The 47,051-nt window shown below is 68.5% G+C and carries 50 protein-coding genes; 22 read left to right on the top strand and 28 right to left on the bottom strand.

Going from position 1 to position 47,051, the window contains the following annotated elements:
• Nucleotides 1-364, bottom strand: a 364-nt coding sequence (locus AAC997_RS10800) for a hypothetical protein (RefSeq protein ID WP_340645702.1), incomplete at its 3' end; no start/stop codon positions are given.
• A 150-nt stretch (nucleotides 365-514) separates the two neighbouring features.
• On the opposite strand from AAC997_RS10800, the gene AAC997_RS10795 reads away from it, so the two are divergent.
• Nucleotides 515-2,902 carry a DNA translocase FtsK 4TM domain-containing protein gene (locus AAC997_RS10795; RefSeq protein ID WP_340645701.1) on the top strand — a complete coding sequence of 796 codons (2,388 nt, stop codon included), beginning with the start codon at nucleotides 515-517 and terminating at the stop codon, nucleotides 2,900-2,902.
• Between the two features lie 48 nt (nucleotides 2,903-2,950).
• On the opposite strand, the gene dnaQ is transcribed toward AAC997_RS10795, so the two are convergent.
• Genes dnaQ through AAC997_RS10770 form a run of 5 tightly spaced genes read right to left on the bottom strand, consistent with a single transcriptional unit; the run spans nucleotide 2,951 to nucleotide 6,617 of the window.
• Nucleotides 2,951-3,658 (bottom strand): DNA polymerase III subunit epsilon, encoded by a 708-nt coding sequence (gene dnaQ, locus AAC997_RS10790; RefSeq protein WP_340645700.1) that lies wholly within the window; start codon nucleotides 3,656-3,658, stop codon nucleotides 2,951-2,953.
• Nucleotides 3,659-3,699: 41 nt separating this feature from the next.
• Nucleotides 3,700-4,323 (bottom strand): dephospho-CoA kinase, encoded by a 624-nt coding sequence (gene coaE / locus AAC997_RS10785; protein WP_340645699.1) that lies wholly within the window; start codon nucleotides 4,321-4,323, stop codon nucleotides 3,700-3,702.
• Nucleotides 4,324-4,327: 4 nt separating this feature from the next.
• Complete coding sequence (gene aroE, locus AAC997_RS10780; protein WP_340645698.1) at nucleotides 4,328-5,179, bottom strand: shikimate dehydrogenase; 852 nt, start codon at nucleotides 5,177-5,179, stop codon at nucleotides 4,328-4,330.
• Nucleotides 5,176-5,772: a Maf family protein gene (locus AAC997_RS10775; protein ID WP_340645697.1), complete on the bottom strand. Its 597-nt coding sequence runs from the start codon at nucleotides 5,770-5,772 to the stop codon at nucleotides 5,176-5,178. The genes aroE and AAC997_RS10775 overlap by 4 nt, the downstream gene beginning before the upstream one ends.
• Nucleotides 5,769-6,617 (bottom strand): pyruvate, water dikinase regulatory protein, encoded by an 849-nt coding sequence (locus AAC997_RS10770; RefSeq protein WP_340645696.1) that lies wholly within the window; start codon nucleotides 6,615-6,617, stop codon nucleotides 5,769-5,771. The genes AAC997_RS10775 and AAC997_RS10770 overlap by 4 nt, the downstream gene beginning before the upstream one ends.
• A 517-nt stretch (nucleotides 6,618-7,134) precedes the next feature.
• Between AAC997_RS10770 and hemE the strand changes: the two genes are divergently transcribed.
• The 6 genes from hemE (at nucleotide 7,135) to AAC997_RS10740 (ending at nucleotide 12,360) form a co-directional block, all read left to right on the top strand.
• Nucleotides 7,135-8,166: a uroporphyrinogen decarboxylase gene (hemE, locus tag AAC997_RS10765; protein WP_340645695.1), complete on the top strand. Its 1,032-nt coding sequence runs from the start codon at nucleotides 7,135-7,137 to the stop codon at nucleotides 8,164-8,166.
• A complete protein-coding gene (gene hemH, locus AAC997_RS10760) occupies nucleotides 8,163-9,191 on the top strand; it encodes a ferrochelatase (RefSeq protein ID WP_340645694.1) in 1,029 nt (342 codons plus the stop codon). Before hemE ends, hemH begins: the two co-directional genes overlap by 4 nt.
• A 2-nt stretch (nucleotides 9,192-9,193) precedes the next feature.
• The gene (locus tag AAC997_RS10755; protein WP_340645693.1) at nucleotides 9,194-9,646 is read left to right on the top strand and encodes a CopD family protein; all 453 of its coding nucleotides are present in this window, start codon (nucleotides 9,194-9,196) and stop codon (nucleotides 9,644-9,646) included.
• 6 nt (nucleotides 9,647-9,652) lie between these two features.
• Nucleotides 9,653-9,883 carry a hypothetical protein gene (locus tag AAC997_RS10750; protein WP_340645692.1) on the top strand — a complete coding sequence of 77 codons (231 nt, stop codon included), beginning with the start codon at nucleotides 9,653-9,655 and terminating at the stop codon, nucleotides 9,881-9,883.
• Nucleotides 9,884-10,188: 305 nt separating this feature from the next.
• The gene (gene rho / locus AAC997_RS10745; protein WP_340645706.1) at nucleotides 10,189-11,538 is read left to right on the top strand and encodes a transcription termination factor Rho; all 1,350 of its coding nucleotides are present in this window, start codon (nucleotides 10,189-10,191) and stop codon (nucleotides 11,536-11,538) included.
• 36 nt (nucleotides 11,539-11,574) lie between these two features.
• The gene (locus AAC997_RS10740) at nucleotides 11,575-12,360 is read left to right on the top strand and encodes a methyltransferase domain-containing protein (protein ID WP_340645691.1); all 786 of its coding nucleotides are present in this window, start codon (nucleotides 11,575-11,577) and stop codon (nucleotides 12,358-12,360) included.
• 154 nt (nucleotides 12,361-12,514) lie between these two features.
• Here the strand turns inward: AAC997_RS10740 and AAC997_RS10735 are convergent, their stop codons facing one another.
• Nucleotides 12,515-13,486, bottom strand: a complete 972-nt coding sequence (locus tag AAC997_RS10735) for a quinone oxidoreductase (RefSeq protein WP_340645690.1) — start codon at nucleotides 13,484-13,486, stop codon at nucleotides 12,515-12,517.
• An 11-nt stretch (nucleotides 13,487-13,497) separates the two neighbouring features.
• Nucleotides 13,498-14,196 carry a dienelactone hydrolase family protein gene (locus tag AAC997_RS10730; protein WP_340645689.1) on the bottom strand — a complete coding sequence of 233 codons (699 nt, stop codon included), beginning with the start codon at nucleotides 14,194-14,196 and terminating at the stop codon, nucleotides 13,498-13,500.
• A 90-nt stretch (nucleotides 14,197-14,286) separates the two neighbouring features.
• On the opposite strand from AAC997_RS10730, the gene AAC997_RS10725 reads away from it, so the two are divergent.
• From AAC997_RS10725 to AAC997_RS10700, 6 genes are all read left to right on the top strand, one after another.
• Complete coding sequence (locus AAC997_RS10725; protein ID WP_340645688.1) at nucleotides 14,287-14,541, top strand: DUF6489 family protein; 255 nt, start codon at nucleotides 14,287-14,289, stop codon at nucleotides 14,539-14,541.
• Nucleotides 14,538-15,872: a tRNA uridine-5-carboxymethylaminomethyl(34) synthesis GTPase MnmE gene (gene mnmE, locus AAC997_RS10720; RefSeq protein ID WP_340645687.1), complete on the top strand. Its 1,335-nt coding sequence runs from the start codon at nucleotides 14,538-14,540 to the stop codon at nucleotides 15,870-15,872. Before AAC997_RS10725 ends, mnmE begins: the two co-directional genes overlap by 4 nt.
• Before the next feature lie 260 nt (nucleotides 15,873-16,132).
• Nucleotides 16,133-17,983 (top strand): tRNA uridine-5-carboxymethylaminomethyl(34) synthesis enzyme MnmG, encoded by a 1,851-nt coding sequence (gene mnmG, locus AAC997_RS10715; protein ID WP_340645686.1) that lies wholly within the window; start codon nucleotides 16,133-16,135, stop codon nucleotides 17,981-17,983.
• Between the two features lie 62 nt (nucleotides 17,984-18,045).
• The gene (rsmG, locus tag AAC997_RS10710) at nucleotides 18,046-18,639 is read left to right on the top strand and encodes a 16S rRNA (guanine(527)-N(7))-methyltransferase RsmG (RefSeq protein WP_340645705.1); all 594 of its coding nucleotides are present in this window, start codon (nucleotides 18,046-18,048) and stop codon (nucleotides 18,637-18,639) included.
• A complete protein-coding gene (locus AAC997_RS10705; RefSeq protein ID WP_340645685.1) occupies nucleotides 18,629-19,447 on the top strand; it encodes an AAA family ATPase in 819 nt (272 codons plus the stop codon). Before rsmG ends, AAC997_RS10705 begins: the two co-directional genes overlap by 11 nt.
• A gap of 7 nt (nucleotides 19,448-19,454) precedes the next feature.
• Nucleotides 19,455-20,327: a ParB/RepB/Spo0J family partition protein gene (locus AAC997_RS10700; RefSeq protein ID WP_340645684.1), complete on the top strand. Its 873-nt coding sequence runs from the start codon at nucleotides 19,455-19,457 to the stop codon at nucleotides 20,325-20,327.
• Nucleotides 20,328-20,464: 137 nt separating this feature from the next.
• Here AAC997_RS10700 and AAC997_RS10695 read toward each other — a convergent pair whose 3' ends face one another.
• The 5 genes from AAC997_RS10695 to AAC997_RS10675 all read right to left on the bottom strand — a co-directional run bounded on the left by AAC997_RS10695 (nucleotide 20,465) and on the right by AAC997_RS10675 (nucleotide 26,276).
• Nucleotides 20,465-21,505: an alpha/beta hydrolase gene (locus AAC997_RS10695; RefSeq protein ID WP_340645683.1), complete on the bottom strand. Its 1,041-nt coding sequence runs from the start codon at nucleotides 21,503-21,505 to the stop codon at nucleotides 20,465-20,467.
• On the bottom strand, nucleotides 21,505-22,557 hold the full coding sequence (gene holA, locus AAC997_RS10690; RefSeq protein ID WP_340645682.1) for a DNA polymerase III subunit delta: 1,053 nt from the start codon (nucleotides 22,555-22,557) through the stop codon (nucleotides 21,505-21,507). Before holA ends, AAC997_RS10695 begins: the two co-directional genes overlap by 1 nt.
• Nucleotides 22,558-22,567: 10 nt before the next feature.
• Nucleotides 22,568-23,062, bottom strand: coding sequence for an LPS assembly lipoprotein LptE (gene lptE / locus AAC997_RS10685; protein WP_340645681.1), 495 nt, complete (start codon nucleotides 23,060-23,062; stop codon nucleotides 22,568-22,570).
• A 5-nt stretch (nucleotides 23,063-23,067) separates the two neighbouring features.
• Nucleotides 23,068-25,653, bottom strand: a complete 2,586-nt coding sequence (gene leuS / locus AAC997_RS10680) for a leucine--tRNA ligase (RefSeq protein WP_340645680.1) — start codon at nucleotides 25,651-25,653, stop codon at nucleotides 23,068-23,070.
• A 119-nt stretch (nucleotides 25,654-25,772) separates the two neighbouring features.
• Nucleotides 25,773-26,276: a DUF3576 domain-containing protein gene (locus AAC997_RS10675; protein ID WP_340645679.1), complete on the bottom strand. Its 504-nt coding sequence runs from the start codon at nucleotides 26,274-26,276 to the stop codon at nucleotides 25,773-25,775.
• A gap of 274 nt (nucleotides 26,277-26,550) precedes the next feature.
• On the opposite strand from AAC997_RS10675, the gene AAC997_RS10670 reads away from it, so the two are divergent.
• Nucleotides 26,551-26,916, top strand: a complete 366-nt coding sequence (locus tag AAC997_RS10670) for an NtrZ family periplasmic regulatory protein (protein ID WP_340645678.1) — start codon at nucleotides 26,551-26,553, stop codon at nucleotides 26,914-26,916.
• A 52-nt stretch (nucleotides 26,917-26,968) separates the two neighbouring features.
• Here AAC997_RS10670 and AAC997_RS10665 read toward each other — a convergent pair whose 3' ends face one another.
• Complete coding sequence (locus AAC997_RS10665; RefSeq protein WP_340645677.1) at nucleotides 26,969-27,445, bottom strand: thiamine phosphate synthase; 477 nt, start codon at nucleotides 27,443-27,445, stop codon at nucleotides 26,969-26,971.
• A 121-nt stretch (nucleotides 27,446-27,566) separates the two neighbouring features.
• On the opposite strand from AAC997_RS10665, the gene AAC997_RS10660 reads away from it, so the two are divergent.
• The gene (locus AAC997_RS10660) at nucleotides 27,567-28,232 is read left to right on the top strand and encodes a YggS family pyridoxal phosphate-dependent enzyme (RefSeq protein WP_340645676.1); all 666 of its coding nucleotides are present in this window, start codon (nucleotides 27,567-27,569) and stop codon (nucleotides 28,230-28,232) included.
• Here AAC997_RS10660 and AAC997_RS10655 read toward each other — a convergent pair.
• Complete coding sequence (locus tag AAC997_RS10655; RefSeq protein WP_340645675.1) at nucleotides 28,206-28,817, bottom strand: L,D-transpeptidase family protein; 612 nt, start codon at nucleotides 28,815-28,817, stop codon at nucleotides 28,206-28,208. The genes AAC997_RS10660 and AAC997_RS10655 overlap by 27 nt on opposite strands.
• A gap of 56 nt (nucleotides 28,818-28,873) precedes the next feature.
• Between AAC997_RS10655 and AAC997_RS10650 the strand changes: the two genes are divergently transcribed.
• Nucleotides 28,874-29,560, top strand: a complete 687-nt coding sequence (locus AAC997_RS10650) for a response regulator transcription factor (protein ID WP_340645704.1) — start codon at nucleotides 28,874-28,876, stop codon at nucleotides 29,558-29,560.
• A gap of 25 nt (nucleotides 29,561-29,585) precedes the next feature.
• Here AAC997_RS10650 and xth read toward each other — a convergent pair whose 3' ends face one another.
• The 3 genes from xth to AAC997_RS10635 all read right to left on the bottom strand — a co-directional run bounded on the left by xth (nucleotide 29,586) and on the right by AAC997_RS10635 (nucleotide 33,462).
• Nucleotides 29,586-30,392: an exodeoxyribonuclease III gene (xth, locus tag AAC997_RS10645; RefSeq protein WP_340645674.1), complete on the bottom strand. Its 807-nt coding sequence runs from the start codon at nucleotides 30,390-30,392 to the stop codon at nucleotides 29,586-29,588.
• A 213-nt stretch (nucleotides 30,393-30,605) separates the two neighbouring features.
• Nucleotides 30,606-31,250, bottom strand: coding sequence for an outer-membrane lipoprotein carrier protein LolA (locus AAC997_RS10640; protein ID WP_340645673.1), 645 nt, complete (start codon nucleotides 31,248-31,250; stop codon nucleotides 30,606-30,608).
• A 94-nt stretch (nucleotides 31,251-31,344) separates the two neighbouring features.
• Nucleotides 31,345-33,462 (bottom strand): ATP-binding protein, encoded by a 2,118-nt coding sequence (locus AAC997_RS10635; protein ID WP_340645672.1) that lies wholly within the window; start codon nucleotides 33,460-33,462, stop codon nucleotides 31,345-31,347.
• Nucleotides 33,463-33,591: 129 nt separating this feature from the next.
• Between AAC997_RS10635 and lpxA the strand changes: the two genes are divergently transcribed.
• Nucleotides 33,592-34,383 carry an acyl-ACP--UDP-N-acetylglucosamine O-acyltransferase gene (gene lpxA, locus AAC997_RS10630; RefSeq protein ID WP_340645671.1) on the top strand — a complete coding sequence of 264 codons (792 nt, stop codon included), beginning with the start codon at nucleotides 33,592-33,594 and terminating at the stop codon, nucleotides 34,381-34,383.
• Here lpxA and fabV read toward each other — a convergent pair.
• Nucleotides 34,380-35,558: an enoyl-ACP reductase FabV gene (gene fabV, locus AAC997_RS10625; protein ID WP_340645670.1), complete on the bottom strand. Its 1,179-nt coding sequence runs from the start codon at nucleotides 35,556-35,558 to the stop codon at nucleotides 34,380-34,382. The two genes, lpxA and fabV, sit on opposite strands and share 4 nt — an antisense overlap.
• A 134-nt stretch (nucleotides 35,559-35,692) precedes the next feature.
• On the bottom strand, nucleotides 35,693-36,190 hold the full coding sequence (gene secB, locus AAC997_RS10620) for a protein-export chaperone SecB (RefSeq protein ID WP_340645669.1): 498 nt from the start codon (nucleotides 36,188-36,190) through the stop codon (nucleotides 35,693-35,695).
• Nucleotides 36,191-36,356: 166 nt separating this feature from the next.
• Between secB and timA the strand changes: the two genes are divergently transcribed.
• Genes timA through AAC997_RS10605 form a run of 3 tightly spaced genes read left to right on the top strand, consistent with a single transcriptional unit; the run spans nucleotide 36,357 to nucleotide 38,670 of the window.
• Nucleotides 36,357-36,977 (top strand): TIM44-related membrane protein TimA, encoded by a 621-nt coding sequence (timA, locus tag AAC997_RS10615; protein ID WP_340645703.1) that lies wholly within the window; start codon nucleotides 36,357-36,359, stop codon nucleotides 36,975-36,977.
• A gap of 47 nt (nucleotides 36,978-37,024) precedes the next feature.
• On the top strand, nucleotides 37,025-38,146 hold the full coding sequence (locus tag AAC997_RS10610; RefSeq protein ID WP_340645668.1) for an MltA domain-containing protein: 1,122 nt from the start codon (nucleotides 37,025-37,027) through the stop codon (nucleotides 38,144-38,146).
• Nucleotides 38,143-38,670, top strand: a complete 528-nt coding sequence (locus AAC997_RS10605; RefSeq protein WP_340645667.1) for a Smr/MutS family protein — start codon at nucleotides 38,143-38,145, stop codon at nucleotides 38,668-38,670. Before AAC997_RS10610 ends, AAC997_RS10605 begins: the two co-directional genes overlap by 4 nt.
• Here AAC997_RS10605 and AAC997_RS10600 read toward each other — a convergent pair.
• The 3 genes from AAC997_RS10600 to AAC997_RS10590 all read right to left on the bottom strand — a co-directional run bounded on the left by AAC997_RS10600 (nucleotide 38,667) and on the right by AAC997_RS10590 (nucleotide 42,430).
• Nucleotides 38,667-39,935, bottom strand: a complete 1,269-nt coding sequence (locus AAC997_RS10600) for a cation:dicarboxylase symporter family transporter (RefSeq protein ID WP_340645666.1) — start codon at nucleotides 39,933-39,935, stop codon at nucleotides 38,667-38,669. The two genes, AAC997_RS10605 and AAC997_RS10600, sit on opposite strands and share 4 nt — an antisense overlap.
• A 66-nt stretch (nucleotides 39,936-40,001) precedes the next feature.
• Nucleotides 40,002-41,918, bottom strand: coding sequence for a pyrroloquinoline quinone-dependent dehydrogenase (locus AAC997_RS10595; protein WP_340645665.1), 1,917 nt, complete (start codon nucleotides 41,916-41,918; stop codon nucleotides 40,002-40,004).
• A gap of 98 nt (nucleotides 41,919-42,016) precedes the next feature.
• Nucleotides 42,017-42,430: a hypothetical protein gene (locus AAC997_RS10590; protein WP_340645664.1), complete on the bottom strand. Its 414-nt coding sequence runs from the start codon at nucleotides 42,428-42,430 to the stop codon at nucleotides 42,017-42,019.
• 115 nt (nucleotides 42,431-42,545) lie between these two features.
• Between AAC997_RS10590 and AAC997_RS10585 the strand changes: the two genes are divergently transcribed.
• Nucleotides 42,546-42,854, top strand: a complete 309-nt coding sequence (locus tag AAC997_RS10585) for a polyhydroxyalkanoic acid system family protein (protein ID WP_340645663.1) — start codon at nucleotides 42,546-42,548, stop codon at nucleotides 42,852-42,854.
• A gap of 22 nt (nucleotides 42,855-42,876) precedes the next feature.
• Here the strand turns inward: AAC997_RS10585 and AAC997_RS10580 are convergent, their stop codons facing one another.
• Nucleotides 42,877-43,803 carry a CPBP family intramembrane glutamic endopeptidase gene (locus AAC997_RS10580; RefSeq protein ID WP_340645662.1) on the bottom strand — a complete coding sequence of 309 codons (927 nt, stop codon included), beginning with the start codon at nucleotides 43,801-43,803 and terminating at the stop codon, nucleotides 42,877-42,879.
• Between the two features lie 47 nt (nucleotides 43,804-43,850).
• Between AAC997_RS10580 and AAC997_RS10575 the strand changes: the two genes are divergently transcribed.
• Nucleotides 43,851-44,480 carry a hypothetical protein gene (locus AAC997_RS10575; protein ID WP_340645661.1) on the top strand — a complete coding sequence of 210 codons (630 nt, stop codon included), beginning with the start codon at nucleotides 43,851-43,853 and terminating at the stop codon, nucleotides 44,478-44,480.
• 31 nt (nucleotides 44,481-44,511) lie between these two features.
• Here the strand turns inward: AAC997_RS10575 and AAC997_RS10570 are convergent, their stop codons facing one another.
• Genes AAC997_RS10570 through hisH form a run of 4 tightly spaced genes read right to left on the bottom strand, consistent with a single transcriptional unit; the run spans nucleotide 44,512 to nucleotide 46,992 of the window.
• The gene (locus AAC997_RS10570; protein WP_340645660.1) at nucleotides 44,512-44,847 is read right to left on the bottom strand and encodes a phosphoribosyl-ATP diphosphatase; all 336 of its coding nucleotides are present in this window, start codon (nucleotides 44,845-44,847) and stop codon (nucleotides 44,512-44,514) included.
• Nucleotides 44,844-45,641, bottom strand: coding sequence for an imidazole glycerol phosphate synthase subunit HisF (gene hisF / locus AAC997_RS10565; RefSeq protein WP_340645659.1), 798 nt, complete (start codon nucleotides 45,639-45,641; stop codon nucleotides 44,844-44,846). The genes AAC997_RS10570 and hisF overlap by 4 nt, the downstream gene beginning before the upstream one ends.
• Entirely contained in the window at nucleotides 45,641-46,363 is a 723-nt protein-coding gene (hisA, locus tag AAC997_RS10560) for a 1-(5-phosphoribosyl)-5-[(5-phosphoribosylamino)methylideneamino]imidazole-4-carboxamide isomerase (protein ID WP_340645658.1), read from the bottom strand. Before hisA ends, hisF begins: the two co-directional genes overlap by 1 nt.
• Entirely contained in the window at nucleotides 46,360-46,992 is a 633-nt protein-coding gene (gene hisH, locus AAC997_RS10555; protein ID WP_340645657.1) for an imidazole glycerol phosphate synthase subunit HisH, read from the bottom strand. The genes hisA and hisH overlap by 4 nt, the downstream gene beginning before the upstream one ends.
• Nucleotides 46,993-47,051 lie beyond the last annotated feature (59 nt).

The following is a 47,051-nucleotide window of genomic DNA, read 5'->3' as shown; positions in this document are numbered from 1 at the left end:
ATCGTGTCGCCCGCCCAGCCGCCGCGGTGGGCGGCGGGGTGGCGGGCGACACGCTGGCGACGGTGGCGGGCGGGACCTGATCGGCGGCGAGATCGAGGGGATCGGCCTGCGGCTTCTTCGCCTCCGGCTTTTTCTCGTCCTCGACCTTCTCCACCACAGGCGGCGGGGCGGCGAGGGCTTCGTCGCCCAGCGGCTTGGCGTCGGTGGCCTGGAGCTGGATGCCGGACGCCGCGCCTGCGGGCCCCTCGCCCGGCAGCCGCGCCTTTTCCGGCGCGCCGCGCACGCCCAGGACAAAGCCGCCCACGGCGCACAGGCCGATGATCACGGCCACAACTCTCAAGACGCTGCGCGGCATGCTCCACATGACGCAAAGTCCTAATGCGGATCGTTGGAAAGTGGAATTGCGATTGCTGGGAAGTCGTCCACAGAAAGCGCGATCGGTCGCAGCCGGGGTAAACGCCTCTTAACCACCTGACGCCCATAGACTGAGACTTCCAGAATGGGAGCGTGGTGTATGGCGCGGGTGGCGCGAAAGACGGGTTTGGAGCTGGGGCTGCATATTGCGGGCCTCGCCTGGACTCATCCGACCACCGCGCGGCTTCGAGGCGGCGTGATCGCGGCGTCCGGCGCGGCCTTCGCCGTGGCCCTGGCCACCTACAACGCCGCCGACCCCAGCCTCAACGCCGCCTCCCCCTTCGCGGCCGCCAACGCCCTGGGCGGCCCCGGCGCCACCGCCGCCGACATCGGCATCCAGTCCCTGGGCCTGGCCGCGGGCGTCGCGGCCCTGCTGATGGTGCTGTTTGGCCTCTATCGCGCGGTTTCCGCGCGCCCTGACGAGACTCGGAGCCAGGTCCGCCTGCGCGCCGCCATCGGAACCCTCGGTCTGCTGGCCCTGGCCGGCCTGCTGGCCGCCCCGCCCGCGCCGGCCGCCTGGCCGCTGGCCAAGGGCCTGGGCGGCTTCTGGGGTGACGGCCTGCTGCACGGCGTCGCCGGGGTCCTGACCTTCGCCCGCCTGCCTGCCGCGACCCTGATCGCCGCCCTGTTACTGGCCGCCGCCGCCTTTGCCGGTCTGGGCTACGCGATCGGCCTGCGCCGCCTGGACATGAGCTCCACCGCCACCTGGCTGGCCGCCGCCCTGCAACCCAAGGCGCAGCCGCAACCCAAGCCCGTCCGGCCCTCTGTCGCCCGCCGCGCCAGCGCCAAGGCCACGCCAGAGGAGCGCATCCCGGCGTCATCCCTGCCCGGCGCCCCCAAGGTCGCGCCCCTGCCCGAGCCGGCGCCGGAACCCGCCGCCGCGCCCGAACCCTTCGCCGCCCCGGTGGCGGTGAAGATTCCCAAGGCCGCGCCCAAGGAATCCGGCCGCGAAGTGCGTGAGGCCCAGGGCGCCTTCGACTTCGTCAAGACCGGCGGTTTCGCCCTGCCCGAGCTGGCCATGCTGGCCAAGCCCAAGCCCCGCGCCAGCCAGTTCGACGAGGGCGCCCTGCGCCAGAACGCCCAGCTGCTGGAAAGCGTGCTGGCCGAGTTCGGGGTCAAGGGCGCCATCGACCAGATCCGTCCCGGCCCCGTGGTCACCCTCTATGAACTGGTCCCCGCCGCCGGGGTGAAGTCAGCCCGTGTCGTGGCCCTGTCGGACGACATCGCGCGCTCCATGTCGGTGGCCGCCTGCCGCGTCAGCGTGGTGCCCGGCCGCAACGCCATCGGCATTGAGCTGCCCAATGCGCGGCGCGAGACCGTCTATCTGCGCGACCTGCTGGGCAGCAGCGAATATGAGAAGACCGGCGCCGCCCTGCCCATGGCGCTGGGCGAGACCATCGGGGGCGAGCCCTATATCGCCGACCTGTCGAAGATGCCCCACCTGCTGATCGCCGGGACCACCGGCTCGGGCAAGTCGGTGGGGGTCAACGCCATGATCCTGTCGATCCTCTACCGCCTGCCCCCCGAGCAGTGCCGGTTCATCATGATTGACCCGAAGATGCTGGAGCTCAGCGTCTATGACGGCATCCCGCACCTGCTGGCGCCCGTCGTCACCGATCCCAAGAAGGCCATCGTCGCGCTGAAGTGGACCGTGCGCGAGATGGAGGACCGCTATCGGCGGATGTCGAAGATCGGGGTGCGCAACGTCGCCTCCTACAACGACCGCGCCCGCGAGGCCGCCGCCAAGGGCGAGCATTTTGAACGCACGGTTCAGACCGGCTTCGATGACGCCGGCCGGCCGATCTACGAGAGCGAGAAGATCAATCCCGAGGCCATGCCCTATCTGGTGGTGATCATCGACGAGGTGGCCGACCTGATGATGGTGGCCGGCAAGGACGTCGAGGGCGCGGTCCAGCGCCTGGCCCAGATGGCGCGGGCCGCCGGCATCCACCTGGTGATGGCCACCCAACGCCCGTCGGTGGACGTCATCACCGGCACCATCAAGGCCAACTTCCCGACCCGGATCAGCTTCCAGGTCACCTCCAAGATCGACAGCCGCACCATCCTGGGCGAGCAGGGCGCCGAGCAGCTGCTGGGCCAGGGCGACATGCTCTATATGGCCGGCGGCGGTCGCATCACCCGCCTGCACGGACCCTTCGTCTCCGACGGAGAGGTCGAGGCCGTGGCCAAGTTCCTGCGCGAGCAGGGCCAGCCGCAATATCTGGAGGAGGTCACCGCCGGCGGCGATGACGAGGACGGCGCTGGCGACGGCGGCGGCGACGAGGGCGGTTCCGGCGATGATCTCTATGACCGCGCCGTGGCCGTGGTCACCCGCGACAAGAAGGCCTCGACCTCCTACGTCCAGCGCCGCCTGCAGATCGGCTACAACCGCGCCGCCTCGCTGATCGAGCGGATGGAGAACGAGGGCGTCGTCAGTCCCGCCAACCACGCCGGCAAGCGCGAAATCCTGGTCGGCCCGCCGCCCTAAGCCGTTTTCGGATTGTGGCCGGGGCCCAAGCCTCGGTGAGCGGCCCGTCTAAAGTCCGAACCGCACCCACAGTTCGTCATTCTTCAGCACATCGCGGATGAACGCCGCGTGGATTTCGCGTTCGGCGTCGGTGGAGCGGGTCGCCAGCGGCCTGGGCCGGGCGCCATAGGTCGAGGGGTTGGCCACCGCGTAGGCGGCGGTGTCCATGGCCTGGGTCATCAGCTCCAGGCTCCGCTCGCGGCCTCCCTTGAGCTCCAGATAGACCGCGGCCAGCAGCCGGGCGTCGATGAGCGCGCCGTGCTTTTCCCGTTCCGATAGCGAGATCTTGAAGCGCTTGCACAGCGCGTCCAGCGAGTTGGCCATGCCAGGGAATCGCTTGCGGGCCAGGGCCAGGGTGTCGATCCAGCGCGGCTCCTCGACGATCTGCAGGCCGCAGACCCCCAGCTCGTGATTGATGAAGGCGCGGTCGAAGGTGGCGTTGTGGGCGATCAGCGGCGCGTCGCCGACGAAGTCCAAAAAGGCCTGACCCACCTCCGGATGGGCGAACTTGGGCTTGCCGCGCAGGAAGGCGCTCGACAGGCCGTGCACCCGCTCGGCGTCCGGCGGCATGTCGCGTTCCGGGTCGATATAGACGTGGAAATGCCGGCCCGTGGGCAGGAAGTCGTCGATCTCCAGGCAGGCGATTTCCACCAGCCGGTGGCCGAGGTGCGGCTCGAAGCCGGTCGTCTCGGTGTCCATGACGATTTCGCGGGCCATGGCCCTAGATGACCCGGTTCGAAGGCCGATTCAACCGCGCCTCAGGTCGCAGGGGCGGCTTTCTGGGGACGACGCTCCGGGTCCCGAAGGGTGGCGATGATCTCGTGGACCTGGGCGCGGGCATGATCCAGGCCATGGCCGGTCTCGACGACGAAATGGGCCCGCTTGCGCTTTTCGCTGTCGTGCAGCTGGCGCTTCAGGATGTCGTCGAGGCGCTCGGCGGTCCAGCCGGGGCGGGCCAGGACCCGCTGGCGCTGCTGGTCTTCCGGGGCCGAGGCCACCACCACGGCGTCCATATTGGCGTGCCCCCCGGTCTCGAACAGCAGCGGGATATCCATCACCACCATGTCGGCGTTGGCGGCCTGGGCGCGGGCGAAGAAGGCCGTGCGGTCGGCGCCCATCAGCGGGTGGACCACCGCGTTCAGCCTGGCCATCGCCGCATCGTCTCCCAGCACCCTCTGGCGCAGGGCCTCGCGGTCGACGGCGCCGTCGCGGATCACCCCCGGAAAGGCCGCCTCCAGGGGTTCGACGGCGGCGCCGCCTTTCAGATAGAGCTCGGCCACCACGGCGTCGGCGTCATAGACCGGGACACCCGCCTCGCGGAACATGCTCGCGGTGGTGGATTTCCCCATTCCAATGGAGCCGGTCAGGCCGATCATCAGCATTGTTTCAGAGTCCCAGGGCTTGTTTGGCGAGGCTTCGGACGTCGACGCCTGCAGGGGGCGTCTGACCGTAGAAGGCTTCGAAGGACGGGATCGCCTGGCCGATCAGCATGGCCAGGCCATCGACGGTCGGGCGGCCGAGCCCGCGGGCCTCGGCCAGGAACGGCGTGATCAGCGGCTTGTACACCATGTCCATCACCACCGCCGTCGCTGGTGTGGCCGAGATCGGCACGTCGAGACCGGCCGAGCCGGAGAGACCGGCCGAGGTGGCGTTGATCAGGGCGCCCACGCCCTCGAAGACCTTATCGGCCTGCGCCAGGCCATGGGCGGTGACGCCCGGGCCCAGGTCGGCGGCGAGCTCCTGCCCCCTGGCGACCGTGCGGTTGAGGATGCGGATATCCGTGGCCCCCGCGCTGAGAAAGGCGGCCGCCGCGCCCCGGGCCGCGCCGCCGGCCCCCAGGATCGCCACGGGCGCGGCGGCAGGCTCGAAGCCCGGCGCCTGTTCGGCGAAGGCCGCCAGCAGCCCCAGCCCGTCGGTGTTGTCGGCCAGGATCGCGCCGTCCGCCTGGAAGACCAGGACATTGGCCGCCTGGGCCAGGCGCGCCCGCTCGGTGACCGTGTCGGCCAGGGCCAGGGCCTGGGTCTTGAAGGGCACGGTGACGTTCAGTCCCGCCACCGAGCCGCCCCGCAACCCGCCGACGAAGGCGGCGAAGGCCTCGGGGGTCACGGCGAAGGGGACGTAGACCCCGTCGAGTCCCGCCGCCGCCAGCCAGGCGTTGTGCAGGATGGGGCTCATGGAGTGGGCGATGGGCTGGCCCACCACGCCGGCCACCTTGGTGGCGCCGGTGATCCTGGTCATGCCGCCAGCGCCCCATGTTTGCGCAGCAGGTCCAGCAGGCCCAGCAGGGGCAGGCCGAGGATGGCGAAATAGTCGCCCTCGATCCTGAAGAACAGTTGCGCGCCGGGGCCCTCCAGCCGGTAGCAGCCCACCGAGCCCAGGGCGTCGGCCCCTTCGGCGGCCAGATAGTCCTCAAGGAAGGCGTCGGAAAAGTCGCGCATGGTGAGCGTGCAGGTGGCCACCTCTCGCCAGATCGGCTGGCCGTCCCTGGCGACGACCACGGCCGAGTGCAGTTTGTGCGGCTTGCCCCGCAACAGTTTCAGCCGGTCGCGCGCCGCCTCCACCGTCTCGGCCTTGTCGTAGAGCCCGCCCTCGAACTCCAGGGTCTGGTCGGCGCCGATCACGAAGCCCGGCCGGCCGCGCGAGATCTTCACCGCCTTCAGCTCGGCCAGCGCGTCAGCCACATCGCGAGGGGTGCCGCCCTGGCCGAGCAGGGCGGTCTTCACCGCATCCTCGTCGACGCCGGAGACGTGGATTTCGAAGGGCACGCCGGCCCCCGTCAGCACCGCGGTGCGCGCCGCGCTCTTCGACGCCAGGATGATGGGGGCGCTCATCCCAGCACCTCGATCTGGCCGTGGCCGCCGTTCAGCAGGTTCAGCACGGCCGCCGCCGTCTCCTCGACGCTGCGGCGGGTGACGTCGATCACCGGCCATTCCATCCGCTCATAGAGCCGGCGCGCCGCCACCGTCTCCTCGCGGACCGCCTCGATGTCGATATAGGTGCTATCGCGGTCTTCCTTCAGGCTCAGCAGCCGGTTGCGGCGGATCTGGATCAACCGGTCCGGCGAGATGGTCAGGCCCACGATCAGGGCGTTCTTCAGGGTCAGCAGCTTCTCGGTGGGCGCGCGGCCCGGCACCAGCGGCACGTTGGCGGCCCGCACCCCACGGTGGGCCAGATAGATGCAGGTGGGCGTCTTGGAGGTCCGCGAGACCCCCACCAGCACCACGTCGGCCTGGTCCAGGTCCTGGCCGCCCTGGCCGTCGTCGTGGCCGATGGCGTAGTTCAGGGCGTCCATGCGGTTGAAATAGTCGTTGTCCAGGGCGTGCTGCACGCCGACCCGCCGGGTCAGGGCCGCCCCCAGATAACGCGAAAGCGCCGAGACCAGCGGGTCCAGAGCCGGGATACAGGCCATGTCCAGCTTGCGGCAGCCTTCCTCCAGCGCCGCCCGCAGCTCATCATCGACGATGGTGTGGATCACCACGCCGGGCGCGGCTTCGATATCGGTGAGCGCCCGCTCCAACTGCCGTGGCGAACGGACCAGGGCGTAGATGTGCTCGATGGGCAGGACGTTCTCGAACCGGGCGCAGACCGCGCGCGCCATGGCGTTCAGGGTCTCGCCCGTGGAGTCGGAGACCAGGTGCACATGGAAGTAGGTGGCGTAGCGCGAGGCTGGGGTCATTGGGTCTCGAAACGCAGGCTGCGTCGAAATATCTGGGGACAGAGGAGTCGATACCTTCTTAGCGAAGCTGCGCGCGCTTGGGGATAGCCGCGGCCAATTCGCGCGTCGATCGCGAGCCGTGCGGATAACGGGCGCCGATCGGCGAGTTTGAGTCCGGGCCGCCCGCAGACTGTCCCTGCGGCGGGGTTTGTCCAACCCCATTCCGGGGTCTGGCCCGGACGACTCCTGTTCATTCACGGCGAGCGGGGCCGTGAGGTTAATGAATCGTTAAGGCCGATCAGCACGTTAAGACTTCATTAACACAATCCACAGCCGGCCTGCCCGGCTCGGGATGAAGCCGGCGTCACCTGGGGAAAGGCGGTCGAGAAGGGGGTGCGACACCGGGCTTTGTCCCCGGCTTGCCCAGGCCCTACCGCTACCTCTTCATCCAAGATTCTATTTCTAAGAAAGGTAGAAGGCAGACCAGGAAGAACAGGCGGGCTTGAGGTCGGGGCGCCAAACCGGTTTAACGCCCTCCATGTCAGACAGTTCGCAACCCCGCCTGCTCCGGGCGCTCGCCGGAGAAACCCTGGACCGCCCCCCGGTCTGGTTCATGCGTCAGGCGGGTCGCTCCCTGCCGGAGTACCGGGAGCTGCGGACCCGGGCCAAGGACTTCATCGCCTTCTGCCACAATCCGGAAATGGCGGCTGAAGCCACGATGCAGCCGATGCGTCGCTTCCCCCTGGACGCCGCCATCGTCTTCGCCGACATCCTGCTGATCCCCCAGGCGCTCGGCCAGGAGGTCTGGTTCGAGACCGGTGAAGGTCCCCGGCTGGGCGCCCTGCCCGACATCGAGGCCATGGCCGACCAGATCGAGGCCTCCACCGGCCGGCTCTCGGCCATCGGCGAGACGCTCGCCCGCGTGCGCGCCGAGTTGGAGCCGGACCGCGCCCTGATCGGCTTCGCCGGCGCCCCCTGGACCGTAGCCACCTATATGATCGAGGGCCGCGGCTCCGACCGCTCCGGCGCCCGGACCTATGCCTACCAGCACCCCGAAAAGCTGGATCGGCTGCTGGAGGTTCTGGTGGACGCCACCGCCCGCTACCTGGTGATGCAGGCCAAGTCCGGCGCCCAGGTGCTGAAGCTGTTCGAAAGCTGGGCCGAGGGCCTGGCCGAGGACGTCTTCGAGCGGATCGTCATCAAGCCGCACACCGCCATCATCGAGAAGGTCCGCGCCGCCGGGGTCGACGTCCCCTTCATCGGCTTCCCGCGCAGCGCCGGCGCCCTGGTGGAAAACTACGCCGCCCGGGTGCCGGTCAATGCGGTCGCCCTCGACACCCAGGCCAGCGCCGTCCTTGGCCAGAAGATCCAGGCCGGCGGCAAGACCATCCAGGGCGCGCTCGACAACCTGCTGCTGCGGGCCGGCGGCCCGGCCCTGGACGCCCGGGTCGACGCCCTGATCGAGCAGTGGAACGCCGGCCCCTATATCTTCAATCTCGGCCACGGGGTCCTGCCCGACACCCCGATCGAACACATCGAGCGCACCATCCGGCGGGTGACCGGCAAGTGAGCCGTGTCGCGGTCGTCCTCTTCAACCTGGGCGGTCCGGACGGGCCGCAGGCCGTGCGGCCGTTCCTCTACAACCTGTTCAAGGACCCGGCGATCATCAGCGTCCCGGCGATCCTGCGCTATCCGATCGCCGCCCTGATCTCCTCGCGCCGCGAGACCTCCGCCCAGGCCAACTACAACATCATGGGCGGCGCCTCGCCCCTGCTGCCGGAGACGGTGAAGCAGGCCGCCGCCCTGGAAACGGCCCTGACGGCGCCCGGCGTCACGGCAAAGTGCTTCATCGCCATGCGCTACTGGAAGCCTTTCGCCGACCAGACCGCGAAGGAGGTTGCGGAGTTCGCGCCGGACGAGATCGTCCTGCTGCCGCTCTATCCGCAGTTCTCCACCACCACGACCGCCTCGTCCCTTCAGGACTGGGCCAAGCAGTACAAGGGCCCCGGCCGGACTCGAACTGTCTGCTGCTATCCCACGGCCCAGGGCCTGATCGCGGCCCACGCCGACACGATCCGCGCCACCTGGGAAAAGGCCGGCAAGCCGGCCAATGTCCGGCTGCTGTTCTCCGCCCACGGCCTGCCGGAAAAGGTGATCAAGGGCGGTGACCCCTACCAGGCCCAGGTCGAGGCCACGGCGGCCGCCGTCGCCGCCCTGTTGCCCGAACTTCCCGACTGGCGCGTCTGCTACCAGAGCCGGGTCGGCCCGATGAAATGGATCGGGCCCTCGACCGTGGAAGAGATCCACGTCGCGGGCGAACAGGGGGTCGGTCTGCTGCTGTCACCCATCGCCTTCGTCTCCGAGCACATCGAGACCCTGGTGGAGCTGGACCACGAATATGCCGAGCTGGCTGAGCACCAAGGGGTCGCCCCATATCTGCGGGCCCCGGCGCTCGGGGTCGAACAGGCCTTCATCAAGGCGCTCGCCCAGACCGTCGACCACGCCCTGGCCCGGGACGGCGGCGCCGCGCCGGAGGGGGCATGGCTTTGCCCGGCCGCCTATGGCAAATGCGGCCGATCCAGAACGGGAGCTTAGGCGTGGACTATAATCTGCTGCGCGGCCTGCACATCATCGCGGTGATCGCCTGGATGGCCGGGATCATGTACCTGCCCCGGCTGTTCGCCTACCACGCCGACGCCGAGCCCGGCGGGGTGATGGACCAGACCTTCCAGACCATGGAGCTGAAGCTCTACCGGATCATCATGGGTCCGGCGATGGTGGCGGCCTGGGTGTTCGGCCTGGCCCTGATCTATGTGAACGCCACGGTGATCCGCGGCGGATGGGAGTATCTCCAACAGCCGTGGATGATCACCAAGCTGGCGGGGATCGTGTTCCTGACCGGTTGGCACCACTTCCTGGGGGCGGCCCGCAAGAAATTCGCGGCGGGGACCAATACCCGCCCCGCCCGTTTCTGGAAGATGACCAACGAACTGCCCTTCATCGCGGCGGTCATCATGGTCATCGCGGTGACGACCGAGTTCGGGAGTTAGCGGTAGATGCCGCCCGCCATTGTCCTGCTGATCATGGCAGGGATTTTGGCGGCATATGTCGCCTTTTGCGTCTTCACCGGAGAGATGGGGTACAGGGCTACGGCCTGGAACCGAAGTCCTGGAAGGCTCAGCAGGCGCGAGGAGCCCGTCACATTCTGGCTGGTGATGGGCATCTACGGCCTCATAGTGGTGGGGTTCGTCGTCGCCGCGATCTACGTCGGCCTCGTCAGACCTTAGAGGGCTAGTGTGGCCCCATCGCTTGACCCGAACCGCGCGATGTGGTTCCGCTGACCCCACATGGCGTCGCGCAACGCGAAGTCATGCCCCGCCCTACCTCCGGCGACGCGCGCTCCCCAATTTCAAGCTGCTGCGTCCCGGCCCCTGAACACCCCGGCGAGTCTCAAGGCCCGCCCTAGACGTTTCAAGTTTGCTCCACGCCCAAGGACCCTCTGTGTCCGGGGGCGCTGAGCCGTATCAAGGCGATACCCATGTCCGAAGACAACACCACCGTCGACACCGAAGACGCCGCCCTCGACCAGGCGATGGACGCCCAGGTCGAAGCCCCGCAGGACGCCGGCGACGACGACGACGACAACGAACTCTCCGCGGCCATCGCCGCGCTCGGCATCACCCGGATGTCCCTCCAGGAGTTGAAGGACAAGTCGCCGGTCGACCTGCTGGCCTTCGCCGAGAAGCTGGAGATCGAGAACGCCAACTCCATGCGCAAGCAGGACATGATGTTCGCGATCCTCAAGACCCTGGCCGAGGAAGGCATCGAGATCTCCGGCTCCGGCACCCTGGAGGTGGTCTCCGACGGCTTCGGCTTCCTGCGCAGCCCCGAGGCCAACTACCTGCCCGGCCCCGACGACATCTATGTCAGCCCCTCGCAGATTCGGAAGTTCGGCCTGCGCACCGGCGACACCGTCGACGGCGCCATCCGCGCCCCCCGCGAGGGCGAGCGCTACTTCGCCCTGATCAAGGTGGATCTCACCAATTTCGAGAACCCCGAGAACGTCCGCCACAAGGTGCTGTTCGACAACCTGACCCCGCTCTATCCCGACGAGCGGTTGAAGATGGAAATCGAAGACCCGACCCTGAAGGACCGTTCGGGCCGGCTGATCGACATTGTCGCCCCGCTCGGCAAGGGCCAGCGCTGCCTGATCGTCGCCCCGCCGCGCGTGGGTAAGACGGTCATGCTGCAGAACATCGCCAAGTCCATCGCCGTCAATCACCCCGAGTGCTACCTGATCGTGCTGCTGATCGACGAGCGGCCCGAAGAAGTCACCGACATGCAGCGCACCGTGGTGGGCGAGGTGATCAGTTCCACCTTCGACGAACCCGCCACCCGCCACGTCCAGGTCGCCGAGATGGTGATCGAGAAGGCCAAGCGCCTGGTGGAGCACAAGCGCGACGTCATCATCCTGCTGGACTCGGTCACCCGCCTCGGCCGCGCCTACAACACCGTGGTCCCGTCCTCGGGCAAGGTGCTGACCGGTGGTGTTGACGCCAACGCCCTGCAGCGCCCCAAGCGCTTCTTCGGCGCGGCGCGGAACATCGAGGAAGGCGGCTCGCTGACCATCATCTCCACGGCCCTGATCGATACCGGCAGCCGGATGGACGAAGTCATCTTCGAAGAGTTCAAGGGCACCGGTAACTCGGAAATCATCCTGGACCGCAAGGTCGCCGACAAGCGCATCTTCCCGGCCATCGACGTGCTGAAGTCCGGCACCCGCAAGGAAGAGCTGATCACCCCGAAGGACCAGCTGCAGAAGACCTATGTCCTGCGCCGCATCCTCAACCCCATGGGGGCCCAGGACGCCATCGAGTTCCTGTTGGACAAGCTGCGTCAGAACAAGAACAACGACGAATTCTTCCAGTCGATGAACACCTAACCCGCCGTCCAACGGCGAAGCGAGGGAGCGGGGGCGATGAGCGAGAGCTACATCATCTCCGGTGGGGTGGCCGGGGCCGCGAGGCTCTCGGTGCTCTCCGAGGCCATGGCCGAGGCGACCGGCGGCCTGCTCGACAGGGTGGGCATTGCGCCGGACGCCCGTATCCTCGATGTGGGGTGCGGCGGGGGCGATGTGACCCGCGAGCTGGCGAACCGCACTTCGGGCCCGGTGGTCGGGCTCGACCTCGATGAGATCAAGATTTCTATGGCGTCACAGGACGCCCCGGCCAACGCCGCGTTCCACGTGGGCGGCTATGAGCGCGCCGAGGCGCTCGGCCCCTTTGACGTCATCTATGCCCGTTTCCTGCTGTCCCACCTGACCGACCCGGCCGACGCCGTGGCGGTGTTCCAACGCGCCCTGGTCCCCGACGGCCTGCTGGTGGTGGAGGACGTGGAATTCTCCGCGCACCTCTGCGAGCCCTCGCGGCTGAGCTTCCGTCACTTCGTGCAGTGGTATGTGGCGTCGGCCCACAGACGCGGCGCGGACGCGGAGATCGGCCCCAAGCTGCCGGGCATACTCGGTAGAGCCGGGTTTATCGGCATCGAGGCGCGCGTCGTGCAGCCGGCGGGCCTGACCGGCCCGGCCAAGGCCATGGCCGCCCTCACCCTGGCAGGAATCGCCGAAGCCGTTGAATCCATGGGTGTTTCACGTGAAACCCTGATCGACGACATCTCCGATCTGGTCAAGGCTCGTGATGATCCGACGGTGTTCATGAGCCTGCCTCGGGTCACCCAGGCCTGGGGCTGGAAGCGGGAGACCTAAATCCTCCCCCCGGCCGAAGGCCGATGTGGGGGTGGTGGCGTAGCCACGAGACGGAGGAGGATCGACGTCGTCGACCTCTTCGACCCCAGACAAGAGTCAAAGTCCCCTCAGTCAGCTTGGCTGACTGCGCCCCCAGAGGGGGAGCATCCGCATCTTACGGGATCAGCAAACTCGCCCCGACCGTGTCGCGGGCCTCCATCGCCTCGTGGGCCTTGCGGGCCTCGGCCAGGGGGAAGGTCTGACCGATGTCGATCTTCACCTTGCCGGACTTGATCACCGCAAACAGGGCTGCCGCCGAAGCGTCCAGCTCGGCGGTGGTGAGCAGGTAGTCCCCCATGGTCGGTCGGGTGAGGAACACCGACCCCGCCATCATCAGCCGCGCGGGCGCGAGGGGCGGCGGTGGGCCCGAAGCATTGCCGAAGCTGACGAACAGGCCGCGCTTGGCCAGGCTCCCCAGCGTGCCCTCGAACGTGGCGGCGCCTACGGAGTCATAGGCCACCGGCACGCCCTTGCCGCCGGTGATCTTTCGCACCTCGGCGACGACGTCGGCGTCGCGGTAGAGGATGACGTGGTCGGCGCCGAGCGCCCGGGCGCGGTCGGCCTTATCCGGTGAGCCGGCGGTGGCGATGACGATGGCGCCCAGGGCCTTGCCCCACTGCACCAGGATCGACCCCACCCCACCCGCGGCGGCGTGGACCAGGATGTGGTCGCCGGCCTTCACCTCGTAACAACGGCGCAGCAGGAACTCCGCGGTCATCCCCTTCAGCATCGCGCCCGCCGCCACGCTCGCATCGATCCCCGGCGGCGGTTTCACGGCGCGCTCGGCGTTGACCGCGTGCAGTTCGGCATAGGCGCCGATGGGACCAGAGGCATAGGCGGCCAGGTCGCCCACGGAAAAGCGGGTCACCCCCTCCCCCACCGCCTCGACAGTCCCGGCGCCCTCCATGCCCAGGCCGGACGGCAGCTTCAGGGGATAGAGGCCCGAGCGGTGATAGGTGTCGATGAAGTTCAGACCGATGGCCTGGTTGCGGACCAGGATCTGACCGGGCTTGGCCTCCGGCGCCGGAATATCGACAAGCTTGAGGACCTCGGGACCGCCGGTGGCGTCGATCTGGATAGCGCGCATGAGACGGGCTCCTAGGCGAGATGCTGTTGGAAGAAGGCCAGGCTGCGGCCGTTGGCGGCCTTTGCGGCGGCCTCGTCATAGTGCTCGCCGCCGTGGCGGGCGAAGGCGTGGTCGCAGCCGGGATAGGTGTAGGTGGTGACCTGGGCGTGGTTCTTCAGGGCCTGGAGAATGATGGCCTGGGCCTCCTTGGGGACGAACTGGTCCTCTTCGGCGATGTGCAGCAGCAGCGGCCGTTCCAGCTTCTCGGCCTCCCCCAGCCGGTTCTCGATGCCGACACCGTAGTAGCCGACGCTGGCGTTGGCGTCTGTGCGGGTGGCGGTGAGGAAGGCCAGCATGCCTCCCAGGCAGTAGCCGACCGCGCCCACCTTGCCCGAACAGCCGGCATCGGCGCGAACGTGATCGATCACGGCTGCGATATCCTTCACGCCCAGGTCGGGATCGAAGGCGTTGAACAGCTCAAAGGCCTTCTTCCACTCGGCCTCGGACTTGTCGGTGATGTCGATCCCCGGCTCGATCCGCCAGAACAGGTCGGGGCAGATGGCCAGGTAGCCCTGGTCCGCCAGGCCGTCGGCGATCTCGCGCATGACGCCGTTGACCCCGAAGATCTCCTGGATGACCACCACGGCCGGGGCCTTCGCCTTGGAGGGACGGGCCACATAGGCGGTGAAGTCGCCGTCCTCGGTCGTGAGAGTGATGGTTTCGCCGGCCATGCGGGAGCTCCGTTTGTCTTGCTATGCGTTGGCTACTAGCGCGCAGTGGCCACGACCGGTCATAACTATTGCTTGAGGAAGGGCTCCGCCATGAAGATGACCATTGAGATCGACTGCACCCCCGTCGAAGCCCGCAGCTTCATGGGCCTGCCCGACGTCACCGCCTTGAACGACAAGCTGGTGGAGGAGATGCAGAAGCGCATGGAAACCAACATCAACATGCTCTCCCCCGACGAGCTGATGAAGAACTGGACCGCCTTCGGGGTCGGCGCCCAGGAACAGTTCCGCAAACTGATGTCCACGGCGGTGGATATGGGCATGGGCGGCGCAAACCGCCCGAAATGACCGATACGATCTATGCCGCCGCCACCGCCGCCGGTCGCGCGGCCGTGGCGGTCGTCCGTGTGTCCGGACCCTGCGCGCGCGCGGCTGTCGCCACCGTGGCCGGAAAGGTCCCGCGCCCACGCATGGCGGCCCTGCGCACCCTGAGGTCAGACAAGGGGCCCATCGATCAGGCCCTGGTGCTCTGGTTCCCCGGCCCGGCCAGCTATACTGGCGAGGACAGCGCCGAGTTTCACGTGCACGGCGGCCCTGCGGTGGTCTCCTCGCTGCTGGATTTGCTCGCCGCCCAGGACCTGCGGCTGGCCGAGCCGGGAGAGTTCACCCGCCGCGCCTTCGAGAACGGCAAGCTGGACCTGGCCCAGGCCGAGGGGGTCGCCGACCTGATCGAGGCCGAGACAGAGGCGCAGGCGCGTCAGGCCTTGGCCCAGGTCGAAGGCGCGCTGGGCCGCGCCCACCAGCGCTGGCGCTCGGACCTGATCGAGGCCCTGGCCAATTTCGAGGCCGCCGTCGACTTTCCCGACGAGGAGGTCCCCGCGCAGGTGGCCGACCGCGCCCGGCCCTATCTGGAGCGGCTGATCGGCGAGCTGCACCTGGCCCGGGCCGATGTGGACCGCGGCGAAAGGGTGCGGGAGGGGTTCCGTATCGCCCTGGTGGGCGCGCCCAATGCCGGCAAGTCCACCCTGCTCAACGCCTTGGCTGGTCGAGAGGCCGCCATCGTCACCGCCACCCCCGGAACCACCCGCGACGTGATCGAGGTTCCGATGCGGCTGGCTGGCTACAAGGTGCTGCTGGCCGACACCGCCGGCCTGCGCGACACCCATGACGAGATCGAGGCTGAAGGCGTCCGCCGGGCCCGGGCCTGGGCCGCAGGCGCGGACCTTAGGATCTGGGTCGTGGACGGGTCGTCCTCGGCCATCGACCCGCCCCCGGAGGAACTCACCGCCGGGGACTTCTGTGTGATCAATAAGTCGGACCTCAATCCCGGCGACGACACTGGCCGCGCCCTGGTGGAGGCGCGCGCCCTCGAGCTTGAGATGCACCGGGTCAGCGCCCGTGAAGCTGCCCACGTGGGGGTGATCCTGGCCGCCCTGACCGATCAGGTGGTCCAGCGCCTCGGCGGCGCCGAACCCCCCACCGCCACGCGCCTGCGTCACAAAGACTTGCTCGCCGAGGCGCTTTCCCGTCTGGAGCACGCCCTGGCCGTGGACGGCTCCCCAGAGCTGGCCGCCGAAGACGTCCGCTTGGCGGGCCGCGCCCTGGACCGCATCACCGGCCGAATCCACCCGGACGATGTCCTGGACCGGGTCTTCGCCAGCTTCTGCATTGGAAAATAAGGCGTTTCACGTGAAACACGCGCTCTAAACCCTCTCCCACCTGTGGGAGAAGGTAGGGTGAGGGCTCTTTTCTGGCGCCCGGAAACGCTCCACCTCAGCCTTACGCAACCTGCTGCGCACCCCTCACCTGCCCTCACCCCCTGAACAGGGAGAGGAGGATTCAGTCCACGCCCTCGCGGGTAAGACTCTTTCACGTGAAACGCCCCCCGCCTTCCGCTATAGGAAGCCCCCGCCCATATGGGCTGGATGCGGAGCTTGGCGTGACCTCCTGGGACGTGATCATCATCGGCGGCGGCCATGCGGGCTGTGAAGCCGCGGCGGCCTCGGCGCGTTTCGGCGCCAAGACCCTGCTACTGACCCACAAGCTCGAGACCATCGGCGAAATGTCCTGCAATCCGGCCATCGGCGGCCTGGGCAAGGGCCACCTGGTGCGCGAGATCGACGCCCTGGACGGGGTCATGGGCCGCTTGGCCGACTTGGCCGGCATCCAGTTCCGGCTGCTGAACCGCTCCAAGGGCGCCGCCGTGCGCGGACCCCGCGCCCAGATCGACCGCCGCCTCTATCGCGAGGCCATGCAGGCCGAATTGGCTGCCACGCCGAACCTCACCATCAAGGCCGAAGCCGTCGAGGACCTCCTCGTGGTCAATGGCCAAGTCACCGGCGTTGTCGGCGCAAGCGGTGAAATCTATCCCGCCGGACGCGTGGTCCTCACCACGGGCACCTTCCTGAAGGGCGTGATCCACCAGGGCGACCAGCGCATCCCCGCAGGCCGCGTCGGAGAGGCGCCGGCCATCGGGCTTTCCGACCGGCTCTATGCCCTGGGCCTCGACATGGGCCGCCTCAAGACCGGCACCCCGGCGCGGCTGGTGGCCTCCACCATCGCCTGGGAAAAGCTGGAGATGCAGGCGGCGGACGACGTCCCCTCCCCGTTCTCTTTCCTGACCGACAGGATCACCACGCCGCAGATCGCCTGCGGGATCACCTATACCAACGCCCAGACCCACCAGATCATCGCCGAACGGCTGACCGAGTCGGCGGTCTATGGCGGCCGGATCAATGGTCGGGGCCCGCGTTACTGCCCCTCCATCGAGGACAAGGTGGTCCGCTTCGCCGACAAGACCGCCCACCAGATCTTCCTGGAGCCCGAGGGCCTGGACGACGACACCGTCTATCCCAACGGCATCTCCACCTCGGTGTCGCCGGAGACCCAGGACCTGTTCCTGCGCACCATCGTCGGCCTGGAGAACGTCCAGGTCCGCCGCCACGGCTATGCGATCGAGTACGACTATGTCGATCCGCGCGAGCTGTCGGCGACCCTGGAGGTCAAGCGCCTGCCGGGTCTCTACCTGGCCGGCCAGATCAACGGCACGACGGGTTACGAGGAGGCCGCGGCCCAAGGCCTGGTGGCCGGGCTGAACGCCGCCCGGGCTGCTTCCGGCGCCGAGGCCGCCATCTTCGGCCGCGACGAGGCCTATATCGGGGTGATGATCGACGACCTGGTCACCCGGGGCGTCACCGAGCCCTACCGGATGTTCACCAGCCGGGCCGAGTTCCGCCTCACCCTGCGCTCCGACAACGCCGACCAGCGGCTGACCGCCAAGGGTATGGCCTTGGGCTGCGTCGGTGTTTCACGTGAAACCGCCTTCAATTCAAAGGCCCTGGCGCTGGCCGCCGCCCGCAGCCGCGCCGCCGAGCTGACCCTGACCCCTGACAAGGCCGCCAAGGCCGGCCTGCCGGTGAAGGCCGACGGCCAGCGCCGCGACCTCACCCAGCTCCTGGCCTATCCCACCATCTCCTTCGACGACCTGACGATCATCTGGCCCGAGATCGCCGCCTGGGACCCCCAGGTGCGCGAACAGGTGGAGATCGATGCGGCCTATTCCGGCTATCTCGACCGCCAGGAGGCCGATGTCGCCGCCTTCCGTCGCGATGAGAACCTGCGGCTGCCCTCCGAACTGGACTATTCTGCGGTCGGCGGTCTCTCCAACGAGGTTCGCGACAAGCTGACCGCTATCCGGCCCCTGACGCTTGGCCAGGCCGCGCGGATCGAGGGGGTGACCCCCGGCGCGCTCACCGCCTTGCTGGCCCATGTCCGCCGGCGGGCCGCCTGATGTCCGACACCCTTCCGACCGAGGTCGTGCCGATCGAGGTGGAGACCGCCGCTGATTTCGCCATGGCCACCGGCGCCGACGAAAGCGTCATCGCTGACCTGCAGCAATACCGGTCATACCTGGGGGACTGGAACCAGAAGATGAACCTGGTGGGCCCCTCCACGATGGACATTTTCTGGTCGCGGCACGCCTGGGATTCAGCCCAGATCCTGCCCCTGGAGCCGGACGCCCTGACCTGGGCCGACCTTGGCGCCGGCGCAGGTTTGCCCGGTATCGTGCTTGCGATCCTTCAGAAAAACCGCCCCGGCTTCCACATGCATCTCGTGGAAAGTATGGCCAAGCGCTGCCGCTTCCTGACTGAGGTGGTTAACGGCCTGGGGCTTCCGGCGACGATTCACAATTCACGTGCGGAGGACTTGTCCCTGACTGTGGATATCGTCACCGCGCGGGCTTGCGCGCCGATGACCCGGTTGCTTGGGTATGCTCAGCCCTACCTGAAGCGCGGCGCGACCGCCCTGTTCCTCAAGGGACAGGATGTGGCGGTCGAGATGGAAGAGGCGACGAAGTCTTGGAGTTTTGAGGCGGACATCCTGCCCAGCTTCAGTGATGCGCGCGGGCGCATCGTACGCGTAAGGAAGTTGGGCCGTGGCCGCTGATCAGAAACCGCATCGGGCGCTCCGCGTCCTGGTGGTCGCCAACCAGAAGGGCGGCGTGGGCAAGACCACGACGGCCATCAACCTGGGCACCGCCCTGGCCGCCGTCGGCGAGCGCGTGCTGCTGATCGACTCCGATCCGCAGGGCAACGCGTCGACCGGTCTCGGCATCCCCCATTCCAAGCGCAAGGTCACCCTCTATGACGTGCTGATGGGCGACGCCCCCATCACCGACGCCATTGTGCCCACCGCTCTGCCGGGCCTGGACATCGTCCCGGCCCACGCCGATCTCTCGGGTGTAGAGCTGGAGCTGGGCCAGCAGGCCCGCCGGTCCTTCAAGCTGCGCGACGCCATCGACCCGATCCGGCAGTCGGGCGCTTACACCTACGTGCTGATCGACTGCCCGCCGTCCCTCAACCTGCTGACCGTCAACGCCATGGCGGCCTCGGACGCGGTGCTGGTGCCTCTGCAGTGCGAGTTCTTCGCCCTGGAAGGCCTCAGCCAGCTGATGCGCACCGTCGAGCTGGTGCGGGGGAGCCTGAACCCGAATCTGGAGATCCAGGGGGTGGTGCTGACCATGTATGACCGGCGCAACAGCCTGTCGGAACAGGTGGCCAAGGACGTCCGGGCCCACTTCGGCGGCACAGTCTACGCCACGGTGATCCCCCGAAACGTCCGGGTCTCCGAGGCGCCCAGCTTCGGCAAGCCGGTGCTGGTCTATGATCTGAAGTGCGCGGGCAGCCAGGCCTATCTGAAGCTGGCCCGCGAAGTGGTGGTGCGCGAACGCGATCGCCGCGCCAAGGCCGCCTGAGGAAAACATGATGGTCGAGAAACGCGGATTGGGCCGAGGGCTGTCGGCCCTGCTGGGCGAGGTCGAGGACACCCCGGCGGACGCTGGCGTCGCCGGCGGCCTGCGCGACATCCCCATCGAGCTGATTCACCGCAACGAGAAGCAACCCCGCTGGGTCTTCTCCGAGGACGAGATCGAGGAACTGGCCGCCTCGATCCGCGAGAAGGGCGTGCTGCAGCCGATCCTGGTGCGGCCGGCGCCGGACATGGACGGCCACTTCGAAATCGTCGCCGGGGAGCGCCGCTGGCGCGCCAGCCAGAAGGCGGGGCTTCACACCCTGCCCGCCCTGGTCCGCGAGCTGGGTGACGCCCAGGTCCTGGAGATCGGGGTCATCGAGAACGTGCAGCGCAGCGCGCTGAACCCCATCGAAGAGGCCAGCGCCTATCAGCAGCTGGTGGAGATCCACGGCCGCAGCGCCGCCGAGGTGGCCGACGCCGTCGGCAAGAGCCGCAGCCACGTGGCCAATCTGGTCCGCCTGCTGGCCCTACCCGATCCGGTTCGGCAATACCTGATGAGCAACCAGATCACCGCGGGTCATGCGCGCGCCCTGCTCGGGGCAGACGACCCGCTGGTCCTGGCCGACCTGGTGATCGCCAAGGGTCTGTCGGTGCGCGACACCGAGTCCCTGGTCCGCAAGGCGGGCGCCGGCGTCGCGGCGCCGAGGGTTGCGGCGCCCAAGCCGCCCAAGGACACCGACACCCAAGCTCTCGAGGTCGATCTGTCTGAAGCCCTCGGCCTGACCGTCGAGGTGATCGACAAGGGGGGGGTTGGCGAGCTGCGGGTGAAGTATGCCAGCCTCGAACAGCTCGATGAGGTCTGCCGGCGGCTGACCCGAGTCTAGGTCCGAAAACCGCCAAGCCAAAATCGGCTCTGTGGCGCACAGCGAGCCGCCAATCCGCACCCCTGGACGGGGCTTGCGTCAGAGGCTGTGGATATCTTGCCGCCACAACAAGGTAAGTGGTTGATATATAACGGGAACTAGCGACTCAGAGACGCGGGCGCAATCGGGGTTTTTTCGCCGGTTTCGGCCGCCATCTTCGCCTGCGCCGCCGCCAGCACCTCTGTGATCGCCGCGATGACCGCCTCGGGCTTCTCGCTCTGAATATTGTGACCGCTGCCCAGCACCAGGCGATTGACCCCTCGCGTCGAAAGCGCGGCGGCCTCGTCGTGCATGGTGGACCAAAGCTTGGCCATCACGGCCTGGTCGGCCACTGGGATCGACGGGTCCTTGGAGGTCCCCTCCGCCGTCAGGACGATCAGCGGAATGTCGCCGAGGTTGATCTTGGCCGACTCGACCTGGCTGGAATCGGCCTCGGCCACATTCTCGATCTCTGACAGCCGCTGCCGCGCGGCGATGGGGTCGGCGCGCTGGCCGAGAATCTGATCGCGCAGGGCGGCCGGCCAGTCGCTGGGGGGATTGCCGACGCAGGCGGCCCACTCATCGGCGCCCGGCTTCAACGCGCCGGCGCGGGCCAGGTCCGCGCAACGGCGCGCAGCGGTGATCTCGCCGCCGGTCACCGCCGCCACGGTGGGCGAGGCGGCGGCGAAGCGCTTGTCCTGGTAAGGGTTGGCCGGGTCCACCAGCACCATGCCCGCGACCTGGCCGGGATGGCGTGAGGCGTAGAGCCTCAGGTTCATGCCACCCAGGGAATGACCCACCAGGATGTAAGGCCCCTCGAAGCCGGGAGTCCGCAACGCCGCCTGCAGATCATCGACGATGGCGGTGGTGTCGCGCGGCAGGGGGCCCGGGTCGCTGAAGCCCATCCCTGCCCGGTCCACGGCGCAGGTCCGGGTCCGTTTGGCGATCTCCGGCTGCACATTGCGCCAGGTGAGGCTGGTGGCGCTCCAGCCGGCGTCGAGGATCACCAGGAGCCCGCCGGTCCCGGAGCAATGGAAATTCAGCTTCCGCCCGTCGGGCAGGGTGACCAGGGTCTGGGGGCGGGCATAGGCCTCGAGCAGGCTGGTCTGGGCCGCCGCCGGGGTGGCCAGCAGGGTTGCGGCGAGGACAAGGCCTCGCATCAGAGCCCCAGTCGCTTGGCGCGTCCGGCGATCTGCAGGGCCAGCCGCTCGGCGATCAAGGCGTCGGGCGAACCCGCCGTCTTGCAGGCCTTGTCGGCGGCCAGCACCTCGGGCTGAATGCGGTCGAGTTCCGGCAGGGTCCAGGTGCGGGCTTGGCGCAGGAACTCCCGCTCGCTCTTCCAGAACACGCCTGAGGCCTTGGCGGCCTCCTGCAGGCCGGCGCCGGACTTGGCCAGGGTCAGGGTGCGGCGCATCCGGCCGAGGTACATGCCCAGGGCTCGAACCGCGGCAGGACCGCCCTCTCCTTCCGCGGCGGCGCGGCGCAGGCCGGCCTGGGCTTCGGTCAGGCGTCCGCCGAAAGCGTCGGCGGCGGCGTCGGAGAGCGAGGCCTCGGGTTCGACGCCGAGGAAGTCCTCCAGGTCCCGGGGTGTGGCGGTCATGCCGCTGCCGGGGCCGAGGAACAGGGCCAGGCGCTCGATCTCCTGGCGGGCGACGCCACGCTCCTTGGGCATGCGGCCGACGAAGACCTGCAGGGCCTCACTGGTCAGCCCGACGCCGTCCTTGGCGAGCGCTTCGCGGACCAGGCGGGCGATGTCGCCGGGCTCGTCTTCGTAGCAGGGGATGGTCGCCGCGCCGGGCGCCTTCTCGGCGGCCTTGCGCAGGGCGGAGTTGCGATCAAGGTTTCCGGCCTCGATCAGCAGGAAGGCGTCGGGGTTGAGCTCGCCGGCCGCGTGGCGAGTCAGGGCCTCGGCGGTCATCTTGTCCAGGGCGGCCTTCTCGGTGGCGAACTTCAGCCTCACCAGCCGTCGGCCCCCCATCAGTGACTGGGCCGCCAGTTCGCCCTCCAACCGCGCGCCGTCGCCGTCCAGATCGCCGTCGGTGAGCAGGGCCACATCGAAGGGGTCGTCGGGGCGGTCGCAGACCTTCTTGGCCAGCTGGTTGGCGCGCTCGCGCACCACGCCCATGTCGCGGCCGTAGATCAAGGCGGCGCGGATCGCCTTATCCGGCGAGCCGAGAAAGCGTTCGATGTCCGGCCGCTTGGCGAGGATCATCGTTCCGCTCCTATGACTTGGCGCCGGCCAGCCAGGTGGCGAGCTCGAGCTCGATCTTGCGGGCGGCCTCGCCGGCGGCGCGGTCCTGAGCGTCCTGCTGGGCGGCGACCGAGGCATAGGGCTGGTCGGCCGAGTCATAGGTCACCTCCACCCGCACCCGACCCACCTTGGCGGTGGCGCCGTCGGCGGTGGAGACCAGGGTGTAGGCGGCGGTCAGGACGTATTCGTAGCGGGTGGCGACATTGTCGACCCGGATCCCGCGGGGATAGCGCTGTTCGGAGATCTGCAGGTCCATGCGGTACTGCGGCTTCAGGTTCGAATCGCGAGAGAGCGCGTCGTCCAGGTGCTCTCGCATCAACTGGCCGGCCCGGCCCGTTGGGGCCGAGACCTGCACGGACGAGAGGGTTGCGCCGACCCCGGGGCGTCCGTAGAGCGGCGTGAAGCCGCAACCCGCCAGGGTGAGGGCGGCGAGCGCCAGGGCGCCGATGCTTGCGATGCGAGCCATGTGCCTCAGCTTGCCACGATGTTGACGATGCGATCCTTCACCACGATCACCTTGCGGATCGTGAGGCCCTCAAGGCGCCGTGCGATCTCGGGATCGTCAAGCACCATCTTCTCGACATCGGCCGGTTCGGCCCCTGCCGGCGCGGAAATCTCGCCCCGGCGCTTGCCGTTGACCTGCACCGGCAGGATGCGGACGGCGTCCTCGGTCAGGGCTGGATCGAAGTCGGGCCAGGGGGCGGAGACCACCATGCCTTCGCCCCCGATCCGGGCCCAGGCCTCTTCGGCCAGGTGGGGCGTGAAGGGCGAGACCAGGCGGGCGAAGGCCGACAGGGCCTCGGCTCGGGCCGCCAGCAGAGCAGCGCTCGCGCCCTCCACCGGGGCGGCCTTCAGGCTGTTCAGGAACTCGTACAGGCGGGCGATGCCGGAATTGAACCGGAATCCCTCCACGGCCTCGGTGACCGCCTTGACGGTGCGGTGGGTCGCGACCCGCAGGGCCACGGCCTTCGGATCAGCGGCGATGTCGGCGGTCGCCACGGCTCCCGGCTGGGCGTCGAACTCGGCCCAGACCCGGTTGACGAAGCGCCAGGCGCCCTCGACCCCAGAGGTGGACCAGATGGAGTCCCGCTCGGGTGGTGAGTCCGACAGTACGAACAGCCGTGCGGCGTCGACGCCGTAGACCTCGAAGATGTCGCCAGGGGCCACGGTGTTGCGCTTGGACTTCGACATCTTCTCGATGTCGCCGATGATCACCGGCTGGCCGTCGGAGACGCGGACCGCGCGGCGGGTGTTTCCTTCCGCCGTGATCTCCAGCTCCTTGGGCTCGACCCAGTCGCCGTTCTGCAGCCGGTAGGTCTCGTGGGTGACCATGCCCTGGGTGAACAGGCCCGCGAAGGGCTCCCGCGCCTCCAGCATCCCGGCGTCGGCCAGGGCCCGGTTGACGAAGCGGGCATAGAGCAGGTGCAGGACCGCGTGCTCGATGCCGCCCACATACTGGTCCACCGGCATCCAGTAGTCGGCGGCGGCCTTGTCGATGGGGTCGGCGGCGGCAGGATCGGTGAAGCGGGCGAAGTACCAGGACGAGTCCACGAAGGTGTCCAGAGTGTCGGTCTCCCGCGTCGCCGGACCGCCACAGTCGGGGCAGGTGGTGGTCTTCCAGGTGGGGTGACGCGCCAGGGCGTTGCCGGGCTTGGAGAAGTCCAGGTCCTCAGGCAGAGCCACCGGCAGCTGGCTCTTGGGCACGGCCACCACGCCACACTTGTCGCAATGCACCACCGGCACCGGGCAGCCCCAGCCGCGCTGGCGCGCCACGCCCCAGTCGCGCAGGCGGAAGACGGTGGCGCCCTTGCCCTGACCCTGGGCCTCGATGCGGGCGATGGCGGCGGCCTTGGCGGGCTCGATCTCCAGGCCGTCCAGGAAATCCGACTGGAAGATGGTTCCGGGGCCGGTATAGGCCTCGGTCGCCACATCATAGCTGGCGGGGTCCTCGCCGGGCGGCAGGACCACCGGCTTGACGGCCAAGTCGTACTTGCGGGCGAAGTCCAGGTCGCGCTGGTCGTGGGCCGGGCAGGCGAAGATCGCGCCGGTGCCGTAGTCCATCAGGATGAAGTTGGCGATCCAGACCGGCAGCCGCCAGCTGGGATCGAAGGGATGGGCCACGGTCAGGCCGGTGTCGAAGCCGATCTTCTCGGCGGTCTCGATCTCGGCCTCCGACGCCCCGCCCTTGCGGCAGGCCTCGATGAAGGCGGCGGCCTTGGGATCCTTGGCGGCGATCTGCTGGGCCAGGGGGTGATCGGGGGCCACGCCCACGAAGCTTGCCCCGTACAGGGTGTCTGGACGGGTGGTGTAGACCTCCAGGCCGCCGTCGAAGCCCTCGGGCGCGGCGTCGGCCCATTTGAAGGCGAACTTCAGGCCCTTCGAGCGGCCGATCCAGTTCTCCTGCATCAGCCGGACCTTTTCCGGCCAGCGGTCCAGGGTCTTCAGGCCTTCCAGCAGAGCGTCGGCATAGTCGGTGATGCGCATGAACCACTGGTTCAGCTTGCGCTTTTCCACCACCGCGCCGGATCGCCAGCCGCGGCCGTCCACCACCTGCTCGTTGGCCAGCACGGTCTGGTCCACCGGGTCCCAGTTCACCACGCCCTCGCGGCGATAGACCATGCCGCGAGCCATCAGGTCGAGGAACCAGGCCTGCTGCTGGCCGTAATAGGCCGGGTCGCAGGTGGCGAATTCGCGGGACCAGTCGATAGACAGGCCCAACTGTTTCAGCTCGACCCGCATCTTTTCGATATTGGCGTAGGTCCAGGCGCGCGGGTCGACGCCGCGCTCCATGGCGGCGTTCTCGGCGGGCAGACCAAAGCCGTCCCAGCCCATGGGATGCAGCACATTGAAGCCCCGGGCGCGCTTGAACCGGGCGTTGGCGTCGCCGAGCGTATAGTTGCGCACATGGCCCATGTGCAGGCTCCCCGACGGATAGGGGAACATCTCCAGGGCATAGTATTTCGGGCGCGCGTGATCGATCTGCGCGCGGAACACGTCGGCGTCGGCCCAGGCCTTACGCCACTTGGGTTCGACTTCTTTGGGATTGTACCGGGCCATGGCGGGGGATTAGCGCGCTTTCACTGAGGAAGGGAAGCGGCCGGACACGCCGAAAGCGCGCCGACCTGATGAGTTCGGCGCGCCCGGTTATTTGTCAGATCCCGGAACGCGCCGGGGGGTTAGCCCCGGATGTTCGAGAGCTTAAGCTGACGGGCCTTGGTCAGGATGGCGTTTTCGATGTCGGTCTCGGTCTGGCCGGCCGACGGCGCATCCACCCAGGTCCCGGTGGCGTCGCGAGTCTGCTTGAAGACCGCCACGTTCAGGCCGTCGGCGCGCAGCCGGACATCCAGGATATAGACCGTGCACTTGAAGCGCTCGTCGGCCTTTTCCGGATTGATGTACCAGTCGGTGATCACCACGCCGCCGTAGGGGTCGGCCGAGGCCAGCGGCATGAAGGCCAGGGTGTCGAGGGTCGCCCGCCACAGGTAGCCGTTGACGCCGATGGTCGGCTGTTGAGCCGCCGGAGCCGACTTGCCGCGCCCAAGGCGGAACAGGCCACCGCCTTCCTCCTGGGTCTGGAAGGTCTTCGGGCCACCACTCGAGCAGGCCGCGAGCGCCGAAAGGCTGAGGACCAAGACCCCCGTCGCCACGCCACGCATCCAAACTCCACGCACAAACGGCATATATCCGCTCCCAGTCGCTGTTTCGCGTCGGTATCTCGCCGCGTCGCCGCCCCCGCGCCGGATGCCTCTATAGCAACGCCCCAAGCGGCGCCAAACAGGAATCGCGTGGCTCTGCCGCCACAGGCGCCAACCATCTGCCCACAGAGGCAGCCTGCGGCGTGTTGGCGTGTTGACCTCGCTCGCGGCGCGACTTTAATCGCATCAACGGTTTCGCTCCTCATGGCGAGGCCGGGGCTTAGGGGCCATATAGGTGGTTATGTTCAATCGAACGGTCATGGCGTTTGTCGGCGCGGTGCTCATAGCGAGCGCCGGATCGATGGCTCATGCCCAGACGACGAAGAAGACCACCGACTTCTCCGTGCGTAGCGAGACTTCAGCGTTGGCGTCGCCCCAGGCGGCCAAGGCGCTGAAGTTCGATGCGCGCAAGGGGCGCTGGGGGGTCACGCTCAACCTGCAGGAACCGGACGGCCGGGACACGCAATGGAACGACGTCCAGGCGGGCGCCTATTTCCGCGTGACGCCGTCGCTTCGGGTCGGCGGCGCCGTGGCCCTGGGGGAGAAGGAAACCCCCATGTACAAGAAAACCGAGCCGCAGGACGGCGCACCGCGCGTCCGCCTCGAGACCGCCTTCAAGTTCTAAGGGTCCTCGAAGACCGATCAAAAGGCCGCCCCATCGGGCGGCTTTTTTGATTCTACGCTCTGAAAACCTCCACCCCGGCGATCCCGACGACACCTGTGGCCAAGAGCCGCGCGGCGGTGGACTGGCTGACGCCGCCCAGGGCGTAGACGGGGCTGCGGGCCTGCCGAACGATCTGCGCCAGTCGCAACGGCCCTAGAGGGCGCCCCGCAGAGCGGCTGTTGGAAGGAAAGACCGCCGACACCACCACCGCGTCGACTTGGATGCGGGCCGCACGGGGGCTGTGGGCGGCCGCCGTGATCAGCCAGGTCGGGTGGCGCGCCCGTATCCGCACAGCGTTAGAGACCAGGCGCTCGGGCAGGTGGATCCCGTCGGCGCCAACCTCGACGGCCAGGGCTTCGTCCGCGCCAATCATCAGCTTCAGGCCGCGCCGCAGGGCGATGGCCTTCAGGCGCAGGGCGACGGTCGCGGCGTCGGCGGCGCCGAACGCGCGGTAAACGATCGCCGATCCCTTGGGCAGGCTCTCCGCCACGGCCGCCGGATCGGGGGTTCGATCAGGGTCAGTGAAATAGAGGAGCGGGGGCAGGGGCTTCCGCTGGCCAGCGCGCCGCCGTAAGCAGGCCCCCGTCCGCGCCACTGTCCAGAACCCAGCTATGACCCGCTCCTTCGATCCTGCCGCCGCCCGCGCCGACATTCTGGCGCGTATCGCCGCCGCGGCGAAGGCCTCGGGACGTGAAGCGGCCGATGTGACCCTGGTGGCGGTCTCCAAGCAACAGCCCTGGGACCGGGTGGCGACGATCCTGTCGACCGGCCAGGCGGTGTTCGGAGAGAACCGTGTGCAGGACGCCATGGCGGCCTGGCAAGGCCATCGAGACGGCGTCGAGCTGCGGCTGATCGGGCCGCTGCAGACCAACAAGGTCAAGGAGGCTGTGGCCTTTTTCGACGTGATCGAGACCCTGGACCGCGAGAAGCTGGCCGGCGCCTTGGCGCAGGAGATGACGAAGCAGGGCAAGGCCCCCAGGCTTTACGTCCAGGTGAATACCGGCGAGGAGCAGCAGAAGGCCGGTGTGATCCCCACTGAGGCCGACGCCTTCCTCCAGGCCTGCCGCGAAATCCACGGCCTGACCATTGAGGGCCTGATGTGCATTCCTCCGGCCGACGAGCCCGCCGGCCCGCACTTCGCCCTGCTGGCCAAGATCGCCGCCCGCAACGGAATTCCCAAACTGTCCATGGGGATGAGCGACGACTTCGAGACCGCCGTCCGATTCGGCGCCACCAGCGTGCGGGTGGGTTCAGCGATCTTTGGCCCCCGGGGGTAGGACCCGCAGTTCCGGCCGCGACGGCTTGCCTCGCCTCGCCTCGTCCAGGGCTTCCATGGAGTCGAGGTGCAGATGGGGGTTCACGTCGACGATGGAGATGGCCGAGCCCGGTTCGGCCTTGCCGATCAGGTCCAGGACGTCCCAGGCCTGCAGGGCCACGCAGCCCTCGGTGGGCTCCCAGTTCGGCCGGGCCACGTGCAGGAAGATCGCCGAGCCCATCAACGGAACCACCGGATCGTCGTTGTGGGCCAGGACCAGAACGACGTCGTAGACCTTGTCCTCACGCCACATCCGCTCGGCGCTGGCCGGGTAGGGGAGGCTGACGGGGCGGTTGTAACTCACGTCACCCGGAGCGTCGCACCAGCCGTCATTCGGTTGAATGGCCTTCACCGGCAGCCGGCTCTGAGGCGCCGGGGTGCGGTCGGGGCGGTAGAGCACGCTCCGGATCGGCCAGACCCCAAGGGGCGAACAGCCATCCCCCTCGCGCTTGTCGGCCGCCGGGATCACCCCGCCCTTGCCCAGCGCGCATCGGGTTTCCCGGCCGCCAAGGTCGAACCTGCCGTCTGACATCGCCGTGAACAGCACACTTCACCCCCTTGAGCGGTTGGCGCGGGACGCCAACACGGTGCATGTTCGCGCCCATGGCCCAACGCAAGACCCTACTCGTCGTCGACGACAATGATGATCTGCGCGGCGAACTCGCCGAGCAATTGGAACTGCACGAAGAATTCTCCGCGATCCAGGCGGCCACCGCCGGCGACGGCGTGCGGCAGGCGGTGGAGGCCCGTCCCGACCTCATCCTGCTGGACGTCGACCTGCCGGACATGGACGGCCGCGACGCCTGCAAGATGATGCGCGCCAAGGGGGTGACCTCGCCGGTGATCATGCTGACCGCGGCCGACGCTGATGACGACGCTATCCGCGGCCTGGATTCCGGAGCCAACGACTACGTCACAAAGCCCTTCAAGTTCGCCGTCCTGCTGGCCCGCATCCGCGCCCAGCTACGCAGTCACGAGCAGTCCGAGGGCGCGGTCTTCCACCTGGGGGCCTACGAGTTCCGACCCTCGGCCAAGATGCTGGTGGACGCCAACCAGAAGAAGATCCGGCTGACGGAAAAAGAGACCAACATCCTGAAGTACCTCTATCGGGCCGGCGAGAAGCCGGTGAGCCGCGAGGAGCTGCTGGCCGAGGTCTGGGGCTATAACGCCGGGGTCACCACCCACACGCTCGAGACCCACGTCTATCGGCTGCGACAGAAGATCGAGCCTGATCCCGGCAATGCCCGGCTGCTGCTCACCGAGGCCGGCGGCTACCGCCTGGCTCCGTAGGCCCCGCCCGCCGCCGGTGCCGCCTCTACAGCCCGAAGTCGGCGCTGACCGGGGCGTGATCGCTGGGGCGTTCCCATTCGCGGACGTCGTCATGGACCCGGGCCGCCGCCGCGCCGGAGCGGAAGGCGGCGTCCCGCAGGCCAGGCGAGATCAGCACGTGGTCCAGACGCAGGCCGCGGTTGGACGCGCGGAAGTCGGCGGCGCGGTAGCTCCACCAGGAAAACAGCTTCTGAGGGTCGGGAATGGCGGCGCGCACCAGGTCGGTGAACTGGCCGCTGGCCATCAGATTGGCGAAGACTTCCAGCTCGATCGGCGTGTGGCTGACGATCTTCGACATCTGTTTGTGGCTCCAGACATCGAATTCGCCCGGCGCCACGTTCAGGTCGCCGACGATGGCCAGAGGGGCCTTGGGATCTCGCCGGCCCATATCGGCGGTCAGCTTCTCGTAGAAGTCCAGCTTGTGGTCGAACTTGGCGTTGATCGCCCGGTCGGGGATGTCGCCGCCCGCTGGGATGTAGAAGTTCTGGATCTCCACCCCCGCCACCTTGGCGGAGACGCAGCGGGCATGACCTTCACGGCAAACGTCCAGGGGCGCGACGTCCTCGATCGGCAGGCGCGAGGCGATGGCGACGCCGTGCCAGCCCTTTTGCCCGGCGATCTTGATGTGCGGCAGGCCCATGTCGATGAAGGCCTGGCGGGGAAATTCCCCCTCCTGGCACTTGATCTCCTGCAGGGCGAGGACATCGGGAGCCTGCTCGTCGACGAAGCGGGCGACCTGCTCGGCGCGCAGGCGGACGGAGTTCACATTCCAGGTGCAGAGACGAAGGCGCATCCTGGGTGTCTATCTGGCTTGACCGGGAAAAGAAAACGCCCGGGCACTGGAGAAAGCCCGGGCGTAGTGATGTCTCTCATGCCGCCGCCGGGAGGGGATAGGTTCCGGCACGGAACACGCCCGCTCGCACAGGCGTCATGCGTGGCATTAATGCAACGAGAAATTGGAAATGTCAACCGGAATTCACAAGCAAGGTTGCCTGTTGTCCGATTGTCACATTTTGGCACGACCCACTGATTTGGGCCGGGGGTCGTTGAGCACGAACAAGGTTGGCGCGAGGCCCGACGTGCGCTGCAGGCCGGCGAGGCGGATGCGGGTGGCCTGTCCCTGGGCGTCGCTGACGGTCCAGCCGATCAGGGCCATGGGGCTGTTGGAGAAGGTCAGGGTGATCTGGCCCTCGGCCTGCTTCTTCCCGTCGCGGGCGGTGATGGTGAAACCGTCGGCCAGTCGGGTGACGTCGCTGATCACCACGCCTCGGTCCAGCTTGATCTGGCGGGCCAGGAAGATCGAGAGCGGGGTCGCCATCAGGGGATAGCGGTCGAAGGTCTTCAACCGCGAGTCGGCCACCGAAACATTGGCGCCGTCCGCCACCACCAGCAGCCCCGAGGGCGCCTCATAGGCGAAGCGGGCCTTGCCGGGCCGCTTCAGATAGACGGTCCCCTGGGTGCTCACGCCCCGGGCGTCGGTCTGGACAAAGCGGCCCTTGGCCTCGGTCAGGCCCTGCAGATAGGTGGCGGCCTTGTCCACCAGTACGCGGTCGTCGGCGGTCAGCGGGGCTATGGCCGGCCGGGCGGCAAGCGCCGGTAGCGGCAGGGCGGCCAGGCCCAGCGCCAGGGCGCGGCGGGTCAGTAGGGTCATCAACCAAGCTCCATTTCGCGCAGAAACCTACAGGCCCGGCGCGGCGTCAATAGGGCGGGAGAACGGGGCTGAGGCCCGGGCGTTCCGTCGGCGCCTAAGCCGCCTCATGCGCGCGAGTGGGCCATTCGGACAGTACGGCCAGCAGTCGGGCAGGTTCGATAGGCTTGCCCAGATGGTCATCCATGCCGGCGTCGAGGCACTTCCGGACCTGGTCTGGAAGGACATTTGCGGTCATGGCGATAATCGGCAGACCCTTCAGGCGCGGCAGGTTCAGGGCCCGGATCGCCCGGGTGGCGGTCAGGCCGTCCATCACCGGCATCTGCACGTCCATCAGCACCAGGTCAAAGGCCTGCTCCTGGACCTTCGCGACGGCCTGCTCGCCGTTCTCAGCGGTCTCGATGGCCACGTCGAAGGGGCGCAGGAGAGCCATGATCAGCTCGCGGTTCACAGCCACGTCCTCCACCACCAGCAGGCGCAGGGGCTCCTCCAGGTCGAGGCTCTGCGGCTCTTCCTCAACCTCGTCCTCCAGGGCGTCGGCGCGGGGCAGGGTGAGCTCGAACCAGAAGGTTGAACCCTGTCCGGGGACCGAGGTCGCCCCGATGGCGCCGCCCATGAGTTCGATCGTGCGCTTGCAGATGGCCAGGCCCAGGCCCGTGCCGCCGTACTGCCGCGAGACCGAGGCGTCGGCCTGGGTGAAGCGTTCGAACAGCTGCTCGATCTGCTGTGCGGTGACCCCGATGCCGGTGTCGGTGACCTCCACCCGCATCCGGCCGCGGTCGTTGTCGACGGCTTCCTGGGTGAGGGTCAGGGTGACCCCGCCCTGTGACGTGAACTTGATGGCGTTGGAGAGGAAGTTGAGCAGCACCTGGCGGATGCGCGAGGCGTCCCCGAGCAGAGGCGAGATCTGGCCCTGAGTTCGGACGCTGACGGTCAGGTCCTTGGCATGGGCCTGTTCGGTCATCAGCTCGGCGATGGCCCTGACCGGGGTCTCCGGATCAAAGGGCCGGGCCTCGACCTCAACTGCGCCCGCCTCCAGGCGTGAGAAGTCCAGGACGCTGTTGACCAGCTGCAGCAGGGTTGTGCTGGCGTCGTGGATCAGGCCGGTGTGGTGGGCGTCCTCGACCCCCAGGCGCGGTGAGCGGCGCAGGATGCCGGAGAAGCCGACGATGGCGTTCAGCGGCGTACGCAGCTCATGGGTCATGTTGGCAAGGAAATCGGACTTGGCCGCGGCGGCGTCTTCCGCCCGTTGGCGGGCCTCCACCAGTTCGGTTTCCAGAGCCTTGTGGGCGTCGATCTGGCGCGAGACGGAGATGATCTGGGCTGCGCCCTCCGCGGAGGTGATCAGGCCGAAGTTGGTCTCCACCCACAGCGGCGAACCATTCTTGTGCAGCACGCGGTATTGCAGGGTCTTCTCGCCCCCCTGCTCGGCCAGCTCGGCCAGCTCGCGGCGCACCGCAAGAGAGTCGTCCGGGTGCAGGAAGGTGAAGTTCGGGGTCTCGAACAACTCCTCGACCGAATAGCCCATGGTCGTGGTGACGGAGGGCGACAGGTAGCGTCGCGTCCCGTCCAGGTCGTTCAAGGCGATGACATCGGTGATGTTGTCGGCCAGCACCCGGTACTGGCTCTCCGAGGTGCGCAGCTTGGCCTGGGCGTCTTCAAATTTGCGACGGGCGGCCATGGTTCGGACCACCGCGTCGCTGGCGAAGGCCAGCGACATGATCATCATGCCAAACACCGGCAACCTGGGCATGTCCAGCGGATTGGGGGCGAAGGCCAGGCACCAGATCAGGATGCCGGCGCCCGGTAGGGCGCCGCCCACCACGAAGCCCAGAGGCGACTGGTAGGCGTGGGTCTGGGCGAAGAAGATCACCGACAGCCACAACATCATGCCGGTGACCGCGCCTGCCGCCGTACCGCTGGACCACAGCAGGGCGCCCAGGGTCATCCAGGAGATGCAGCCGAAGCCGACGGTCGAGAGCTGGAGCATCCGCTGGCGGGGGCTGGCCTTGAAGCCCAGGAACTGCCGGCGCGACGCCAGCAGGCAGATGAGCTCGGAAATCGTCTGGGCCAGCAGGAAGAGGCCGCAGATCCGCCAGGGCAGCAGGTTGGCGGCCAGGGCCGCGATGATGGCCGTCGTGGCCATCCGGAGGGGAAATCCTTGATAGGTCTTTGCGGCCAGCTCATCGAGGCCGTCATCCAGCAGTGCGCGCATCGCTGTCCTCGAAAATCCAGCTGAATCATAGACCTCGGCGCCTTTCGCGAGGGTTACCATCCGCGGAGCGACGCAATCGGACACCTAAGTTGAATTGTCGCAGTCGGTCCGCCATCCCAGGGTCGTCGCATGAGCGCTATCCATCCCACCGCCGTCATCGCTTCCGGCGCCCAGGTCGCCGAGGGCGTGGAGATCGGCGCCTACGCGGTGATCGGGCCGCAGGTGAGGCTGGCTCCCGGCAATGTGGTGGGGCCCCACGCGGTGATCGAGGGCGCTACGGTGGTGGGACCGGGCAACCGGTTCCTGCAGTTCTGCGCTATCGGGGCTGGGCCCCAGGTCGACGGCTGGGCGGGTGAGGCCGGTGCGCTGACTATCGGTTCGAACAACGTCTTCCGCGAATTCGTCACCGTTCACGCCTCGACGGGACCGGCTCCGACGAAGATCGGGTCCCGGAACCTGATCATGGCCGGCGCCCACGTGGCCCACGACTGTGTGCTCGGCGCCGACATACGCCTCGCCAATGCCGCGACCCTCGGCGGTCATGTGCAGATCGCCGATTTCGCCCAGGTCAGCGGCCTCGTCGCCATCCACCAGCACAGCCGTATCGGAACCCACGCCTTCGTGGCCGGCGGGGCCATCGTCACACAGGACGTGCCGCCCTTCTGCCTTGTGCAGGGGGACCGGGCGAGGCTGGCGGGTCTGAACGCCGTGGGCCTGAAACGGGCCGGGTTCACGGCCGCCGAGATCACTGGGCTGCGCCGCGCCTATCGCACCCTGTTCCTGGGGACAGGGTCGATGGAAGACCGGCTGGCCGCCGCGCGGCTAGGCGCCGGGGCCTGCACGACAGCCCTCGTGGAATTCCTGGAAAGCTCCGGCCGGGGCTGCATTTCCACGCCCCGCAGCCGCAAACTTGCCGCCTAGGCGATGGCGGGAACCACCTGGGGGTCCTGCTCGGCGGCGTAGTCGACGCCGGCCAGGCCAAAGCCGAAGATCTTCAGGAAGTCGGATCGGAAGCCTGCCAGGTCGGCCAGCTCCGGCAGGGTCTCCGTCGAGATCCGCGCCCAGCGCCGCTTGACCTCGGCCTGAACGGGTTCGGACAGCTCCCAGTCGTCGACCCGCACGCGGCCGGCGTCGTCGAGGCTCTCCGGGCCCGGCAGGACGCTGCGGAACAGGCGGTCGATCTGCTCGATGCAGCCCTCGTGCAGCCCCATCTCCTTCATCACCTTGAACAGCACCACCCCGTAGAGCGGCACCACCGGGATGGCGGAGGAGGCCTGGGTCACCACGGCTTTCAGAGAGACGACGCGGGCGGCGTGGTCGCCATGTTCCTTGCGGATCGCGGCCGCGGCGCGGTCGAGGTCTTCCTTGGCCTTGCCCAGCGTGGCTTTCCAGTAGATCGGCCAGGTCAGTTCCGAGCCGATATAGGTGTAGCTGAGGGTCTTGAAGCCGGGGGCCAGCACGCCGGCGGCCGAGAGCGCCGCCATCCACATCTCCCAGTCCTCGCCGCCCATCACCGCGACGGTCCCGGCGGTCTCTTCGGGCGTGGCGGGCTGCAGTTGTGTCTCGAAGACCTCGCCCTTGTCGGTGTTCAGGGTCTTGACGGTGACCGGGGCGCCCAGGGGCTTGATGGCCGAGCGGAAGGTCTCGCCGGTCTTGGGGTGGGTGCGCACCGGGGCGGCCATGGAATAGACCACGAGGTCCACCTGGCCGAGATTGTCGGCGATGGTCTTGATGGTGTCGGCCTTCATCGCGTCGGAAAACGCGTCGCCGTCGAGGGTGATCGCCTTGCGGCCCGCCTTGGCGGCTTCGGCCTCGAAAGCGCGGTTGTTGTACCAGCCGGCCGAGGCGGTCTTGGTCTCGGAAGGTGACTTTTCGAAGGAGACGCCAACGGTGTCCGCGCCGCCGCCGAAGGTCGCCACAATCCGCGAGGCCAGGCCGTAGCCGGCCGAACAGCCCAACACCAGCACCCGCTTGGCCATGCCTGGGATCTCGCCCTGGCCGGTCACATAGCCGATCTGCTGATGGACGCTCATCGCGCAGCCGGCGGGATGGGCGGTGGTGCAGATGAAACCGCGGATACGGGGCTCGATGATCATGGGCGCCTCTTTTCGTGGACGCGGAAGATACACGGGCTCGCGGTCAGGGAAAGCGGGTCTCTGGCGCGCGCGCCGGCCGGGAATCCAGGACGCGCCTGGATCCCTGGCCTTCGCCGAGGTGAGCGGGTTTGTCTTTAGGCGTTGCCGACCTGGCTCGCGCCGTCGGCCTGGGCCTTGCGGGCGGCATAGACCCCGGCGAAGTCGATGGGGTCGAGCAGGAAGGGCGGGAAGCCGCCGTCCGAGGTGACGTCGGCGATCACCCGGCGGGCGAAGGGGAACAGGAAGCGCGGGCATTCCACCAGCAGCACCGGCTCGAGCTCTTCCTGCGGCACACCGGCGATCTCGAAGACGCCGCCATACAGCAGCTCGACGTGGAAGACAGGGCCGTCCTCGCGGGTGGCGCGGGCCGAAAGCTTCAGATCGACCTCGAAGAAGCCGTCGTCGCGACCGCGGGCGTTCATTTCCACGCCCATGTCGATGGAAGGCTGGCTGGCGCCAGCGCGCAGGCTGTCGGGAGCTCGCGGATTCTCGAAGCTGAGGTCGCGGATGAATTGGGCGAGAATCCGGATTCCAGGCTCAGGTAGTCCGATATCGACGCCGTTTTCCTGGCCGGCCGCGTCAGTGTCGCTCATGGTGGCGAAGATTCCGTGCTCTAAGGACGTCCATTCACGCCCTGTTTGGGACCGGCGCTGCTATCATGCGACTTTCGCCGATGCAACGTCGCCCCTGACGGGGGCGTTGCAACGTCCTATATTGAAGCTCACCCCTCGTCTCCAACGAAGCGATAGTGTTTTGCCGATCTTAGAGTTGATCATCTTTGCGGGCCTCGCCGTGGTCGTGCTGTACCAGCTCTATTCGGTGCTGGGCCGCAGGGTCGGGCGCCAGCCTGAGGACAACGCGACCGACTCCGCCCTTGCAACGGTCAAGCCGGCGCGGCTGGACGGCGAGGAGCCCCAGGCCGCCGAGGCCGCCGAGGGCGTGGCGCTGTCAGGCCTGGCCGCCGTGCGCGCCCGGGACTCAAGTTTCGACCTTCCCCGGTTCCTGGGCGGGGCGAAGGGCGCCTATGAGATGATCGTCACGGCCTTCGCCGCCGGCGACCGCGACACCCTGCGCAATCTGCTGGCCCCTGGCATCCTGTCCAGCTTCGACGCCGAGATCGCCCGGCGTGAGACCGAAGGTCGCACAGAGATCGTCGAATTTTCCCATCCGCCCCGCGCCGACCTGGAGAAGGCCGATGTGACGGGCGACACCGCTCAGGTCACCGTCCGGTTCCTGGCGGAGTTCCGCAGCCGCACCAAGGGCCCCGAGGGTGAGGGGGTCGATGACCGCCGCACCGCCGAACTGTGGACCTTCGAACGCAATCTTAAGAGCCGCGACCCCAACTGGATCCTCGTCCGCGTCGACGCCGCCGAGGCGTAGGACCACCCGCTCATCCCGGCTCCCGCCGGTCCAGCCTGGAGTCCGTCGTGGCCCCGTTGAAGATCCTCCTGGCCGCCGCCTGCGCCCTGACCCTGGCCGCCTGCGCCACCGCCAAGCCCGGGCCCACGCCTTCTCCCTCGCCGCGCCCGACGCCCAGGCCGGCGCCTGCGCCCGTCGTGGAGCAGTTCAGCGACCTGCCGGGCTGGGCCGCCGAGGATCACGCCGGAGCCTTCGAAGCCTATCGGGCGACCTGCGGCGCGGCGCGTGATGCGGCCATGGGCGAGATCTGCCGCCGGGCGCGGTCACGGCCCTTGCTGGCGCAGAGCGAGGCCCGCGCGTTCTTCGAGGACAACTTCCGACCCGAGCTGGTCCCTGGCGAGGGTGTGCTGACCGCCTACTACGCGCCGGAATATGAGGCGCGGGCGCGGCCCGATGCTGAATTCTCCGCCCCCGTCCGTCCCAAGCCCGCCGACCTGGTGGCCAGCGGCCAGGGCGGCCGCGACGCCCAGCAGCGCGGCCCCGACGGCAAGCTTGGCCCCTATCCCGACCGCACGGCCATCGAAACCTCGCAGCCTGTCCAGGTTCTCGCCTGGATGCGGCCCGAGGAGCTGTTCTTCCTGCAGGTCCAAGGCTCGGGCGTGGTCACCTATCCGGACGGCAAGCGGATGAAGGTGCTGTTCGCCGCCACCAACGGCCGGACCTTCGCCGGTATCGCCAACCCCATGCGCGACCGCGGCCTGCTGGCGGCCAACAACACCTCGGGCGAGGCGATCCGCCAGTGGCTGGCCGACCATCGCGGCCGCGACGCCGACGCCATCATGCGGCTGAACCCGCGCTACGTGTTCTTCACCACCGCCCCCGACGACGGGCGGCCGCCCGTGGGCTCGGCGGGCATTCCCCTGCCCACCGGCCGCGCCATCGCGGTGGACCCCAGCCGGCATGCCAGCGGTGAGCTGTTCTGGATCGATGGTGTCGCCCCGATCCTCAACGGCGCCTTTCCCACCTACCGGCGGCTGGTCACGGCTCTGGACGTCGGCGGCGCCATCAAGGGCGAGGTGCGCGCCGACCTCTATCTGGGCCAGGGTCAGCGGGCCGGGACCGAGGCCGGTCGCGTGCGCCATACCCTGCGGATGCACCGTCTGGTTCCCAGGGTCGGTCCCGGCCGGTGAAACGGCCGATCCGGCCCGACGAACTGCGCCTGTGGTCCATGGTGGCGGCCACAGTCCACCCGATGCCGGGCCGAACCGTCTCCAAGGCCGAACGCGACGCGCTCGCCGCTCAGATCGACCACAATGCGCCCGCCGCCCGCATCTCGATCCCGGAAAAGGCCGCGCCAAAGCGTCCGCCTCACCCCTGGCTGGGGCCAGACGACATCGAGCCGCGCCGCAGGCATCGCATCGCCAGGGAGCGCGAGGAGATCGGGGGCCGCATCGACCTGCACGGCATGGACCAGATGCAGGCCAAGTCCGCCCTGGAGGGGTTCGTGCTCGGAGCCTGGAACCGCGGCGACCGCGCCGTGCTGGTGATCACCGGCAAGGGCGCGCGCGGCGGAGGGGTCCTGCGCCGCATGACCCCGGAATGGCTGTCGAGCCCCGCGCTGCGCGATGTGGTGGCCGGAATCTCCGAAGCCCACCGCAACCACGGTGGCGAGGGCGCCCTCTATGTGGCGCTGAAGCGCAAGCCGCGCGCTTAGGTTGGTTCGGGAAGCGGCAGCTGACCCTCCGCGTCTTCGTCCAGGCTCCACTCCGCCGCCATGGTGGTGACCGCGACGTCTGCGGTGACGTTGCCGATGGTCCGCGAGATGTCGGGCAGGGTTTCCACCGCCAGCAGCAGGGGCAGCAACTCCATCGGCACGCCCATGGCCATGGAGATGGGGCCGAGCGTGGTGAAGAAGGTCACGGCGCTGGCGATGCCCACGGCGGCCAGGCTGACCGTGGCGGCCACCAGGACGCCCACCACCAGCACCAGGGGGCTCAGCGGCACGCCGCAGACGTGCGCGACATAGATCACAACGGCCATGTTGCCGGCCGGGCTGGTCATGCGGAACAGGGCCACCGCCATCGGCAGGACCGTGCCGCGCACCTTGTCGGGAACTCCGAGACGCTGAGCGGTGTCCAGCATGGCGGGCAGCGAGGCCAGCGACGACTGGGTGGAGATGGCCACGGCCTCCACCGGGATCATGGCGCGGACGAAGGCCATGAAGGGAACCTTGCCGAACACCACCGCCAGGATCACGGCGACCGCCGCCATGCTCAGGCACATGATCGAGACGATGATCACATAGTGGCCAAGGATGCCGACGGCGCCTAACCCGGTCCGCGCGCCGGTGACCAGAGCCAGGGCGAACACGCCGAAGGGCGCGGCCCACAGCACCCAGTGGACCAGGGTCATCATGGTGTCCTTCACCGCCTCGAAGAACCCGAACAGGGAGGCGCGCTTGTCGGCGGCGATACGGGTGGCGGCCAGGCCGAAGACCAGGGCGAAGACCACCAGGGGGGCCATGGCCCCGTCGGCGGCGACCTTCACGGGATTGGTGGGGATGAAGCTCTTGACCATCTCCTGGATGGTGGGGGTGGGCGGAATCTCGCCCTGGGCGGCCTCGGCTGAGGCGCGCAGGGCCTGGGCGGCCTCCACCGGCGCGGGCCAGATCGCCAGCAGGGCTGGGGTGGCGAGGGCGGCGAAAGTGGCCGACAGCACCAGAAGCACGGCGAACAGGCCCAGCGTGCGCGCCGCGTCCCCTCCTGCCCGGGCCGTATCGGCGGCCTGGGCCACCCCGGTGACCAGCAGGGCGAAGACCAGCGGTATGATGGTCATCCTCAGGGCGTCGAGCCAGACCCCGCCGGCCGGCTCGGCGACGGCGATGATCTGCGGCGCAGAGCCGGGGAGGAAGGCGGCCACGGCGGCGCCGGCGGCGAGGCCGGCCACCAGGCCGATGAGAACGCGGGTGGTCAGGGTCATGGGGTCAGGTTCACCGCGCGCGTGCGTCCGCGCCAGCGAAAAAACCGCTCTGGCCCAACGGGTTCCCTAATCGGGCAGGGCGAAGGCGACGAGCTGGTCGCCGCGCTTGGTGTCGGACTTCGAATGGCCCCCGGCGGCGATCACCACATATTGCCGGCCCTTCCAGACATAGGTCATGGGGGTGGCCTGGCCGCCGGCGGGCAGGCGGCCCTTCCAGAGTTCCTTGCCCGAGCGCGCGTCGAAGGCGCGCAGGTAGTTGTCCATGGCCGCCCCGATAAAGACCAGGCCGCCGCCGGTGACGATGGGCCCGCCGAAGTTGGGGGCGCCGGTCCTGCGCATCAGCCACTGCGAGCCGGGGGCGACGTCGCGGGTGGTGCCCAGGGGCGCGCGCCACAGGACGCGGCCGTCGTGCATGTCGATGGCCGAGAGTTCTCCCCAGGGCGGCGGGTTGCAGGGCAGGCCCAGCGGCGAGCGCAGCAGTTCGCGCTTCATGCCGTAGCGGGCGCCGGCATTGGGGCTGATCTCCACGTCCGGCTGGGCCTTGCGGGCCGCCTTCACGGTCTCGGCCGGGATCAGGGTCACCTTGTGCAGGGCGCTGGAGGTGTTGGCGTAGACGATCTGGCGAGCCGGATCGAAGGCGACGCCGCCCCAGTTCGAGCCGCCGCCGGTGAACGGATAGATGATCGTCCCCCGCGTCGTGGGCGGGGTATAGAGTCCTTCGTTGCGGGCGCCCTCCAGAAGTTTGCGGCAGGCGGCGCGGTCCCACGGCGTCAGGCCGAAGGCGTCCTCAGGCGCGATCCTGTTGGGCGCCAGGGACTTGGGCGCGATGGGGAAGGGCTGGGTCGGCGACAGGGCCTCGCCGATCGCCCCGCCCTGTGGCACGGCGCGCTCCACCACGGGAATGATCGGGACGCCGGTGTCGCGGTTGAGGGTGAAGAGCAGGCCCTGCTTGGTGGTCTGGATCACGGCCGGCGAGGTCACGCCGCGATAGGTGACCGTCGCCAGCGTCGGCTGGGCAGGGACGTCGTAGTCCCAGACGTCGTGGTGGGTGGTCTGGAAACCCCAGGCGAGTTCGCCGGTGGCCGCCTTCAGGGCGACGACGGAGTTGGCGTGACCGCCATCCCCCGGCCTGGCCGCGCCGTAGAAGTCGGGACTGGCGCTGGAGGTGGGCAGGAAGACCAGGCCCCGGTCCTCGTCCACCGACATCGGGGCCCAGACATTGGCGGCGCCGGCGCGGATCTGCGGGCGCACGCTGTCCAGCGGATCGAACCGCCACTTCTGCACGCCCGTCACCGCGTCGAAGGCGTGGACGGCGCCGGAGGTCTCGTCGACCTTTTGATTGTCGTCGATGGAGGAGCCGACAATCACCAGCCCCTGGGTCACCACCGGCGGTGAGGTGATCTGGGCGCCGCCGGGCCGCGTGAGCTTCACGCCGGGGATGGCTGGAACCCAGCCCTCGGTTCCGAAGCCTGCGCAGGCCTGGCCGGTGGCGGCGTCCAGGGCGAACAGCCGCCGGTCATTGGTGTTCATGAACACCCGCTCGGCGCACGGCGCATCGGCCGGGGCTGTGGGGTTCCTCCAATAGGCCAGGCCCCGGCAGTTGTAGTCGTTGGGATAGCGGATGTCGGTGGCGAGCTTCGGGTCGAAGCGCCAAAGAGACGCTCCGGTCGCCGGATCGATGGCGCTGGCCTCGTTGAAGGGCGAGCAGAGGTAGAGCCGTCCCGCCGCCAGGATCGGGGTGACCTGGAACGAAGCCCGATCCATGGCCGCGCCCTTGGTTTCCATGTCGCCGGTGGAGAATTTCCAGGCCGGCTTCAGCCTCCCGACATTCTGCGGCGTGATCTGGGCGGCCTCGGAATAGCGCTGGCCGCCGGCGTCACCGCCATAGTGGGCCCAGCCGGCGTCGGGCGCCGGGGCGACGGGGGGCGCGGAACAGGCGGCGAGGCTTGCGGCGGCGAGCAGGGGCAGGGCGTATCGGCTCATGCGCTCATCAGAGCGCTGGACGCCCTGAGGTCAAAGCGGTTTGGGACGAACGGCGGGCCCGCCGGGACGAGCGGCAGGTGCGTCCGATCGCGAAAGGCTCACCGCCAGGCCTGGCCGGCCGTGTAGGCGGCGGGCTCGCGGGTCAGCGCCCGGACCGACAGGTCGTCCAGGCGGCAGGCGGCGACCGGAAGGCCGGCGGCCATGTCCACGATCTGACAGGTCACGTTCTGGGCGAAGGCCACAGCCATCAGCGAGCCGCGATTGGCGGGATGCGCCGAGGTCTTCTGCAGAGGTTCCGGGGCGAGGGCCACCTCGACCCACTGGTCGGGTGTGGCGCCGAGGGCGACGCAGAGCCGTTCAGAGTCGAGAACCTCCAGCACCGGACCACGGATTTCCGCCCCGACGGCGGGGGCCGAACCCTGGCACGGGGTCTGCGCGTGGGCCGCGCCCGCGAAGGTGGTCAGGGCCAAGGCTCCGGTCAGTCCGCACAGTCGTTGAAGGATTTGCGTCATGGCGGCCCCGCCTGATTAGGATTCTGTTAAAACAATCCACAGGCCCGCGCTTTGTTCCGGGCTGGACCTCAAGCACCCCAGGGTCGTTAGTAGAGGTCAGCGCGAAGGGTTCGACATGAGCAAGCCAATCACCATCACCATTCCCCATGATCTGGGCGCGGCGACTGCGCGCCAGCGCATCGAGGAGGGGTTTGGCAAGATCAGCCAGCAGTTCGGCGAGGCCGCCACTAAGGCGCTCACCAAGACCTGGACCGGCGATCGCCTGGATTTCTCTGTCGCCGCCATGGGCCAGCACGTCACCGGCCACCTGGATGTTCAGGAGGCCGCCGTACTGATGACCATCAACCTGCCCAATGTGCTCGCCCTGCTGGCCGGCAAGATCAAGGGTCGGGTGCAGAAGGAAGGCCAGCTGCTGTTGAAGTAGGACTTGGTCGCGCCGCGGGGGTCTAGGCGACGGCGGGGGCGGCCAGGCTGCGACGCCGATAGAGCCATTCGACGCAGGCCAGGATCACCACGGCCAGGACCAGTTCGAAGCCCAGGTCGCTGAGCTTCAGCGTGGCCTCCGGGCCGCCGGGCAGAAGCACCTCGCCGAACATGGCGACCCCCAGGTTCTGGGCGGCGTGGGCGCCGATGCCGAACTCCAGGCCCCCGAGCCGCAGGGTCGCCCAGGCGAAGACCATGCCCAGCAGGGCGCGGGCCGCCAGTGCGCCTGGGTCGAACTCCAGGTGGAAGAGGGCGAAGATCACGCCGTTGATCAGCAGCACCAGCCAGACGCGGCGCGTGAAGGCGCTCACCTGCTGCAAAAGGTAACCTCGGAACACCACCTCCTCGGCCCAGGCGGCGATCAGGAAGCCGAGACCGCAGGCCGCGACGTAGACCAGTCGCTGGGTCAGGGGCTCGCCCGCGTCGAGGATCGGCGCCTCGCCCCCGCTCTGCGGCAGGAACACCGAGAGCAGGTTCAGGACCATGATGGCGACGACGCCCGCCGCCGCACCCCAGGCGAGCGCACTCCAGCGAAAGCGCGGCGCCACCGTGATCCAGCTGCGGAAGGGCCTGCGGAAGATCAGGCGCGCGGCCAACAGCAGGCCCGCCGCGGCCGCGGCCAGACCCACCCCCACCTCGAAGATGTAGACCGACGACTTCAGCAGCCGGGGCAGGTCGGAGAGCTCGCCGCCGATCACATTCACCGGTACGCCCGAGAACCGCCCGGCGGCGAACACCGCCAGGATCACCAGGAAGCTGAGGGCGATAGCGGCGACGGGTCCGACCACCACCATCAACGCCACCCACCGCCAGCTGCGGTCGCGCGGGGCCGTCAGAGCGAGAAAGGGCGGCGTCGCGCGTCCGGCGAGCACGTCGAGGGCTGGGATCATGAGGGCTGAGGTTAGCGCGCGTCGGTGAGCTCGACTATGGTGGCCCCATGCGCGCCGCTGCTTTCGCCGTCACCGTCACTCTTTTGTCCGTCGTCGGCGTCGCTCGTGCCGCCGATCGCGGCGTCATGCAGGACAAGGACACCTTCCGCGACGCGGCCCTGGCCCCGCTCGAGGATCTGAACCTCAAGCAGAAGGGCATCCCCGACGTCCTGTTGCGGGCGCGTGCTGATCCCTACGACATGGAGGGTCTCTCCCGTTGCGAGCCCATCGCCGGAGAAATCGGTCGGTTGGACGGGGCTCTGGGTCCCGACCTTGACGAGGCCCCGGCGCCTGACACCCGGACGCGCGCCCAGAAGGTCGGCGGGGCGATCAAGGATGCGGGGATATCCGAGCTGCGCGGCGAGAGTCGCAGTCTGCTGCCGTTCCGCGGCTGGGTGCGAAAGCTCACCGGCGCCGCCCGCCACGACAAGAAGATTCAGGCCGCCATCCGCGCGGGCGAGGTGCGCAGGGGTTATCTGAAGGGTGTCGGCATGCGCATGAACTGCGCCCCGCCCGCCGCGCCGAGCTGGTTCGTACCGACCCCGCCGAAGAACCCGGTGGAAAAGGTGGTGGGCCAGTCCTTCGACGGTCTCTGGGCGCGGATCGTCACTTGGTTCTGGAGCTGGTGGCCGTTCTAGCTCTCCCACCCGTGGGAGGGGAGAAGCGGTTCTAAGTCTCCGAGCGTTTGCGCCAGGCCTTCTCTTCGAGGCCCGAGCGGCCTTCGCGGCTTTCCAGCCAGGAGGCCACGTCGTCCAGGGTGACCCCGGACGCGGCCAGCACCACCAGGAAGTGGTACATCAGGTCCGCGCTCTCGGCGGCCAGGCCGTCCTTGTCCTTCTGGACCGCCGAAATCACCACCTCGACGGCCTCTTCGCCCAGCTTCTTGGCGGCGCGCTCGACCCCCTCGGCCAGCAGCTTGGCGGTGTAGGAGCTCTCAGGGCTCGCGCCCTTTCGCTGTTCGATGGTGGCGGCCAGGCGCTCCATCGTCTCGGAAAAACGGCTCATGCGAAGGCCTCCGTCAGGCGAACAGGAATATGAGCCCCCGCCATGGCGCGCTTGACCTCGCCGATGGAGACTTCCCCGAAATGGAAGATCGAGGCGGCCAGGACGGCGTCGGCGCCGCCCTTGGTCACGGCCTCGACCATGTGAGCCGCGCTGCCGGCGCCGCCAGAGGCGATCACCGGTACGTTGACGGCCGCGGTCATGGCGGCCAGCAGGTCGATATCGTAGCCGGTCTTGGCGCCGTCGCGGTCCATGGAGGTCAGCAGGATTTCGCCCGCGCCGCGTTTCACCGCGTCGACGGCGTATTCCACCACGTCCAGCCCCGTCGCGGTGCGGCCGCCATAGGTATAGACTTCCCAGCCGTCGTTGCGGCCGCCCGAGCCGGTCCGGGCCGTGCCGTGCTTGGCGTCGATCGCCACCACCACCGCCTGGGAGCCAAAGGCGTCGGCGCAGGCGCTGATCAGGTCGCGGTTCTCCACCGCGGCGGTGTTGACGGAAATCTTGTCGGCCCCGGCCAGCAGCAGGCGGCGGGCGTCCTCCACCTGGCGGATGCCACCCCCCACCGACAGCGGCATGAAGCAGACATCGGCGGTGCGGGCGATGACGTCGAGAATGGCGCCGCGCCGCTCGTGGCTGGCGGTGATGTCCAGGAACATCAGCTCGTCGGCGCCGGCCGCGTCATAGGCCGTGGCCTGTTCCACCGGATCGCCGGCGTCGCGCAGGGCCACGAAGTTCACGCCCTTCACCACGCGGCCGTCCTTGACGTCCAGGCAGGGGATGACGCGAACCTTCAGCATCAGGCGGCGACCTTGAGGGCCTCGGCCGGGCTGATGGCGCCGTTGTAGAGCGCCCGACCCAGGACCGCGCCGGAGATCGGCACACCCTTGCGGGCCCGCAGGCGCACGATGTCGTCGACGCTGGCCAGGCCGCCGGCGGCGATCACCGGGATGTTCACCGCATCAGCGATGGCCCCGAAGGCCTCGACATTGAAGCCCATCACCGTGCCGTCGCGGTCGATGTCGGTGATGATCAGGGCGCCGACGCCGGCGTCCTCAAAGCGCTTGGAGACGGTGACGGCGTCGAGGTCGGAGCTCTCGGTCCAGCCTTGGGTCGCCACCTTGCCGGCCCGCACATCGACGCTGACGGCGATCTGTTCGGGCCATTCGCGGGCCGCGGCCTTGACGATCTCGGGCTCGGTGACGGCGATGGTGCCCAGGATCACGCGGGAGACGCCCGCCTCGATCCAGCGCTCGATGTCCTTCATGGAGCGGATGCCGCCGCCGAGCTGGACCGGGATGGAGACGTTCTCAAGGATAGCCTCGACGGCCTTCTCATTGATCGCCCGACCCTGGACGGCGCCGTTCAGGTCGACGACGTGGACCCAATGGAACCCGCTCTCCACAAATTGGCGAGCCTGGTCCGCAGGCGAGGAATTGAAGACCGTTGCGGTGGTCAGGTCGCCGTGCAGGACGCGCACGCACTGGCCGTCCTTCAGGTCGATCGCGGGATAGAGGATCAAGGTCGCCACTCCAGGAAGCGCGCCAGGAGGGCAAGCCCGGCGCTCTGCGACTTTTCAGGGTGAAACTGTACGCCCGCGATGTTGCCGTTGGCGACAGCCGCTGGAAATTGTCCCCCGTGATCGACCCAGGCGGCGACGTCCCTGTCGTCGTCCGGATAGAAGGCGAAGGAGTGGGTGAAGTACATCGGCTCGCCCGCGATCGCGGCGATCATGTCCGGGCCACGGGGCGACACCAGGGTGTTCCAGCCCATGTGCGGGATCTTGGCGGCGGGATCGCTCGGCTCGACCCGACGGACATCGCCGCCGATCCAGTCCAGGCCGGGCGTCTCGCCGAACTCCAGGCCACGGGTGGCCAGCAGTTGCATGCCGACACAGATGCCCAGGAAGGGCCGGCCCTTGGCGCGAACCGCCTGGGTCATGGCCTCGATCAGGCCGGGACGCTCGGAAAGCGCCGACATGCAGGCTGAAAACGCCCCCACGCCCGGCAGGACGATGCGGTCGGCGGCGGCCACGATTTGCGGATCGCAGGTGACCACGATCTGGCTCGCGCCGTCGGCGGCCTTCACCAGGGCCTTTTCGGCCGAGCGAAGGTTGCCCGACCCGTAGTCGATCAGGGCGACACTCTGCATGGAACTGATTCCTAGAGGACGCCCTTGGTCGACGGAGCGTGACCATGGGTTTTGGGGTC

It is taken from the genome of Phenylobacterium sp., from assembly GCF_037968635.1.
In the GTDB taxonomy this organism is placed as follows: domain Bacteria; phylum Pseudomonadota; class Alphaproteobacteria; order Caulobacterales; family Caulobacteraceae; genus Phenylobacterium.
Note: the sequence above shows the minus strand (reverse complement) of the source record. Positions and strands in the feature narration are given on the sequence as shown.

Excerpts from the sequence above, each read along its gene's own strand:
- lpxA (WP_340645671.1), top strand. The coding sequence starts at position 33,592 with ATGAGCGCTATCCATCCCACCGCCGTCATCGCTTCCGGCGCCCAGGTC.
- AAC997_RS10750 (WP_340645692.1), top strand. The coding sequence starts at position 9,653 with ATGCCGCCCGCCATTGTCCTGCTGATCATGGCAGGGATTTTGGCGGCA.
- coaE (WP_340645699.1), bottom strand. The coding sequence starts at position 4,323 with ATGCTGATGATCGGCCTGACCGGCTCCATTGGAATGGGGAAATCCACC.
- AAC997_RS10695 (WP_340645683.1), bottom strand. The coding sequence starts at position 21,505 with ATGCGAGGCCTTGTCCTCGCCGCAACCCTGCTGGCCACCCCGGCGGCG.
- hemE (WP_340645695.1), top strand. The coding sequence starts at position 7,135 with ATGTCAGACAGTTCGCAACCCCGCCTGCTCCGGGCGCTCGCCGGAGAA.
- aroE (WP_340645698.1), bottom strand. The coding sequence starts at position 5,179 with ATGACCAGGATCACCGGCGCCACCAAGGTGGCCGGCGTGGTGGGCCAG.
- AAC997_RS10640 (WP_340645673.1), bottom strand. The coding sequence starts at position 31,250 with ATGACCCTACTGACCCGCCGCGCCCTGGCGCTGGGCCTGGCCGCCCTG.
- fabV (WP_340645670.1), bottom strand. The coding sequence starts at position 35,558 with ATGATCATCGAGCCCCGTATCCGCGGTTTCATCTGCACCACCGCCCAT.
- AAC997_RS10585 (WP_340645663.1), top strand. The coding sequence starts at position 42,546 with ATGAGCAAGCCAATCACCATCACCATTCCCCATGATCTGGGCGCGGCG.
- AAC997_RS10740 (WP_340645691.1), top strand. The coding sequence starts at position 11,575 with ATGAGCGAGAGCTACATCATCTCCGGTGGGGTGGCCGGGGCCGCGAGG.
- AAC997_RS10575 (WP_340645661.1), top strand. The coding sequence starts at position 43,851 with ATGCGCGCCGCTGCTTTCGCCGTCACCGTCACTCTTTTGTCCGTCGTC.
- mnmE (WP_340645687.1), top strand. The coding sequence starts at position 14,538 with ATGACCGATACGATCTATGCCGCCGCCACCGCCGCCGGTCGCGCGGCC.
- hisF (WP_340645659.1), bottom strand. The coding sequence starts at position 45,641 with ATGCTGAAGGTTCGCGTCATCCCCTGCCTGGACGTCAAGGACGGCCGC.
- xth (WP_340645674.1), bottom strand. The coding sequence starts at position 30,392 with ATGCGCCTTCGTCTCTGCACCTGGAATGTGAACTCCGTCCGCCTGCGC.
- AAC997_RS10735 (WP_340645690.1), bottom strand. The coding sequence starts at position 13,486 with ATGCGCGCTATCCAGATCGACGCCACCGGCGGTCCCGAGGTCCTCAAG.
- AAC997_RS10570 (WP_340645660.1), bottom strand. The coding sequence starts at position 44,847 with ATGAGCCGTTTTTCCGAGACGATGGAGCGCCTGGCCGCCACCATCGAA.
- holA (WP_340645682.1), bottom strand. The coding sequence starts at position 22,557 with ATGATCCTCGCCAAGCGGCCGGACATCGAACGCTTTCTCGGCTCGCCG.
- AAC997_RS10795 (WP_340645701.1), top strand. The coding sequence starts at position 515 with ATGGCGCGGGTGGCGCGAAAGACGGGTTTGGAGCTGGGGCTGCATATT.
- AAC997_RS10700 (WP_340645684.1), top strand. The coding sequence starts at position 19,455 with ATGATGGTCGAGAAACGCGGATTGGGCCGAGGGCTGTCGGCCCTGCTG.
- AAC997_RS10650 (WP_340645704.1), top strand. The coding sequence starts at position 28,874 with ATGGCCCAACGCAAGACCCTACTCGTCGTCGACGACAATGATGATCTG.
- AAC997_RS10670 (WP_340645678.1), top strand. The coding sequence starts at position 26,551 with ATGGCGTTTGTCGGCGCGGTGCTCATAGCGAGCGCCGGATCGATGGCT.
- AAC997_RS10580 (WP_340645662.1), bottom strand. The coding sequence starts at position 43,803 with ATGATCCCAGCCCTCGACGTGCTCGCCGGACGCGCGACGCCGCCCTTT.
- AAC997_RS10730 (WP_340645689.1), bottom strand. The coding sequence starts at position 14,196 with ATGGCCGGCGAAACCATCACTCTCACGACCGAGGACGGCGACTTCACC.
- AAC997_RS10725 (WP_340645688.1), top strand. The coding sequence starts at position 14,287 with ATGAAGATGACCATTGAGATCGACTGCACCCCCGTCGAAGCCCGCAGC.
- secB (WP_340645669.1), bottom strand. The coding sequence starts at position 36,190 with ATGAGCGACACTGACGCGGCCGGCCAGGAAAACGGCGTCGATATCGGA.
- leuS (WP_340645680.1), bottom strand. The coding sequence starts at position 25,653 with ATGGCCCGGTACAATCCCAAAGAAGTCGAACCCAAGTGGCGTAAGGCC.
- rsmG (WP_340645705.1), top strand. The coding sequence starts at position 18,046 with ATGGCCACCGGCGCCGACGAAAGCGTCATCGCTGACCTGCAGCAATAC.
- AAC997_RS10595 (WP_340645665.1), bottom strand. The coding sequence starts at position 41,918 with ATGAGCCGATACGCCCTGCCCCTGCTCGCCGCCGCAAGCCTCGCCGCC.
- lptE (WP_340645681.1), bottom strand. The coding sequence starts at position 23,062 with ATGGCTCGCATCGCAAGCATCGGCGCCCTGGCGCTCGCCGCCCTCACC.
- AAC997_RS10775 (WP_340645697.1), bottom strand. The coding sequence starts at position 5,772 with ATGAGCGCCCCCATCATCCTGGCGTCGAAGAGCGCGGCGCGCACCGCG.
- rho (WP_340645706.1), top strand. The coding sequence starts at position 10,189 with ATGGACGCCCAGGTCGAAGCCCCGCAGGACGCCGGCGACGACGACGAC.
- AAC997_RS10675 (WP_340645679.1), bottom strand. The coding sequence starts at position 26,276 with ATGCCGTTTGTGCGTGGAGTTTGGATGCGTGGCGTGGCGACGGGGGTC.
- AAC997_RS10600 (WP_340645666.1), bottom strand. The coding sequence starts at position 39,935 with ATGACCCTGACCACCCGCGTTCTCATCGGCCTGGTGGCCGGCCTCGCC.
- AAC997_RS10590 (WP_340645664.1), bottom strand. The coding sequence starts at position 42,430 with ATGACGCAAATCCTTCAACGACTGTGCGGACTGACCGGAGCCTTGGCC.
- dnaQ (WP_340645700.1), bottom strand. The coding sequence starts at position 3,658 with ATGGCCCGCGAAATCGTCATGGACACCGAGACGACCGGCTTCGAGCCG.
- hisH (WP_340645657.1), bottom strand. The coding sequence starts at position 46,992 with ATGCAGAGTGTCGCCCTGATCGACTACGGGTCGGGCAACCTTCGCTCG.
- AAC997_RS10770 (WP_340645696.1), bottom strand. The coding sequence starts at position 6,617 with ATGACCCCAGCCTCGCGCTACGCCACCTACTTCCATGTGCACCTGGTC.
- AAC997_RS10660 (WP_340645676.1), top strand. The coding sequence starts at position 27,567 with ATGACCCGCTCCTTCGATCCTGCCGCCGCCCGCGCCGACATTCTGGCG.
- AAC997_RS10635 (WP_340645672.1), bottom strand. The coding sequence starts at position 33,462 with ATGCGCGCACTGCTGGATGACGGCCTCGATGAGCTGGCCGCAAAGACC.